A 55,793-nucleotide genomic window follows, 5' to 3' on the forward strand; every position below is an offset into this window, starting at 1 on the left:
CGGTGCCCTTTTGCTCCTGCTGCAGGACGACCTGGGCGGGCGGGAAGGCCTCTTCGGCTGCGGCCGCCACTGCCTCGGCGCCGTGACCGGCGACGACGATCACGCGAGAGGGCTCCAGCGCCATGCCGCTGCCGATGGCATGCACCAGCATCGGTGCGCCTGCGATTTCGTGCAGGACCTTGGGCAGGTCCGAATTCATCCGTGTGCCCTTGCCCGCGGCCAGGATCACCAGTGCCGTGCTCATCTTGCCCCCTCGCCGGGCTTTGCCCGGTCGGTTTATCGTGCCGGATGCGCCCGCCTCTTGCACGGGCGGCGCGGATCCCCTGCGGCCCACGCGCCCCCTGCACGGGGTCTGGGCCATTGTTCTTTCGTCGCGCCCGTTTTATCCGGTGGGCAGGGGCGTGCAAGGTCAGCCGGGCCGCCCCGCGATCAACTTGGGTTTCGCCCCGCAACAATCGCGGCGAAACGGCGCCTGCCTGCGGCGGGCCGGATATCCGGGAAGGACAGACATGCGGGCGGTGGTTTTCGATCTTGACGGGACGCTGGCGGATACCAGTGGCGATCTGCTGGCGGCGGCCAATGCCTGTTTCCGCTCCCTCGGGGCTGGCGACGTGCTGACGCCGGGCGACGCGGGCACCGCGCTGCGCGGCGGGCGGGCCATGTTGCGCCTCGGCATGGGCCGGCTGGGGCGCGACGGCGACGAGGCGGAGGTCGACCGCCTCTATCCCGTCCTGCTGGAGGCCTATGCCGACGACATCGCGCGCCACACGGTGCTATACCCGGGCGCGATGGAGGCGGTCGCGGCCCTGCGCGCCGACGGCCATGCGGTGGCTATCTGCACCAACAAGCCGGAAGGGTTGGCGCGGCGCCTGCTGGCCGAGTTGGGCGTGCTGGGTGATTTCGCCGCCCTGGTGGGGGCCGACACCCTGCCGGTGAAGAAGCCCGACCCGGAACCTCTGCGCGAGGCCGCGCGCCGGGCCGGTGCCGATCCCGCGCGCTGCTGCCTGGTGGGCGACAGCGACACCGACCGCAACACGGCCCGCGCCGCCGGCGTGCCTTCGATCCTCGTGGGCTTCGGCCCCTCGGGAGAAGACATGGCAGCCTTGGCGCCCGAGGCGCTGATCGGCCATTTCGACGAACTGCCCGGCGTCGTGGCCGGGCTGTCCCTCTAGGCACGAAAGGAACGCCCATGACCGAGCGGTTCACCGGCAGTTTCACCCAGCAGGAGCCGATCCCCGAAGACGCCATCGAGGCCGCCGTGGCGGTGATGCGCAGCGGGCGCCTGCACCGCTACAACACCTTGCCCGACGAGCCGGGCGAGGCCGCGCTGCTGGAGAAGGAGTTCGCCGAGCTGACCGGCGCCAAGTACTGCGTCGCCACCGGCTCTGGCGGGATCGCCATCACCACCGCGCTGCGTGCTGTCGGTGTGCAGCCGGGCGATCCGGTGCTGACCAATGCCTTCACCCTGGCCCCCGTACCCGGCGCCATTGCCGCCGTCGGCGGTCGCCCGATCTATGTCGAGGTCACCGAAAGCCTGGTCATCGACCTGGATGATCTGGAGGAGAAGATCGGCCAGGCCCGTGTCCTGCTACTGAGCCACATGCGCGGGCATCTGTGCGACATGGACCGGCTGATGGCGATCTGCGATGCTGCGGGCGTCAAGGTGGTCGAGGATTGCGCCCATACCATGGGGGCCGCCTGGAACGGCCAGATCAGTGGCCGTCAGGGGCTGGCCGGCTGCTATTCCACCCAGACCTACAAGCACGTCAATTCGGGCGAGGGGGGCTTCATGGTCACCGATGACGCGGAGGTCGCCGCCCGCGCCATCATCCTGACCGGCAGCTACATGCTCTATGGCAAGCATCTGGCCGCCCCCGGTCCGGAGGTCTTTGAGCGGGTGAAATACGACACGCCCAATGTCTCGGGCCGCATGGACAATCTGCGCGCCGCGATCCTGCGTCCTCAGCTGCGCAATCTGGACGCCCAATGCGCCGCCTGGAACGCGCGTTACCGCGTGGTCGAGGAGGGCCTGCGCGGCACCCCCGGTCTGACGGTGATCGAACGCCCCGAGGCGGAGACCTATGTCGGCTCGTCCATCCAGGTTCTGCTGCTGGACTGGTCCGAAGAGGCGGTGCAGGAGGTGCTGGCGCGCTGTGCCGCCCGAGGGGTCGAGCTGAAATGGTTCGGCGCGGCGGAGCCTCAGGGCTTCACCTCGCGCTATGACAGCTGGCGCTATGCCGACAGCCCGGCGTTGCCGCAGACCGACCGGGTGCTGAAGGGCATCCTGGACATGCGGCTGCCGCTGACCTTCTCCCTCGATGATTGCGCGCTTCTGGCGCGGATCATCCGCGCCGAGGTGGGGACGGTCTGGCAGGCGCAGGGCTGACACTTCTTTCCTTTCCGGCATCCCATCGACACCGGCCCCGGCAACGGCGCCGGTGTTGTCGTGTCAGCGGGTCGGGTGCCGACGTGGACGGTTATCCGATCGCGTATTGACGCGGGCAGCGGCCCGGCCCTATGGTGTGAACAAGTGTTCATAAACGGGAAGGGAGGAGCCCGATGTTCACCGCATCCATGCGCTTCGATCTGGGCGAGGATATCAACGCGCTGCGCGAGGCGGTTCACGCCTGGGCGCAGGGGCGGGTGAAGCCCATGGCGGCCGAGATTGACAGCGAGAATGTCTTTCCCCCCGCGCTCTGGCGCGAGATGGGGGACATGGGCCTGCTGGGGCTGACGGTCGACGAGGAATATGGCGGCACCGGCATGGGCTACCTGGCCCATGTCATCGCGGTGGAGGAGATCGCGCGCGCGTCCGCCTCGGTCTCGTTGTCCTATGGCGCGCATTCCAACCTCTGCGTGAACCAGCTGCGCCTCAACGGCACGGCTGAGCAGAAGCAGAAGTACCTGCCGGGTCTGGTCAGCGGCGAGCATGTGGGCGCTCTGGCGATGAGCGAGCCGGGTGCAGGCTCTGACGTGGTCAGCATGAAGCTGCGCGCCGAGAAGAAGAACGACCGCTACGTGTTGAACGGCAACAAGTACTGGATCACCAACGGGCCGGATGCCGATACGCTGGTGGTCTATGCCAAGACCGACCCGGAGGCGGGCAGCAAGGGCATCACCGCCTTCATCGTCGAGAAGTCGATGAAGGGCTTCAGCACCTCGCCCCATTTCGACAAGCTGGGGATGCGCGGCTCGAACACCGCCGAGCTGATCTTCGACGATGTCGAAGTGCCCTTCGAGAACGTGCTGGGCGAGGAGGGCAAGGGCGTGCGCGTGCTGATGTCGGGCCTCGATTACGAACGCGTCGTGTTGTCGGGCATCGGCACCGGCATCATGGCCGCCTGCCTGGATGAGATCATGCCCTACATGGCCGAGCGCAAGCAGTTCGGTCAGCCCATCGGGAACTTCCAGCTAATGCAGGGCAAGATCGCCGACATGTACGTGAAGCTGAACTCGGCCCGGGCCTATGTCTACGAGGTGGCGCGCGCCTGCGACCGCGGCGAGGTCACTCGCGCCGATGCCGCCGGTTGTGTTCTTTACGCCTCCGAAGAGGCCATGGTCGTGGCGCATCAGGCGGTGCAGGCCATGGGCGGCGCGGGGTTTCTGGCCGATGCGCCGGTGGCGCGGATCTTCCGCGATGCCAAACTGATGGAGATCGGCGCGGGTACCTCCGAGATCCGGCGCATGCTGGTCGGGCGCGAGCTGATGTCGGCGATGTCCTGAGGATGCGGCCCGGTGCGATGACATATGGCGCGGCGGCCCGACGCGGAACGCGAAACGGGCGCGCCGCAATGGCGCGCCCGCTGGGCCGGCTCCCGCGGGAGCGTGGCGGCTGTTTGGCTGATCGGGGATCAGAAGGTGTGCACGTAGGCCAGGCCAACCACCAGCGGGTCCACCTCGGCGGTGCCCAGGGTGGTGCCGCCGGATTTGACCTTCATGTCGATGTCCATCCAGCGGATGTCGGCACGGATCTGGCCTTTTTCGCTGACGCGGTAGTCCAGACCGGCGTGCAGGGCCAGACCCCAGCTGTCTTCCAGCTTCAGGTTCGGCACGGAGGAGTCGACGTCCAGGGCCGTGGTGTAGTTCACACCGGCACCGATGAAGGGCGTGACGTTGCTGGCGTTCTGGAAGTGGTAGTTCAGGCTGATGGTCGGCGGCAGGTGTTTCACGCTGCCGATATCCGCGCCGCCCAGCTTGATGTCATGGGTGAAGGGGGTGGCGGCCAGCAGTTCGACACCGAGGTTGTCGGTGATGAAGTACTCCAGCGTCAGCGTGATCTGGGTGTCGTCGTCGATGTCCAGACGGGCGCCGCCGGCGGTGCCGTTGTCGTCCTTCGGGTTCACGTTGCCGATACCGACACCAAGGGTGATGTCGCCAGCTTGCTGAGCGGCGGCACCGGACGCGCCGAGCGCCAGGACGGCGGTGGCGGAGAGGAGGAGGGTCCGGAGTTGCATGGGGTTTCCTTTCAGTCTGTCTCGACCGCCCGTTTGCGCCCGTTTGACGGCGCGAGCCTTGATCTGAGTCAACCGGAACGGCCCGAGAGTAGGGGTGCGACATTCTGGCATAGGGCGCTGGCCCCGAACGAAAAAATGAGGAGAGCGGCATGAAGCTCGCGTCAACGATCCTGACTGGCGGGGATGACTTCCGCACCAACCTGGCCGCCCATGAGGTCGCGCTGACCGAGGTGCGCGCCGCTGCTGAGGCCGCAGCGGCGGGCGGCGGGGAAAAGGCGCGCGCGCGGCATCTGTCGCGGGGCAAGATGCTGCCTCGGGACCGGGTGGCGGGGCTGCTGGATCCGGGCTCTCCCTTCCTCGAGATCGGCGCCACGGCGGGCCATGCCCTGTACGACGGCGCCGCGCCGGGCGGGGGGATCATCGCCGGTGTGGGCCGGGTGCACGGCCAAGAGGTCATGGTGCTGTGCAACGACGCCACGGTGAAGGGCGGGACCTACTATCCGATCTCGGTGAAGAAACACCTGCGTGCCCAGGAGATTGCCGAGGAAAATCATCTGCCTTGCGTCTACCTGGTGGACAGCGGCGGAGCGAACCTGCCCAACCAGGATGAGGTCTTCCCCGACCGCGATCATTTTGGGCGGATCTTCTACAATCAGGCGCGGATGTCGGCCAAGGGCATTGCCCAGATCGCCGTGGTCATGGGCAGCTGCACCGCCGGGGGCGCCTATGTGCCCGCCATGTCCGACGTGACCATCATCGTGCGCGAACAGGGCACCATCTTCCTGGCCGGCCCGCCGCTGGTGCGTGCGGCCACCGGCGAGGTGGTCACCGCCGAGGATCTGGGCGGCGGCGATCTGCACACGCGGCTGTCGGGGGTGGCCGATCACCTGGCCGAGGATGACGCCCATGCGCTGGAACTGGCCCGGGCCGAGGTCGCCGCGCTGAACCGCACCCGCCCCGGCGGCATTGTCCGCCAGTCGCCCGAGGCCCCGGCCTATGACCCCGCCGAACTGCTGGGCGTGGTGCCGGCCGATGCCAAGACCCCCTATGACGTGCGCGAGGTGATCGCGCGGCTGGTCGACGGTTCCCGCTTTGATGAGTTCAAGGCGCGGTTCGGCGAAACGCTGGTTTGCGGCTTTGCCCATATCGACGGCTGGCCCGTGGGCATCGTGGCCAACAACGGAGTGCTGTTTTCCGAAAGCGCCGTGAAGGGCGCCCATTTCGTCGAGCTGTGTTCGATGCGGAAGATCCCTCTGGTATTCCTGCAGAACATCACCGGCTTCATGGTGGGCCGCAAATACGAGGCCGAGGGCATCGCCCGCCACGGGGCCAAGATGGTCGCCGCCGTCAGCTGCACCTCGGTGCCGAAGATCACCATGGTGGTGGGCGGCTCCTACGGGGCGGGCAACTACGGCATGGCTGGGCGTGCCTATTCGCCGCGCTTCATGTGGACCTGGCCCAACTCGCGCATCGCCGTCATGGGCGGGGATCAGGCCGCTGGCGTGTTGGCCCAGGTGCGGCGCGAGGGGCTGGAACGTCAGGGCCAAAGCTGGAGCGCCGAGGAAGAGGCCGAGTTCAAGCGCCCCATGCAGGAGCAGTTCGCCCGGCAAAGCCACCCGCTCTATGCTTCCGCACGGCTCTGGGACGACGGCATCGTCGACCCGCGCAAAAGCCGCGAGGTGCTGTCGCTGAGCCTGTCCGCCAGCCTGAATGCCCCCATCGAGGAGAGCCGCTTTGGCATTTTCCGCATGTGATCGGGGTCTGGCCTCCGCCCGGAGGCCGCGCCTGCGGCGGGCGGGCAGGGGGCTCTGCCCCCGCCCTGGCTGCGCCGCGACTCCCCCGGGATATTTCGGGCCCAGAGAAGACAGGGGCGGGCGATGATCGAGACGCGTGTCACCCGGAGATTCAATCTGCGCCATCCGGTACTGCTGGCGCCCATGGCGGGCGTTGCGGGCGGTGCGCTGGCCGCTGCCGTCAGCGGTGCGGGCGGGCTGGGCCTGGTGGGTGGCGGCTATGCCGATCCCGACTGGGTGCGGCGTGAATGGACGGTGGCGGGCAATGCGCGCCGCGGTTTGGGCTTCATCACCTGGGCGCTGGCCGAGACCGGCGCAGCGGGCGAGGCCCTGCTGGACGAGGTTTTGGCGGAGGCGCCGGAGCTGCTGTTCCTGTCCTTCGGGGACCTGGCGCCCTTCGCGGCGAAGGCGCAGGACGCGGGCGTGCCGGTGATGGCGCAGGTGCAGAACGTTGAGCAGGCTCGCGCGGCACTGGAGGCGGGCGCGATGGCGCTGGTCGCCCAGGGCACCGAGGCCGGGGGGCATGGCGCGCGCCGGGCCACGATGACCCTGGTGCCGGAACTGGCTGATCTGCTGGCGCGCGAGGCGCCCGAGGTGATGTTGCTGGCCGCGGGCGGCATTGCCGATGGCCGTGGCCTGGCTGCCGCGCTGATGCTGGGGGCCGAGGGCGTGGTCTGCGGCACCGCCTTCTGGGCGGCGGCGGAGGCGCTGGTGCCCGAGGGGCAGCACCGCGCGGCCATGGCCGCCGGGGGCGACGCCACCTACCGTAGCAAGCTCTGGGACGTGGCGCGGCAGAAAAACTGGCCCGACGGGTTCGACCTGCGGGGCATGCGCAACGCCTTTTCCGACGAATGGGAAGGGCGGCTGGACGCCCTGGCCCAGGACGAGGCCGCGCGAGCGCGCTGGCTGGACGCTGCGGCCAAGGGCGAGGCCGACATCGCGGGCCCCATCGTGGGTGAGGGGATCGGGCTGATCGACCGGGTACGCCCGGCTGCGGAGATCCTGGAGGAGATGGTGAGCCAGGCCGAGGGGCTGCTGGCGGGCGGATGGGGGCGGACATGAGCCTGACCGTCTGGCAGGGCGACATCACCACGCTGGCCGTGGACGCCATCGTCAACGCCGCCAACCCGCAGCTTCTGGGTGGCGGCGGCGTTGACGGCGCCATCCACCGCGCCGCCGGGCCGGGGCTGCTGGCCGAATGCCGCACCCTGGGCGGTTGCCCGCCCGGCGAGGCGCGCATGACCGCCGGACATGACCTGCCGGCGCTGCACGTCATTCACACGGTGGGCCCCGTCTGGAAGGGCGGCCAGGCCCAGGAGGCCGAGACGCTGGCGGCCTGCTATGGCCATGCGCTCGACCTTGCGGCCGAGGCGGGGCTGCGGTCCATCGCCTTTCCGGCGATTTCGACCGGGGTCTACGGCTATCCGGCGCGGGCCGCGGCGCAGATCGCCGTCTGTGCCTGCCGCGCCTGGCTCGCCGAGGCTCGGCACGAGATGGAGATCACCCTGGTCGCCTATGATGCGCGACAGGCAGAGATACTGAGGGAGGCCGTCGATGGCTGAGGGACAACTGTTCACCAAGATCCTGATCGCGAACCGGGGCGAGATCGCCTGCCGGGTGATCGAAAGCGCCCGCGCCATGGGGATTGCCACCGTGGCGGTGCATTCCGACGTGGATGCCGAGGCGCGCCACGTGGCCCTGGCCGACGAGGCGGTGTCGCTGGGCGGGGCGCGGCCCGATGAAAGCTATCTGCGGGGCGATGCGATCATCGCCGCCGCCCGGGCCACCGGCGCCCAGGCGGTGCATCCGGGCTACGGCTTCCTGTCCGAGAACCCCGATTTTGTCGAGGCGCTGGAGGACGCAGGTCTCGTGTTCATCGGCCCGTCGGCCAAGGCGATCCGGTCCATGGGGCTGAAGGGCGCGGCAAAGGCGCTGATGGAAGAGGCCGGCGTGCCGGTCGTGCCGGGCTACCACGGGGCCGAGCAGTCGGACGCGCATCTGGCGGTGGAGGCAGAGCGTATCGGCTATCCCGTCCTGCTGAAGGCCGTCGCGGGCGGCGGCGGCAAGGGGATGCGCCGGGTCGACGCGCCGGCCGATTTCTCGGACGCGCTGGCCGCCGCCAAGGCCGAGGCCAAGGGCGCCTTCGGCAATGACGAGATGCTGGTGGAGAAATACATCCTCAGCCCGCGCCACGTGGAGGTGCAGGTCTTCGGCGACGGCACCCGCGCGGTGCATCTGTTTGAACGCGACTGTTCGCTGCAACGGCGCCACCAGAAGGTGATCGAGGAGGCCCCCGCGCCGGGCATGTCCGAGGAGGTGCGCGCCGCCATGACCGGCGCTGCCGTGCGCGCGGCCGAGGCCATCGGCTACAAGGGCGCGGGCACAATCGAGTTCATCGCCGACGGCAGCGAGGGCCTGCACGCCGACGGATTCTGGTTCATGGAGATGAACACCCGCCTGCAGGTGGAACATCCCGTGACCGAGGCAATCACCGGGGTGGATCTGGTCGAATGGCAGATCCGTGTGGCGGCGGGCGAACCGCTGCCCTGCGCCCAGGCGGATCTGGCGATCCGGGGGCATGCGGTCGAGGCGCGGCTTTACGCCGAGGATGCGGCTGCCGGTTTCCTGCCCGCCACCGGGCGGTTGGACAGGCTGGCCTTCCCGGCTGGCCTGCGCGTCGACACCGGTGTGCGCGAGGGGGATGAGATCAGCCCGCATTACGACCCGATGATCGCCAAGGTCATCGCCCAGGGCCCGACCCGTGACGTGGCCCTGGCCCGGCTGGAGGCCGGGCTGCGCGGGACCGAAGTCGCGGGCAGCGTCACCAACCTCGGTTTCCTCGAACGGCTGGTCGCGCAGGAGGACTTCCGCGCCGGCGAAGTGGACACCGGGCTGATCGAACGGCATCAGGCGGCGCTGTGCGAGGCGCCGGTGGCCGATGCCGCCGCCCTGGCCTGGGCGGCGATGATCGCGCTGGATCTGGCAGGCGCCCCTGCGCCGCGCCGGGGGTTCACCCTTTGGGCGCCGCTGCGGCGGATCGTGACGCTGGCCCACCAAGGCGAGACGGTCGAAATCGCGGTCGAGAGCCGCGATGACGGCAGCCATGTCATCACTCCCGTTGACGGCGAGGACAGGCCCATCGAGGCGCGCTGGCAGGCCGATGGCTGGCGCCTGGACGGGCAGCGGGCGCCGGGCTGGCACCGCGAGGGGCAGCGGATCACCCTCTTCGGCGGCTGGCCGTTGGAGATGGAGCTGATCCTGCCGGGGCAGGGGGGCGAGGCCGCCGCCGGGGGCGACGTGATCCTGGCGCCGATGCCCGGCCTGGTGCGCGCCATCTTCACGAGTGCGGGTGAAACGGTTGCTGCCGGGCAGCGATTGGCTATCCTTGAGGCCATGAAGATGGAACACGCGCTTGTCGCCCCGCGAGACGGTATCGTTGCCGAAATTCTGACCACGGAGGGCGGCCAGGTCGACGCCGGCGCCGCTCTGATCCGGCTTGAGGCGGAGGATGCGGGAGACGCCGCATGATCACGCTGCATCATTGTGCCGGGTCGCGCTCCATGCGGGTCTTGTGGCTGCTCTACGAGCTGGGCGAGCCCTTCGAGATGTCGATCCGCCCCTTCGACGCCTCCCTGCGCCAGCCGGACTACCTGTCGCTGTCGCCCGCGGGCCGCGTGCCCGCGCTGGAGATGGACGGCGAGACCTACTTTGAAAGCCTCGCGATCATGGAGATTCTCTGTGAACGCTTTCCGGAACGTGGCCTGGGCCGCCCGGCGGGGGATTTGGATCGCCCCGATTGGCTGGTCTGGCTGCATTTCGCCGAGACGATCTCGCAGCACTGCGCAGCGCTGACGCAGCAGCATCTGGTGCTGCACGAGGACTGGATGCGCTCGCCCACCATCATGAAGATCGAGGTCGCCCGGCTGAAGAAATGCTTCGCCGCCATCGAGGGGCGCCTGTCGACTCTGGTCGAGAACCGCGACTACCTGCTGACCTCGGGCTTCTCCGCCGCCGACATCGCCGTCGGGCAGGCGGTCTGGATCGCGCTGCATTTCACCGACATGGAAGGCTTCCCGGAGATGGCAGCCTGGTACGAGCGGATTACCGACCGGCCGAGCTTTGCCAATGCCCGGCCCGATCCGGGCACCGGGGTCTACGCGCAGGACTTCTACCCCGCGCTGGAGGAGACGGCGCCGCAGTAAGGCGCGACAGGAGAGGGAGGGGGAACCATGGCCGAGAGGGTCGAGATCTTCGAGGTGGGTCCGCGTGACGGGCTGCAGAACGAGGCGCGGGCCATTCCGGTGGCCGAGAAGATCGCGCTGGTCGATTGCCTGAGCCGCGCGGGCTTTGCCCGGATCGAATGCGCCAGCTTCGTCAGCCCGAAATGGGTGCCGCAGATGGCCGGCAGCGCGGAGGTGCTGGCGGGGATCACCCGGGCGCCCGGTGTGCGCTATACCGCGCTGACCCCCAACATGCGGGGCTTCGAGGACGCGGTTGCGGCGGGCGCGGATGAGGTCGCGGTCTTCGGCTCGGCCTCAGAAGGGTTCAGCCGGGCCAACATCAACGCCTCCATCGCCGAAAGCCTGGAACGGTTCCGCCCGGTGGTCGAGGCTGCCCGCGCGGCCGAGCTGCCGGTGCGCGGTTACGTCAGCTGCGTGACCCATTGCCCCTACGACGGGCCCGTGGCGCCGGGCGCGGTCGCCGAGGTTGCCGTGGTTCTGTTCGAGATGGGCTGCACCGAGATCTCGCTGGGCGAGACCCTGGGCCGCGCCACGCCGGAGGAGGTTGCGCCGATGCTGCGCGCCGTCCTGCATGAGATCCCGAGCGATCACGTCGCCGGGCATTTCCACGACACCGAGGGCCGGGCGCTCGACAATATCGACGTGGCGCTGGAGCAGGGGGTGCGCATCTTCGACGCCGCCGTGGGCGGTCTGGGCGGCTGCCCCTATGCGCCGGGCGCCAAGGGCAACGTGGCCACCGAGGCGGTGCGCGACCGGGTCGAGGCAAGGGGCTTTGCCACCGGGCTTGACGCGGCGGTGCTGGCGGAAGCGGCGGCGATGGCGCGCCAGATGCGGCAGGGAGAGACGGCATGAGTTACGAGACGATCCGGATCGAGCGCGACCCGCGCGGCGTGGCCCACCTGTGGCTGGCCCGGGCGGAGAAGCACAATGCGATGAACGCGGCGATGATCGACGAGTTGACGGCGGCGGCAGGGGACCTTGGGGCCGATCCTGCGGTTCGTGCGGTCGTTCTAGGGGCGGAGGGGCGCACCTTCTGCGCCGGGGGCGACCTGGGCTGGATGCAGGACCAGATGCGCGCCGACAGTGCCACCCGCCGGGTGGAGGCGCGCAAGCTGGCGGACATGCTGGGCGCGCTGGACGCGCTGCCGAAACCGCTGATCGGGCGGGTGCAGGGCAATTGCTTCGGCGGCGGGGTCGGCCTGGCGGCGGTCTGTGACGTGGCGATTGGCGCCGATGTGGTGAAGATGGCCCTGACCGAGACCCGGCTGGGGCTGATCCCGGCCACCATCGGCCCCTACGTGGTGGCCCGCACCGGTCCGGCGGGCGCCCGGCGCATCTTCTTCCAAGGCAACCGCTTCGACGCCTCCATGGCGCAGGCGCTGGATCTACTGGCCCGGGTGGTCCCGGCGGCGGAACTGGACGCGGCCGTCGAGGCCGAGCTGGCCCCGATCCTGGAGACCGCGCCGGAGGCCGTGGCGCGCGCCAAGCGGCTGGCCCGACGCCTGGGCGGCGCTCCCTCCGAGGCCGAGGTGGCGCATTCGGTGGAGGAGCTGGTTGCCTGTTGGGAAGGCAGAGAGGCGCAGGCGGGCATCGCCGCCTTCTTCGCCAAGACCACCCCGCCCTGGCAGGCCTGAGCAGCCTTTGCTGCGGATCAGGCCCCGCTGAGGGGGACCAAGGTCCTGCTCGACGCCGTAGCTGCCGGCCACGCCATGACCTCCTGGCGCCGTTTCCCATACGCCGCAGTGCAGAGCCTGCCGCAACACTCCGTCCTGGGGCGCAGGCTATGCTGCTGACGACGGGGCACTTTCCGCACTCTGCGGCGCGGCGCCGCGGGGCGGGCCGTAAAACCAAGTGATTCCGTCATGTATTTCCGAGTGATTCCGTTGGTTACCTTTCCGGATGCGGCAATGCGGCGTTAACCGTCGACGCGAAGATCAATTCCTTGGTATTCAATTGTTTACAAAGGGAGTTCACGACACATCGTGACCGTCTAAAACGCGCGCCCTCGGTTGACCCTGCCGGGGGGCGGGCGTAAAACCCGTCACAGCCTTGAGGGTCCGGACGCGCGGACCCCCGCCGCCCATGAAAGGAGCCATTCGTGGAAGAGATGCTGCGGGAATACCTTCCCATCCTCATCTTTCTCGCGGTCGCGATCGCCCTTGGCCTGGTCTTGATCCTCGCCGCGCTGATCCTCGCCGTGCGCAACCCTGATCCCGAAAAAGTCAGCGCCTACGAATGCGGCTTCAACGCTTTCGACGATGCGCGGATGAAATTTGACGTCCGGTTCTACCTGGTGTCGATCCTGTTCATCATCTTCGACCTCGAAATCGCCATGCTGTTCCCCTGGGCCGTGGCCTTCAAGGACATCTCGATGGTGGGCTTCTGGTCGATGATGGTCTTCCTGTTCGTCCTGACAATCGGCTTCGCCTATGAATGGAAGAAGGGAGCTCTGGAATGGGAGTGATGACCTCTGCCAATACCGCCCAGGCCGACAAGGAAGTCGGCACCCAGGCCCTGAACCGCGAGCTTCAGGACAAGGGGTTCCTGCTGACCTCCACCGAGGACCTGATCAACTGGGCCCGGACCGGGTCGCTGCACTGGATGACCTTCGGCCTGGCCTGCTGCGCCGTGGAAATGATGCACGTGTCGATGCCGCGTTACGACGTGGAACGTTTCGGCACCGCGCCGCGCGCTAGCCCGCGCCAGTCCGACGTGATGATCGTTGCCGGCACGCTGACCAACAAGATGGCGCCGGCGCTGCGCAAGGTCTACGACCAGATGCCCGAGCCGCGTTATGTGATCTCGATGGGCTCCTGCGCCAACGGCGGCGGCTACTACCACTATAGCTATTCCGTGGTGCGTGGCTGCGACCGGATCGTGCCCGTGGACATCTACGTTCCCGGCTGCCCGCCGACCGCCGAAGCCCTGCTTTACGGCATCATGCAGCTGGCGCGGAAGATCCGTCGCACCGGCACTCTGACGCGCTGAAGGGGGCGAGATCATGAGCGAAGCTCTGAACGAACTGGGCGCCCACATCGAAGCCAAGCGCCCCGACTGCGTCGCCGCCTGGGAAGTCTCCCTTGGCGAGCTGAACGTCGACGTGACGCCCTCGAACATCGTGGGCTTCGTCGAGTTCCTGCGCACCGACAGCAGCTGCAAGTTTTCCTCTCTGGTCGACATCACGGCCGTGGACTACCCCGAGCGGGCCAAGCGGTTCGACGTGGTCTACCACTTCCTGTCGATGTATCAGAACCAGCGCATCCGCCTGCGGGTCGCCGTGCGCGAGGATGAGATGCTGCCGTCGATCACCAGCGTGCACAAGTCGGCCGACTGGTTCGAGCGCGAGGTGTTCGATATGTTCGGCATCGTCTTCTCCGGCCACCCGGACCTGCGTCGCATCCTGACCGACTATGGCTTCCGCGGCCATCCACTGCGCAAGGACTTCCCCACCACCGGCTACACCGAGGTGCGCTACGACGAGGTGCAGAAGCGCGTCGTCTACGAACCCGTCAGCCTGGTGCAGGAATACCGCCAGTTCGATTTCATGTCCCCCTGGGAGGGGGCCGAGTACATTCTTCCCGGTGACGAGAAGACCGAAGAGGGGGCGAAGTGATGGACGGATCCAAAGGTTTCGACGACGCCCAGACGGGCGAACAGCAGATCCGCAACTTCAACATCAACTTCGGGCCCCAGCACCCGGCGGCACACGGCGTGCTGCGGATGGTGCTGGAACTGGACGGCGAGATCGTGGAGCGGGCCGACCCGCACATCGGCCTGCTGCACCGTGGCACCGAAAAGCTGATGGAAAGCCGGACCTACCTGCAGAACCTGCCGTACCTGGATCGGCTCGACTACGTCGCGCCGATGAACCAGGAACACGCCTGGTGCCTGGCCATCGAGAAGCTGACCGGGGTGGAAATCCCCAAACGCGCCTCGCTGATCCGCGTGCTGTTCTGCGAGATCGGGCGGATCCAGAACCACCTGCTGAACGTCACCACGCAGGCCATGGACGTTGGCGCGCTGACGCCGCCGCTGTGGGGCTTCGAGCCGCGTGAGGATCTCTGCATCTTCTACGAACGGGCCTCCGGCGCGCGCTTCCACGCGGCCTATTTCCGGCCCGGCGGCGTCCACCAGGACCTGACCGACAAGCTGATCGACGACATCGAGGAATGGGCGATCGAATTCCCCCAGAAACTCGACGACATCGACAGCCTGCTGACCGAGAACCGGATCTTCAAGCAGCGCAACGTCGACATCGGCGTGGTCAGCGAACAGGATATCCTCGACTGGGGCTACTCCGGCGTCATGGTGCGCGGGTCGGGCCTGGCCTGGGACCTGCGTCGCAGCCAGCCCTACGAATGCTACGACGAGTTCGACTTCCAGATCCCCGTCGGCAAGAATGGCGACTGCTACGATCGTTTCCTCTGCCGCATGGCGGAGATGCGCGAGTCGACCAAGATCATCCGCCAGGCCATCGTGAAGCTGCGGGAAACCCCCGGCGACGTGCTGGCCCGTGGCAAGCTGACCCCGCCGAAGCGCGGTGAGATGAAGACCTCGATGGAGGCGCTCATCCACCACTTCAAGCTCTACACCGAGGGCTTCCACGTCCCGGCGGGCGAGGTCTATGCCGCCGTCGAGGCGCCCAAGGGCGAGTTCGGCGTCTACATGGTCTCCGACGGCACCAACAAGCCTTACCGGGCCAAGCTGCGCGCGCCGGGCTTCCTGCACATGCAGTCGATGGATCACATCGCCTCGGGCCACCAGCTGGCCGACGTGGCCGCGATCATCGGCACGCTCGACATCGTGTTCGGCGAGGTCGACCGTTGATGATGGGCGACGTCACGATTTCCCTCTGGCAGCTGCTGGTTGGCGCCGTCTGCGGTGTCGCGGCGGTGCTGGCGGCACGGGGCGGATCGCGCCTGCTGATCGGGGCAATCGTGGGGGCCGCCGTGGCGGTTTTGATGGATATCGGTCGGGGGTACCTGTGATGACGCACCGTATTGCTTCGCGCCTGGCCCTGATGGGCGGTCTTCTGGGGCTGGCCGCCTGTGCCATGCCGCCCAGCGACCTGCCCGCCGGCGCGGCGGAAAACTTCAACGACGCCGTGGCCTCGGTCGGCTGCGTGCTGCGGACCGAACGGGATTACCTGCCGGTTGAACTGCAGACCGGCATGACCCGGGAACAGACCATCGCGCTGGCGCAGTACAAGATCGTCAGTGGCGAGGCGATCTCGCTGCCCGACGGGGCGGTCCAGCTGACGGTCGGTGACTGCGCCGCCTGAGGCGCCGGGCCAACGACAGGCGGGTGCCCCGCCGAAGACGACAGTGACGGGCGACCGTTGCAAGAGAACAGGCCCGAGGGGCCGGAGCGGGGCCTCCCCCGCGCCAACGACAGAGTAAAGGACGGGACCTGAGCCGATGCTGAGACGCCTGCACCACGAACAGCCGGAGAGCTTCGCCTTCACCGAGGCGAACATGAAATGGGCCGAAGGCCAGATTTCGAAGTATCCGGAAGGCCGTCAGGCCTCTGCCATCATCCCGCTGCTGTGGCGCGCCCAGGAGCAGGAAGGCTGGCTGAGCCAGCCGGCGATCGAATATGTGGCCGACCTTCTGGGCCTGGCCTATATCCGCGCTCTGGAGGTTGCGACCTTCTACTTCATGTTCCAGCTGCAGCCCACGGGCTCGGTCGCGCATATCCAGATCTGCGGCACCACCACCTGCATGATCTGCGGCGCCGAGGACCTGATCGGCGTCTGCAAGGAAAAGATTGCGCCCAAGGCGCACGCGCTGTCCGCCGACGGCAAGTTCTCCTGGGAAGAAGTCGAATGTCTGGGCGCTTGCGCCAACGCGCCGATGGCCCAGATCGGCAAGGACTACTACGAGGATCTGACCGCAGAGGGCCTGGCCAAGCTGCTGGATCAGCTGGCGGCAGGCGAGGTTCCGACCCCCGGATCCGAGATCGGTCGTTTCTCCTCCGAGCCGGCGGGTGGTCCCGTGGCGTTGAAGCAGTGGGCCGACGACAAGCTGGAGCATAACGCCTCCGTCGCGCTGGCCGTCGAGCTGGGCGATACCGTCAAGCGGATCGATGGCACCGAAGTGCCAATCCTGACCCCCTGGCTGAACTCCAAGCCGTCGACGAAGCCCGAAGGCCCGGCCGAAAAGCCCGTGGTCGAGGAAGAGGCAACGCCCGCGGCCGGCAAGCCCGCAGATGAGACCGGCGTGACCAAGCAGGCCGCCGAGGCGGAAGCCACCGGCAAGCCCGAACCCGCGATCTCCGCCGAGGCGATCGAAGCGGCGGGCGAGGGCGAGAAGCCCGAGGCGCTGGACGGTCCGCGCGACGGCAAGGCCGACAACCTGAAGGAAATCTCCGGCGTCGGGCCGAAGCTGGAAAGCGTGCTGAATGAGATCGGCATCTACCACTTCGACCAGATCGCCGCCTGGGAGGCGGCACAGGTCGCCTGGGCGGACCAGAACCTGGTCGGCTTCAAGGGCCGGGTCAGCCGTGACGACTGGGTCGGGCAGGCGCAGACGCTGGCCTCCGGCGACAAGGACAAGTGAACTAGGTCATGGCGATGATGGGCAGCGATCTTTGCAGGACGACGGGGCAGGCGCTTGGCGCCGCTCTGGCGCTTGCGCTGCTCATCGGTCTGACCGCCCCGCTGGGGTTCCTGGGCGCGCTGGTGCTGGCCGTTCTGGTCGGCGCGGGTCTGATGGTCGGGCTGCAACGCTTCGTCTGCCAGGGCAGTGCGGGGCAGGGGCCCGTGGCAACCGCCGGAACGCAGGCCGCCGATGCGGTGGCGGCGCCGCGCGGCGAGGTGCAGCCGGGTCTGGCGGCGCGCAAGGCCCCCGAGGCCGAAGGGATTGCCGCGCCGGTCGCGAAACGCGCGGAGCCGGCCCCGAAAGAGGCCAAGGCGGCGCCGGCCGCTGCCAAGCCCGCCGCTGCGCCGGATGACCTGCAGCAGCTGAAGGGTGTGGGGCCGAAGCTGGCCGAGGCGCTGGCCGCCGCCGGGATCACCCGGTTCGACCAGATCGCCGCCTGGACCGAGGCCGACCTGGCCTGGGTCGACGAGAACGTGAAAGGTGCCCGGGGCCGGGCCAGCCGCGATGGCTGGATCGCCCAGGCGCAAGAGCTGTCCGCCGCCAACGGGGCGGGCTGAGGAATGGAGATGACGGAAGACAGGGCAAAGGATCTGGAGCTGGCCCGCAAGGGGCGCCTGGTGGGCATCGTGATCGCGGTGACCATGGTGCTCTGGATGGCGCTTCAGGTCGTGGGCGGCCAGCTTGGCCTGCCTGAACGTTTCGTCTTCCTGTTCGATTTTGCCGCCATTGCCGCCTTCGTCTGGGCGCTGGTGGTGGTGGCGCAGATCTGGCGTGCGCGCCGGGATGACAAAGGGTAAGACATGCTCAAGGATCAGGATCGTATCTTTACCAATCTCTACGGCATGAACGACCGCACGCTGAAAGGCGCGCAGGCTCGTGGCCACTGGGATGGCACCGCGGGCATTCTTGCCAACGGGCGCGACTGGATCATCCAGCAGGTGAAGGACAGCGGGCTGCGCGGCCGTGGCGGCGCGGGCTTCCCCACCGGGCTGAAGTGGTCCTTCATGCCGAAGGAAAGCGACGGACGGCCCGCCTACCTGGTGGTCAACGCCGACGAATCCGAACCCGCGACCTGCAAGGACCGCGAGATCATGCGCCACGATCCGCATACGCTGATCGAGGGCTGCCTGATTGCCGGTTTCGCCATGGGCGCGGTTGCCGCCTACATCTACATCCGCGGCGAATACATCCGCGAGAAGGAAGCCCTGCAGGCGGCCATCGACGAGGCCTACGAGGCCGGTCTGATCGGCAAGAACGCCAGCAAGTCGGGCTATGACTTCGACATCTACCTGCACCACGGGGCAGGGGCCTACATCTGCGGCGAAGAGACGGCGCTGATCGAAAGCCTGGAAGGCAAGAAGGGCATGCCCCGGATGAAGCCGCCGTTCCCGGCCGGGGCCGGCCTCTACGGCTGCCCGACCACGGTGAACAACGTCGAATCCATCGCCGTCGTGCCGACCATCCTGCGCCGCGGCCCGGAATGGTTCAGCAGCTTCGGCCGTCCGAACAACGCGGGCACCAAGCTGATGGCGCTGACCGGTCACGTGAACACGCCCTGCGTCTTCGAAGAACAGATGTCGCTGTCGGTGCGTGAGATCATCGAGACCCACGGCGGCGGCATTCGCGGCGGCTGGGACAACCTGAAGGCCATCATCCCCGGTGGTGCCTCCTGCCCGGTTCTGCCGAAGGAGAAGCTGGAAGACGCGATCTTCGACTTCGACTGGATGCGTCAGAACCAGTCCAGCTTCGGCACCGGCTGCATGATCGTTATGGACAACTCCGTCGACGTGGTGAAAGCCGTGTGGCGCCTGGCCAAGTTCTTCAAGCATGAGAGCTGCGGCCAGTGCACGCCCTGCCGCGAAGGCACCGGCTGGATGATGCGCGTCATGGATCGCCTGGTCACGGGCGAGGCCGAGCCGGAAGAGATCGACATGCTGCTGGATGTGACCAAGCAGGTCGAGGGCCACACCATCTGCGCCCTGGGCGACGCGGCTGCCTGGCCGATCCAGGGCCTTATCCGTCACTTCCGCGACGAGATCGAGGACCGGATCAAGCGCCAGAAGACCGGCCGGTCCGCCACCATCCTGACCGCGGCGGAGTGATCGCATGATGACGCTGTCCGCCTCCAAGATCGCGACCCGGCTGGCTCTCGTGGCCTGCGTCGGGCTGAGCCTGAGCGCCTGCTCGCGGCTGACCCCCTGGGCCAGCAGCAACCGTCCGGTGTTCGACGGGCAGTACTTCCGCGCCAAGGTGGCCTTCGAGAAGGAGGCCCCTGCGGCCTTCACCGTCACCGTGCGCGATCCGGGCAAGAGCCTGGCCGGCGCGCGCGAGGCGGGACGCCTGGAGGCGACCACCCACTGCATCGCGTACTTCGGTGACAGCCGGATCGAATGGGGCGCCAGCAATCCTGATGCCGAGGAGGGCGCGCTGCTCTTCCAGGACGGGTCGCTGGTCATGGCCGGAACCTGCCGCGGATGGTGATCCGCGCCGCATATCCTCTGGCCCCGCGGGCCGCGACCCGTCCGGCGTTGCCCGGCACGGGTGTCGCGTCGCGGGCGGGATCTGCGGTGCCGCGCCGCGCCTTGGGCGGTCTTCGGCGCATGGGCACCCGTGTGCGGGCCCTGCTATTGAATAGCAAGGCGGCGGAGCTCGATCTGCGGGGTGTCACCCCGCAGAAAGGACATCCCATGAAATCCGTTTTCTCCGCCTTCGCCCCTGCTGTCGCCACCGCGCTGGCCCTGACCCTGGTCCTGCCCGTTGCCGCGCGTGCCAGCAACGACCTGCCGCCGCTGCGCGAGGTCGAGGAGATCGACCGCAACATGCTCTGGGTCGCCCTGGCGATCGAGATCAGCGACAAGTGCGATCAGATCGCGCCGCGCAACCTCAAGGGGCTGCTGGTGCTGAACGACCTGCGTGGCCAGGCCCGCGACCTGGGCTATTCGAACGCGCAAATCGAGGAATACGCCACCAGCGATGCCGAAAAGGCGCGCATGCGCGAGCTGGGCGAGCAATACGTGAAATCCCAAGGACTGGACCCCGATGTCACGGCGGACCTGTGCAGCCTCGGCAGCGCCGAGATCGCACGGAACAGCCGGATCGGCGCCCTCTTGAAAGCAAAGTGAGCACCCATGTCTGACCTTCGCAAGATCATCATCGACGACCAGGAGATCGAGGTCGATCCGGCCCTGACGCTGCTGCAGGCCTGTGAACAGGCCGGGATCGAGGTGCCGCGCTTCTGCTACCACGAACGTCTGTCCATCGCCGGCAACTGCCGCATGTGCCTGGTCGAGGTTGTCGGCGGCCCGCCGAAGCCCGCCGCCTCCTGCGCGATGCAGGTCAAGGACATGCGCCCCGGCCCCGACGGCGCGCCGCCGGTCATCAAGACCACTTCGCCGATGGTGAAGAAGGCGCGCGAAGGCGTGATGGAATTCCTGCTGATCAACCACCCGCTGGATTGCCCGATCTGCGACCAGGGCGGTGAATGCGACCTGCAGGACCAGGCCATGGCCTATGGCGTCGACTTCTCCCGCTACCGCGAGGCGAAGCGCGCGACCGACGACCTGGACCTGGGCCCGCTGGTCGAAACCCACATGACCCGCTGCATCTCCTGCACCCGTTGCGTGCGCTTCACGACCGAGGTCGCGGGTATCAGCCAGATGGGCCAGACCGGGCGCGGCGAAGATGCCGAGATCACCAGCTACCTGAACGAGACGCTGAACTCGAACCTGCAGGGCAACATCATCGACCTGTGCCCCGTGGGCGCGCTGGTGTCGAAACCCTACAGCTTCACCGCCCGCCCCTGGGAACTGACCAAGACCGAGAGCATCGACGTGATGGATGCGCTCGGGTCCAGCATCCGCGTGGACACCAAGGGCCGCGAAGTCATGCGCTTCCTGCCGCGCAACCATGACGGCGTGAACGAGGAATGGATTTCCGACAAGACGCGCTTCGTCTGGGACGGCCTGCGCCGTCAGCGTCTCGACCGGCCCTACGTGCGCGTCGACGGCAAGCTGAAGCCTGCCACCTGGCCCGAGGCGCTGGCCGCTGCGGCGAGTGCGATGAAGGGCAAGAAGGTCATGGGCCTGGTCGGTGACCTGGCCTCCACCGAGGCGGCCTTCGCCCTGAAGGAACTGGTGACCAGCCTGGGTGGCGAGGTGGAATGCCGCGTCGATGACGCCAAGCTGCCCGCCGGCAACCGCTCGGCCTATGTCGGCACGGCCAAGATCGAGGATCTGGACCACGCCAAGAACGTGTTCCTCGTCGGCACCAACCCCGCCGTCGAGGCGCCGGTGCTGAACGCCCGGATCCGCAAGGCCTGGCTTAAGGGCGCGACCGTGACGATGATCGGCGAAGATGCCGACCTGACCTACGATCACGTCCATGCCGGTGACGGCCGCGCCGCCCTGACCGATGCCGCCAAGGATGTGTCGGACGAGGTGAAGGACGCACCGTCGGTCGTCGTCGTGGGGCAGGGCGCTCTGACCGCCGAGGATGGCGCCGACGTTCTGGCCGCCGCCCAGGCACTGGCCGAGGCCACCGGCTCGAAATTCATGGTCTTGCACACCGCCGCCTCGCGCGTCGGTGCGATGGACCTGGGCGCCGTCTCGGAAGGGGGCATCGCCTATGCCGCTTCCGCCGAGGTGGTCTACAACCTTGGCGCCGACGAGATCGAGATCCCCGAGGGACCCTTCGTGATCTACCAGGGCAGCCATGGCGACCGTGGCGCACACCGCGCCGACGTGATCCTGCCGGGCGCGGCCTACACCGAGGAAAACGGCCTGTTCGTGAACACCGAAGGTCGTCCCCAGCTGGCGATGCGCGCGGGCTTCGCCCCCGGCGACGCCAAGGAAAACTGGGCGATCCTGCGGGCCCTGTCCGCCGAGCTGGACGCAACGCTGCCCTTCGACAGCCTTGCGCAGCTGCGCCAGAAGCTGGTCGCGGCAGTGCCGCACCTGGCCAAGATCGACCAGGTGCCGGAAAACGACTGGACCCCGGTCAGCGGCAAGGCCCTGGGCAGCGCGCCCTTCGGCTCGCCCATCCGCGACTTCTACCTGACCAACCCGATCGCCCGTGCGTCGGAAGTCATGGCGGAACTGTCGAAGATGGCCGCGGACCGCGCCGCTGCGCCGATGGCGGCCGAATGAAAGTTTCCGCGATCATAGGTTCCGGGGCCCTTGCGGTCCTCAGCGGGTGCGGCACGCCCTGCGCCGGTCCGGAGGGCAGCTGCACGTCGCAGCCCGCCACCCGTGCCGCGCAGATGCCTGCCGCCGCGCTGGCCTATGACGGGATTGAGACCCGCCTTCTGGATGGGGACCTGGTGAATTTCCATGTCTCCATGCGGGGGGCGCGCGGGCCCGAGGATGTCTCGGACTACGCGGAATGTGCGGCGGCGCAGTATGCGCTGATCCGCGGCTACGGATTTGCAAGACATCTGCGCACAAATGTCGCCGAGGTCTCTGGTCACTGGGAAGCAGATGCGGTTTATACCGTCTCGGCAGCCCTGCCCGAGGGTTTGCGCACGATCGATGCGGAAGTTGTCGCTGCGCATTGCGCGGAAAACGGAATACCGACGGTGTGAGGACACATGGCTGAGTTTTTCACCTCTAACCCGCTAGGCATCCTACTGACGATTGTTGGACAGGTGCTTTTGATCGTGGTGCCCCTGCTGGTGTGCCTCGCCTTTCTGCTTTATGCGGATCGCAAGGTCTGGGCTGCGGTCCAGCTGCGTCGCGGACCCAACGTGGTCGGCGTCTTCGGTCTGCTGCAGAGCTTCGCCGACTTCGGCAAGTATATCCTGAAGGAAGTCGTGGTGCCGGCGGGCGCCGACAAGTTCGTCTTCTTCCTGGCGCCCTTGATGAGCTTTGTCCTGGCGATGGTTGCCTGGGCGGTCATCCCCTTCAACGATGGCTGGGTCCTGTCGGACATCAACGTGGCCATCCTCTATGTCTTCGCGGTCTCCTCGCTTGAGGTCTACGGCGTGATCATGGGGGGCTGGGCGTCCAACTCGAAATATCCCTTCCTGGGGTCGCTGCGCTCTGCCGCGCAGATGATCTCCTACGAGGTGTCGCTGGGTCTGATCATCATCGGCATCGTCATCTCGACCGGGTCGATGAACTTCGGTGACATCGTGGCGGCGCAGGATACGGGCTACGGCATCTTCAGCTGGTACTGGCTGCCGCACTTCCCGATGCTCTTCCTCTTCCTGATCTCGGCCCACGCCGAGACCAACCGCCCGCCCTTCGACCTTCCGGAAGCGGAATCGGAACTGGTGGCCGGCTACCAGGTGGAATACAGCTCGACCCCGTTCCTGCTGTTCATGATCGGTGAATACGTGGCCATCGTGTTGATGTGCGCCCTGACCACCACGCTGTTCCTCGGCGGCTGGCTGTCCCCGATCCCGGGTCTGCCCGATGGCTTCCTGTGGTTCTTCGGCAAATGCGTCCTGGTCTTCTTCATCTTCGCGATGACCAAGTCCGTGGTGCCGCGCTACCGCTACGACCAGCTGATGCGCATCGGTTGGAAGGTCTTCCTGCCGCTGTCGCTGGGCTGGGTCGTTCTGGTGGCATTCCTTGCGAAATTCGAAGTCCTTGGCGGTGCATGGGCCCGCTGGACGATTGGAGGCTGACAATGGCGAACGTCGATTATACCCGCGCCGCCAAGTACTTCCTGCTGATGGACATCTTCAAAGGCTTCAAGATGGGCCTGAAGTACTTCTTCAAGCCGAAGCCCACGGTGAACTACCCGCACGAAAAGGGGCCGCTGTCGCCTCGCTTCCGCGGTGAACATGCGCTGCGTCGCTACCCCAACGGGGAAGAGCGCTGCATCGCCTGCAAGCTGTGCGAGGCGATCTGCCCCGCGCAGGCCATCACCATCGACGCCGAACCGCGTGAAGACGGCTCCCGCCGGACCACGCGCTACGACATCGACATGACGAAATGCATCTACTGCGGCTTCTGCCAGGAAGCCTGCCCGGTGGATGCCATCGTCGAGGGCCCGAATTTCGAGTTCGCGACCGAAACCCGGGAGGAGCTGTTCTACGACAAGGACAAGCTTCTGGATAACGGCGCCCGCTGGGAAGCCGAGATCGCCCGCAACCTGGAGCTGGATGCGCCGTACCGATGATCTGTTCCAGGGGACATACGACAGGGAAGGGGGGCGCCCGTGGCTGACTCCCAGAACCCGTTCGAGATGTTCATCCGGCATGCCCAGGACATGGCGAAGTCCATGAACCCGGCGCTGGAGAGCTTCACCCCCAAGGGGTTCGAGGCGCTCTGGCCTACGATGCCCAAGGAATGGATGGAGTTCGCCTTCGGCAACACCGTCAACAAGGATGGGCTGGACGCCAAGACCCGCCTGTTCCTGACCCTCGCGGGTCTGACCATGCAGGGCGCACAGGCCGAGAGCCAGCTGCGCGTCACCGTGCGCCACCTTCTGGAGGCGGGCGCGAAGAAACAAGAAATCGCCGAGGCCATCGCACAGATGTCGATGTTCGCCGGTATTCCCGCCATGACCAAGGCCGCCCAACTGGCGAAAGAGGTCATGGACGAGCAAGAGGATGATGAGACATGACTGTCGCCGCCTTCTCCTTTTACCTTTTCGCGCTCTGCGTGCTGGCCGGTGGCCTGTTCACGGTGATCTCGCGAAACCCGGTGCATTCGGTGCTGTGGCTGATCCTGTCGTTCCTCAGCGCGGCGGGGCTCTTCGTCCTGCTGGGCGCCGAGTTCGTCGCGATGCTGCTGGTCATCGTCTACGTGGGGGCGGTCGCCGTGCTGTTCCTCTTCGTGGTGATGATGCTGGATGTCGACTTCGCCGAGCTTAAGGCGGAAATGGCCAAGTACATGCCGCTGGCGCTGCTGATTGGTGTGATCCTGCTGATGCAGTTCGGCCTGGCCTTCGGGTCCTGGACCGAGGCGGAAACGGCAGAGGCCGCGCGCCTGGCCGTTGCGCCCACGGATGTGCAGAACACCGCGGCCCTGGGCCTGCTGATCTACGAACAGTACTTCCTGGTCTTCCAGCTGGCGGGCATGGTCCTGCTGGTCGCGATGATCGGGGCCATCGTGCTGACCCTGCGCCACCGCCCGGACGTCAAGCGCCAGAACGTGCTGCACCAGATGTGGCGCGACCCGGCCAAGGCGATGGAACTGAAAGATGTGAAACCGGGGCAGGGGCTCTGAGCCTCTGACCGGTGTCAGATTGGCCCCGGGTGCGCCCGGGGCGAAATAAACCCGGAGCGGGCCGAGGCCGGCTTCAAAGAAATTGAAAAGCGACCCCGGACCGATCCGGGGGAGGGAAACGGGACAGCGATGAGCATTGCCAGCTGGATAGCCATCATTTTCGCGGGCGTCTTCCTGCCCGTCACCGTTGGCCTCGCCAAGCGCTGCAAGGCGGGACCGAAAGCAGAAGGAGACCGCGGATGATCGGAATCGAACATTACCTCACGGTGGCGGCGGCGCTGTTCGTCATCGGGATCTTCGGGATCTTCCTGAACCGGAAGAACGTGATCATCCTGCTGATGAGCATCGAACTGATCCTGCTGTCGGTGAACATCAACCTGGTGGCCTTCTCCAGCTTCCTCGGGGATCTCGCCGGCCAGGTCTTCACCCTCTTCGTCCTGACGGTGGCCGCAGCGGAGGCGGCGATCGGGCTTGCCATTCTCGTCTGCTTCTTCCGCAACCGCGGCACCATCGCCGTGGAAGACGTCAACGTGATGAAAGGCTGAGCCCATGGTCCCCATCATTCTTCTCGCGCCGCTTGTCAGCGCCATCATCGCCGGCTTCGGCTGGCGGCTGATCGGTGTGAAGGGCGCGCAGATCCTCACGACCGGCGTTCTGTTCCTGATCTGCCTGCTCAGCTGGATCACCTTCTTCACCACCCCCGATGAGGCGCAGCACATCGAACTGCTGCGCTGGATCGAAAGCGGCTCGCTCTCGACCTCCTGGGGCATTCGCCTGGACCGGCTGACCTCGATCATGCTGATCGTGGTGACCACCGTCTCGGCGCTCGTGCACCTCTACAGCTTCGGCTACATGGCGCATGACGAGAACTTCAAGGAGGGCGAGGAATATCGTCCCCGCTTCTTCGCCTACCTGTCCTTCTTCACCTTCGCGATGCTGTCGCTGGTGACCTCGGACAACCTGGTGCAGATGTTCTTCGGCTGGGAAGGCGTGGGCGTCGCCTCCTACCTTCTGATCGGCTTCTACTACAAGAAACCGTCGGCGGGCGCGGCGGCCATGAAGGCCTTCGTGGTGAACCGGGTCGGTGACTTCGGCTTCCTGCTGGGCATCATGGGCCTGTTCTTCCTGACCGACAGCATCTCGCTGGACGTGATCTTTGCCTCGGGCGCGACCCTGGGCGAGACGACGCTGCACTTCCTGTGGCGCGACTGGAACGCGGCCAACCTGATCGCCTTCCTGCTGTTCATCGGTGCGGCGGGTAAATCGGCACAGCTGTTCCTGCACACCTGGCTGCCGGACGCGATGGAAGGCCCGACGCCCGTGTCGGCGCTGATCCACGCGGCGACCATGGTCACCGCGGGTGTGTTCATGATCTGCCGCATGTCGCCGATCATGGAATACGCGCCCGAAACCATGGCCTTCATCACCTTCATCGGCGCGACCACGGCCTTCTTCGCCGCGACCGTCGGCCTGGTGCAGAACGACATCAAGCGCGTCATCGCCTATTCGACCTGTTCCCAGCTGGGCTACATGTTCGTGGCGGCCGGCGTCGGCGTCTATTCCGCCGCGATGTTCCACCTGCTGACCCACGCCTTCTTCAAGGCGATGCTGTTCCTCGGCGCCGGTTCGGTCATCCACGCGATGCACCATGAGCAGGACATGCGGAACTACGGCAACCTGCGGAAGAAGATCCCCTATACCTTCGCCGCGATGATGATCGGCACCCTGGCCATCACCGGCGTCGGCATCCCGCTGACCCACATCGGCTTCGCCGGGTTCCTGTCGAAGGATGCCATCATCGAGAGCGCCTACGCAGGCACCCAGGGCGGTTATGCCTTCTGGATGCTGGTGATCGCCGCGCTGTTCACCTCCTTCTACTCCTGGCGCCTGATCTTCATGACCTTCTACGGTCCCGCGAAGGGGGACAAGCACACGCACGACCATGCGCATGAAAGCCCGATGGTCATGCTGATCCCGCTGGGCGTGCTGTCCCTGGGCGCGATCTTCTCGGGCATGCTGTGGTACGGCCAGTTCTTCGGCGACCATGACAAGGTCAACAGCTTCTTCGGGATCCCGCATCACGTCGAAGCCGCGGCCGAAGGCCACGGCGCAGAAGGCGAGGGCGCGGCCCTGACGACCGAGGCGCAGGCCACCGAGGAAGCCGCGGACGACCACGGCACCGCGGCGGCAGACGCCGGTCACGCCGTGGCCATGGGCGAGGCGCCGCAGGGCGCGATCTACATCTCGGCCGACAACCATGTCATGGACGAGGCGCACCATGCCCCCACCTGGGTCAAGGTCAGCCCCTTCATCGCCATGCTGATCGGTTTCGTCACCGCCTGGGTCATGTACATCAAGCAGCCCGGCCTGCCGGCCCGCGTGGCCGAGGTGAACCGCCCGCTGTACCTGTTCCTGCTGAACAAGTGGTACTTCGACGAAATCTACAACTTCATCTTCGTGCGGCCCGCGGCGTGGCTTGGCCGACTGTTCTGGAAAGGCGGTGACGGCAAGATCGTCGACGGTGGCATCAACGGGCTGGCCATGGGGATCATTCCCTTCTTCACCCGCCTCGCTGGTCGCGCGCAGTCCGGCTACATCTTCACCTACGCCTTTGCGATGGTCATCGGCATCGCGGTCTTCGTAACCTGGATGACGCTCACCGGAGGGGCGGAATAATGAGCAATCTTCTCTCCATCGTCACATTCATGCCCGCGATCGCCGCGGTGATCCTGGGCGTGTTCCTCCGGGGCGAGGACAAGGCGGCACAGCGCAACGCGAAGTGGGTGGCGCTGATCGCCACTACGCTGACCTTCCTGGTGTCGCTGTTCATCCTGGCGGGCTTCGACCCGGCGGATACCGGTATGCAGTTCGTCGAGGAACGCGACTGGCTCCTGGGTCTGCAATACAAGATGGGCGTCGACGGGATCTCGGTCCTCTTCGTCCTGCTGACCACCTTCATCATGCCGCTGACCATCTGGTCCTCCTGGGAGGTGAAAACCCGGGTGAAGGAATACATGATGGCCTTCCTGCTCCTGGAGACCCTGATGCTGGGTGTCTTCATGGCGCTGGACCTGGTGCTGTTCTACCTCTTCTTCGAGGCCTCGCTGATCCCGATGTTCCTGATCATCGGCATCTGGGGCGGCAAGAACCGCATCTACGCCTCGTTCAAGTTCTTCCTCTACACCTTCCTCGGTTCGGTCCTGATGCTGGTCGCGATGGTGGCGATGTTCGCCGACGCGGGCACCACCGACATCCCGACGCTGATGACGCATGAGTTCAGCTCTTCGCCCGTCACCGTTCTGGGCATGACCATCACCGGCGGCATGCAGACGCTGCTGTTCGTGGCCTTCTTCGCCTCCTTCGCGGTGAAGATGCCGATGTGGCCGGTGCACACCTGGCTGCCCGATGCCCACGTTCAGGCGCCGACCGCCGGGTCGGTCATCCTGGCCGCAATCCTGCTGAAGATGGGCGGCTACGGCTTCCTGCGCTTCAGCCTGCCGATGTTCCCGGTGGGGGCCGACGTGATGTCGACCTTCATCCTGGCGATCTCGGCCATCGCGATCGTCTACACCTCGCTGGTGGCGCTGGTGCAGGAAGACATGAAGAAGCTGATCGCCTATTCCTCGGTCGCCCACATGGGCTACGTGACCATGGGCATCTTCTCCGCCAATCAGCAGGGCCTCGACGGCGCCATCTTCCAGATGCTGTCCCACGGCTTCATCTCGGGCGCGCTGTTCCTCTGCGTCGGCGTGATCTACGACCGGATGCACACCCGCGAAATCGACGCCTACGGCGGCCTGGTGAACCGGATGCCGGCCTATGCGATGATCTTCATGTTCTTCACCATGGCCAACGTCGGCCTGCCGGGCACCTCCGGTTTCATCGGGGAATTCCTGACCCTGGTCGGCGTCTTCCAGGTGAATACCTGGATCGCCCTGATCGCGGCCTCCGGCGTGATCCTGTCCGCCTCCTACGCGCTGTTCCTCTACCGTCGGGTCGTCATGGGCGACCTGATCAAGGAAAGCCTGCGGTCGATCACCGACATGAAGGCCCGCGAGAAGTGGATCTTCGCGCCGCTGGTCGCCATGACCCTTCTGCTGGGGGTCTACCCCAGCCTCGTGATGGACATCATCGGCCCGTCGGTCGGGGTGCTCGTCGACAACCATGAAACCGCGCTGGCCGCTGCGGATCGCCTTGGCGATACCGGCGCCACCGTGGCCGCATCGCACTGAACCGGAGGCCAAGAGACAATGCTTCAGGCTGATCTGAATGTCATCCTGCCGGAAATCGTTCTGGCAATTTACGCGATGCTCGCGCTGGTCGGTGCGGTCTACACCGGCAAGGACAAGCTGACGGCGCCCCTGACCTGGGTCACCGCCGCCGTCTTCGTCCTGCTGGGTCTGTGGATCGCCGGTCGCGACGTGGCGGACCTGGCCTTCGGCGGGTCCTTCCACGCCGACGGCTTCGCCAAGTTCGCCAAGGTGGCGGTGCTCTTCTCCGCCGCGGCCGTCCTGGTGATGGGGCAGGACTACCTGGCCCGTCGCAAGGTGACCAACTTCGAATACCCCGTGCTGGTGGCCCTGTCGGTCCTCGGCATGATGGTGATGGTCTCCGCCGGGGATCTGATCGTGCTCTACATGGGCCTCGAACTGATGTCGCTGGCCCTCTACGTCGTGGCGTCGATGCGCCGTGACAGCATCAAGTCGACGGAATCCGGCCTGAAGTACTTCGTGCTGGGCTCGCTGTCCTCGGGCATGCTGCTTTACGGGGCCTCGCTGGTCTATGGCTTCTCGGGCACCACGCTGTTCTCGGGCATTATCCAGGCCGCCGAAGACGGCCGCGCGCCCCTGGGCCTGCTGTTCGGTGTCGTCTTCATGATCGCCGGCATGTCCTTCAAGGTCTCGGCCGTGCCGTTCCACATGTGGACGCCGGACGTCTATGAAGGCGCGCCCACGCCGATCACCGCCTTCTTCGCCACCGCGCCGAAGGTCGCCGCCATGGCGCTGTTCGCCCGCGTGACGCATTCCGCCTTCGGCGGCATCGTTGCCGACTGGCAGCAGATCATCGCGCTGATCGCCGTGCTGTCGATGTTCCTCGGCTCCATCGCCGCCATCGGCCAGACCAACATCAAGCGCCTGATGGCCTATTCCTCGATCACCCACATGGGCTTTGCCCTGATGGGCCTGGCCGCAGGCACCGCCTTCGGCGTGCAGGCGATGCTGATCTACATGGCCATCTACGTGGTGATGAACATCGGCGTCTTCGCCTTCATCCTGACCATGGAACGCGACGGCCAGCCGGTCACCGATATCTCCTCGCTGAAGATGTATTCGACCGCCTACCCGGGCCGGGCGCTGGCGCTGCTGATCCTGATGTTCTCGCTGGCAGGTGTGCCGCCGCTGGTCGGCTTCTTCGGGAAGTTCTACGTGCTGCGCGCCGCCTATGACGCCGGCCTGATCTGGCTGGCCGTGCTGGGCGTCGTCGCCTCGGTCATCGGCGCCTTCTACTACCTGCGCATCGTCTACTTCATGTACTTCGGTGAGGCTGAGGAGCCGCTGGACAAGCCGAAGGGCGCGATCCTCTGGGGCTTCCTCATGGCCTCCGCCGCGATCATGCTGCTTGGCGTGGTGAACCTCTTCGGGATCGAGGGCATGGCCCAGGCCGCCTCGCTCGCCCTGGTGAACTGAGCCTGACGTGACGGCCCTGGACAGCTGGCCATCCGGTATCGACCGGGTGGTCCTGGCAGAGACCACATCGACTTTGGACGAGGCCAGAACCCGCTTTTCCGCGGGTCTGGCCTCTCCGCTTTGGATCCTGGCGCTGAACCAGACCGCCGCGCGCGGTCGGCGCGGGCGGCCATGGGTTCACCCTAGGGGCAATTTCGCGGCCTCCCTGGTGCTGCCGCTGCAGGCTGGCCCGCAGGAGATGGCCCTGCGCAGCTTCACCACATCCTTGGCCCTGCATGACGCGCTGGTCGCCCTGACCGGCCGGGCCGAGGCCTTCGCGCTGAAGTGGCCCAACGACGTGCTGCTGCACGGGGGCAAGCTGGCGGGGATCCTGCTGGAGACGCTGAGCCGGGGCAATCGCCCGGCGGCACTGAACATCGGCATCGGCATCAACCTGGCCCAGGCCCCGGAGGCGGGGGAGGTCGAGGCACGCGCGCTGCGGCCCGTATCGCTGTCGGGGGAACTGGGCGTCGCCGTCCCGCCCGAGGACATGCTGAACGCCCTGGCGCCCGCCCATGCCCATTGGGAAGCGGTGCTGACCACCCGCGGCTTCGCGCCGGTGCGCGACGCCTGGCTGGCCCGCGCCGCGCGCCTGGGCGAAGAGGTGACGGCACGTTTCGGCACACATGAGCTGACGGGCATATTCGAAACGGTGGACGCGCAGGGGCAACTTGTGCTTTCCACCGGCGGCAAGCGCCATGCGGTGGCGGCGGCGGATATCCACTTCGGAACCGACAGCCCCGCCTGAGGGGGAGGGAACCCATGCTTCTGGCAATCGACTGCGGCAACACCAACACCGTGTTCTCCATCTGGGATGGCGAGCGGTTCCTGTGCACGCTGCGCACCTCGACCGAACATCAGCGGACGGCGGATCAGTATTACGTCTGGCTGTCCACGCTGCTGGCGCACCACAAGATCCCGATGGACATCAACGCGGTCATCATCTCCTCGACCGTGCCGCGCGTTGTCTTCAACCTGCGGGTCCTGGCGGATCGCTATTTCAACTGTCGCCCGCTGGTGGTGGGCAAGCCCGAGTGCGGCCTGCCGGTGGAGCCGCGGGTGGACGAGGGCACCCAGGTCGGCCCGGACCGGCTGGTGAACGCCGCCGGCGCCTATGACCGCTACGGCGGCGACCTGATCGTCGTCGATTTCGGCACCGCCACCACCTTCGACGTGGTGGGGCAGGACGGCGCCTACGTGGGCGGTGTCATCGCGCCCGGCGTCAACCTGTCGCTTCAGGCCCTGCACGAGGCCGCCGCCGCGCTGCCCCATGTGGACGTCACCAAGCCGCAGAAGGTGATCGGCACCAACACCGTCGCCTGCATGCAAAGCGGGGTCTTCTGGGGCTATGTCGGCCTCGTCCGGGGCATCTGTGACCAGATCAAGGGCGAATATGAACGGCCCATGACGATTATCTCGACCGGGGGGCTTGCACCCCTGTTCCAGCAGGGCGATACGCTGTTCGACCATTTCGATGAGTTCCTGACCATCCACGGCCTCAGGATCATCCACGACCACAACCAGTCATTGGGGACCGCATGAGCAACGAACGGCTGATCTACCTGCCTCTGGGCGGCGCCGGCGAAATCGGCATGAACGCCTACGTCTACGGCTATGGCGAACCCGGGCAGGAGCGGCTGATCCTGGTCGACATGGGCGTGGCCTTCCCGGATATGGACACCACTCCGGGGGTCGACATCATCTTTGCCGATATCTCCTGGCTGGAACAGAACCGCGACCGGCTGGAGGCGGTGTTCATCACCCACGCACATGAGGACCACGTCGGTGCCGTCGGCCACCTGTACGACCGTCTCGGCCAGCCGAAGATCTACGCCCGTGCCTTCACCGCCAACATCGCTCGTGGCAAGCTGGCGGAATACGGCGTGGCGGACGATGCGGTGACCACCGCCTCCGCCTGGCCGGAACAGATCAAGGTGGGGCCGTTCAAGATCGGTTTCCTGCCGATCTCCCACTCCATCCCCGAAAGCTCGGGCCTGGTGATCGACACCAACGAGGGCCGCGTGCTGCACACCGGCGATTTCAAGCTGGACCGCAACCCGCTGGTCGGCGAGGCTTGGGATCCGGATCTCTGGGCCGACGTGGCCAAGGGCGGCGTCAAGGCGCTGGTCTGCGACAGCACCAATGTCTTCAGCCCGAACCCCGGCCGGTCCGAGGCCGAGGTGGGCCCCGAGGTCGAGAAGCTGATCGCCGAAGCCAAGTACATGGTTGTCGCCACGACCTTTGCCTCCAACGTCGCCCGCGTTCGCACCCTGGCCGAGGCCGCAGAACGCGCAGGCCGGTCGATCTGCCTGATGGGCCGCGCGATGCGTCGCATGGTCGAGGCGGGTCTGGAAACCGGCGTGTTGTCCAGCTTCCCCACCGTGGTCAGCCCGGAAGAGGCCCGCGACATCCCGCGCGAGAACCTGATGCTGCTGGTCACCGGCAGCCAGGGCGAACGCCGGGCAGCCTCCGCCCAGCTGGCGCGCGGCAAGCATCACGGCATGACCCTGAAGGAAGGGGATCTGTTCCTCTTCTCCTCGAAGACCATTCCGGGCAACGAGAAGGGCGTCATCGCCATCATGAACCAGCTGAGCGAGCTGGGCGTGGATGTGGTCGACGACAGCTCGGGCCGTTACCACGTGTCCGGTCATGCCAACCGTCCGGACCTGGAAACCATGCACCGCGTGACGGATCCCCAGATGGTGATCCCGATGCACGGCGAACATCGCCACCTGCGCGAACACGCCAAGATCGCCATGGCCGCCGGCCGGGGCGCCGAGGTCTGTGTGAACGGCATGATGCTGGACCTGTCGGGCAATGCCCCCAAGGTGGTCGAGCATATCGAGACCGGGCGCACCTACCTCGATGGGTCGGTGCAGATCGGCTACCTGGACGGGATTGTGCGCGACCGGATCCGCATGGCCCTGAACGGCCATGTCACCGTGACCGCCGTGCTGGATGAACAGGACGAACCCCTGGGCGATCCCTGGTGCGACCTGATGGGCCTGCCGGAAACCGGCAAGTCGAAATCGCCGCTGTCGGACATCCTGGAACATGACCTTAGCCAGTTCCTGGGCCGGGCCGATGCCAAGACCCTGCGCGATGACGACAAGCTGGAAGAGGCCCTGCGTCGCATCGTGCGCAACTCCGCCAATGACGAGATCGGCAAGAAGCCCGAGGTCACGGTTGTGGTGTCGCGCCTGACCGCCTGATCAGCGCCCCGCGGGCGGCCTGTGCTGCCGCCTGCGCCGCTCCCTCACGCCCGTGTCCACGGGCGGTGACGCGGGCGAAATCGAGGTCATCGCCCGCCGTGACCAGTGGCGGGTCGCCCGCATGGGCCTCCTCCAGTTCCGCCAGCAGGTTCAGAAGCCCCGGCGCCCGATGTGCGACGGGGGCGAATTCCAGCCCCATGCGGCGGTCCGAGGACCAGCGCGGGCTGGCGCGGAAATGCCCCACATCCTCCAGTCGGAACAGCATGCGGCCCGGGGTGCCAGTCGAGGCGCCGTAGTTGGCGACATGCATCGGCAGGCAGATCCCCGCGCCCCCCAGAGAGATGTCCACCAGCATGGCGGAGATCGTCAGATCCCCCAGGGTCAGCGAGCAGGGGCGCCGCAGCGGATAGCGCGGAAAGCGCCGCCGGTTCTGCTGGTTCTGCGGCGGTAGAACGATGCTCATGCGCGTGGCCCTTTCCCGTGATGCCCTTCGGCCTGCCACAGCATCGGGAGGAGGGGTTACCTTTCCCTGAAGACCTGCCGCCGGAGTGAGGCGAATTCACCGGATCGCAGACGGGGCAGGGGTCACGAAAAAGGCCGCCCGAAGGCGGCCTTGTCGATAACGATGGAGGGGGGCGCCTCAGCTGGCGCGACGCTCGTCAAAGGACAGAGCGATGAAGCTGGGCAGGTGGTCACCCATGCCGACCACGGCCTTGTCGTTGCCACGGCCCTTGCCGCCGCGCGAGGACGACCCGCGCGACCGGTCGGAACCGCCGCCGCGGTTGTCCTGACGATCGTTGCGCTCGGCCTTCGGCTCATTGCGGGGCTGCTCGGCGGCCTCTGCCTTGGCGGGGGCCGCGGGGGCCTTGTCCTCGGCCTTGGGCGCCTCTGCAGCGGCCTCGGTCACGGCGTCGGGGGCGGGGGTCTGCTCTTCCTTGGGCTTGCGCGAGCGCGAACGGGTGCGCGACCGGCTGGGCTTGCCCTCGGGCTTGGCGTCCTTCGCCTCTTCACCGGCGGCCTCGGGAGCCTCCGCCTTCGGGGCGGATTTCACGCCCGGCAGTTCTAGGCGCGGGATCTCGCGCTCCACCAGCTTCTCGATGTCGGCCAGGTTCTTCTCGTCGCGGGGCACGCAGATCATCACCGCCTTGCCCTTGCGCCCGGCGCGGCCCGTGCGGCCGATGCGGTGCACGTAGTCCTCGGAGTGGGACGGCACGTCGAAGTTGAACACGTGGGAGACCGAAGGCACGTCGAGACCGCGCGCGGCCACGTCGGAGGCCACCAGGATCTTCAGCGAGCCGTCGCGGAAGCCGTCCAGCGTCTTGGTGCGGTGCGACTGGTCCAGGTCGCCGTGGATCGGCGCGGCGTCATAGCCGTATTTCTTCAGCGACTTGGCGGTGACATCGACATCGGTCTTGCGGTTGCAGAACACGATGGCGTTGGTCAGGGCCTCGCCTTCCATGTCGATCAGCTGACGCAGGATGCGGCGCTTTTCGCTGCCTTCGCGGTCCTTGCGGCTGGGTTTGTACATCACCACCGATTGCTCGATGTTCTCGCCGGTCGTGGCCTGGCGGGCAACCTCGATCCGCTCAGGCGCAGAGAGGAAGGTGTTGGTGATGCGCTCGATCTCCGGCGCCATGGTGGCGGAGAAGAACAGGGTCTGCCGGGTGAAGGGCGTCAGCGAGAAGATGCGTTCGATGTCGGGGATGAAGCCCATGTCGAGCATCCGGTCGGCTTCGTCCACCACCATCACCTCGACGCCGGTCAGCAGCAGCTTGCCGCGCTCGAAATGGTCCAGCAGGCGGCCGGGGGTGGCGATCAGCACGTCGACGCCACGGTCGATCAGCGCGTCCTGCTCCTTGAAGGACACGCCGCCGATCAGCAGGGCCTTCGTCAGCTTCATGTACTTGGTGTAGGTGTCGAAGTTCTCGGCCACCTGGGCGGCCAGTTCCCGGGTGGGGCAGAGCACCAGCGAACGCGGCATGCGGGCGCGCGCGCGGCCCTTGGCCAGGCGGGTGATCATCGGCAGGGTGAAGGAGGCGGTCTTGCCGGTCCCGGTCTGCGCGATGCCCAGCACGTCCTTGCCCTTCAGCGCATGGGGAATCGCCCCGGCCTGGATGGGCGTCGGGGTTTCATACCCGGCGTCGGCGATGGCTTTGAGGACCTTCGGGTCCAGGTCGAGGTCAGAAAACTTGGTCATTTGTATCCGATCTATACGGACACATCTTGGCCCGTAGCGTCTAACGTCGTGGGGCGATGTGCCCCCGCGCGCCTCACGGCATCGCGATTTACGTGCCGTCGCATACCTCAGACGGGCCAAAAGGTCAACGAGCGTGGGATCTTGTGGCGCCGTCTGACACGAAACAGAGGGTTTCGCGCTGCCTCAGGCGCCCACATCGGGAAAATGGCGGGCCCGCAGGGCGGCAAAGTCCGTTGTCACCTCGCGCAGCAGGCCCTCGGCAGCCAACCTATCGCGCAGGGCAGGGGTGTCGGCGCAGACCTCGTCGAAGAAGCGGCGCAGGCCGGTCTCCCCCTCGCTGTCCTCAAGGGTCGACAGCAAGCTGTGCAGGTTGACCGACCCCGCGTCGGCGCGGCGCGACGGCTTCAGCTCTGCCCGGTAGGCGCCGCGGTCCAGGCGGAAGCGGTAGTGGGACTGCCAGTCCGACCAGGATGTTGCGTGGAAATGCGCCACCGGAATCTCCGGCAGTTCCTGCTGGCCCGGGTCGGCCTCGCCCGCACTGAGGACGCGGTGGATTCGGAACCGGACATCGGGCAGCCCCTTGCGGACGAAGAGCTTCCCCGCGACATGCGACAGCATTCCGCCGTTCAGGTAGGCGCCGAACTCGGGGTAGACCCGTTCCGTTTCCGCATGGCGTTGTGCCAGGGCTAGGGAAAAGGCGCGCAGATGCACTGGCCCCTCCGCGTCAGGGCCCTCGGGGCGCGCCAGCACCTCCATCGGGCGCATGCGGGCCGAGAGGACCGCGGGCGGCAGGGCCGCCAGGATCTCGGTCACCGGCCGGTCGGGCAGCAGGAACTCGTCCACGTCGATATGCGCCAGCCAGTCGTGCCGGTTCTTGGCGTTGTAGCAATGGCTGGCGTTCAGGGTCTGGCGCATCTGGTGCTTGTCGGGGCAGCCGTTCCGCGCCACGCGCCGCCAGTAGCGGTCGTCGCATTGCACTGCGCGGATCTTCGGATGGGCCTTCAGGATCGGATAGACCGGGTCCTGCGGGTCATCCAGGTAGATGTGCAGCCGCGCCACGCCCAGCTCCAGGTGCCAGGCGGCGAAGGACAGCACCTCCTCGACCGGCGCCTTGGCGGTGGCGACGACGGCCCAGCTGTCGCTCATGCCGGTTGCTCCTCCGGCAGATGCCCGAAGACCCTGCGGCAGCAATCGTCCAGCTCCAGGTCGCGGGTCAGCAACATGCCGTATTGCCCCAGCCTCTCCCGCAGTTCGGGGGTATCCGCGCAGACCTCCTCGTAGAGCTGGTGCAGCCCGGTTTCCCCCTCGCTCTCGCGCAGGAATTCGACCACGTCGTAAAGGCTGAAACGGTCGTCCTTCTTGCGGTAGGACCCTTCGGTCAGGCGGAACTCCAGCTTGTCGCGGAATTCGTCCCAGGACCGGACATGGGCATGGCCCACGTAGCCGCCCAGCAGGATCGCGCGGTTCTGCACGTTGGCCCCGTTCAGGGTCAGGTGATGCACAGACAGGCGCACATCCTCCAGCCCGGTGCGCACGATGACCTTGCCGGTCACATGGCTGAGGAAGCCGCCCTTCAGGTGGCCGCCGAAGGTCGGATAGACGGCGGCCAGGGCGTATTTCTCATGCCCCGCGTCCCGATCGGTCAGCTTGAAGTGCCGCTCGGACCCGGCCAGCATCTCGGCGGGGCGGATCTGCAACGCGGCGATCTTGTCGGGCAGATGGGCCAGCACCCAGTTCATCGGCTGCGGCGGCATCAGGTATTCGTCAACGTCGATATGGGCGAGGAAATCCAGCGCGCTGGCGCGGTAGGCCAGGGTGGCATTGCGCAGCTGGCGCAGCTGGTGCGTTTCGGGACGGGGCCTGTCCTGCGCCTGCCAGTAGGCCTCGTCGCATTGGGTCACGCGCACCCGCGGCTCGTCCGCGAAGAACTGCGCCACGGCGGGGTCGGGCTGATCCAGGTAGAGGTCGATCTGCGCCGCGCCTTCCTCCAGGTGATAGGCGACGAAACGGGCGATCTGCGGCAGCGGCGCCTTCACCGTACTCACGATCCCCCAGCGGAGCTTCTTCGGGTCGTGTTCGATGCGCAGCCCGGCAGTGGAGGCCACGCGGCTGCGGTCCGTCACCTTCTTGATCTCGAACAGTTTCTTCGCCTCGCGCGCGGCCTTGGTCTGCCGCGCCTCGCGCATCAGCTTGAACCGGCGGAAGACGGTGCGGTCGTCCCCGTCCAAGAGCAACAGCAGGCGCTGCGCCAGGGGCCAGATCACCGCATCCTCCGAGGCGTCCTGCCACAGCCGGCCCAGCATGTTCACGTCCAGCCCGCCGGAATGGATCGCATAGGCGTCCATCTTCAGCGCCAGGCGGCGCGGGCGCTTGCGGATCTCGGTGAAAGCCTCCCAGGGCTCCATGCCGGAATGCAACCGCTCGGTTTCATACAGCTTGATGGTGGAGAAAAGCACGGTCAGCGCGTGACCGAGGCGCCGCTGCACCTCCGTCTCGCCATGGTCGGCAAAGGTGGTCACGGCCGAAATCAGCCAGCGCGCGTCCAGGTGTTCCAGCAGGAACTCCGGCTCTTCGCGCCACATGCGCAGGAACAGCGGCGCGGTCTGGGGGGGCTGATCCCGGCGCCGAAGGCTGGCGATCAGCAGCCCGTGCAGGGCCAGCAGCTCCGGCTCGCCCTCGAACTGGGCCGACAACTCGCGCAGCTTGTAGGCGAAGGTGCTGTCGGAAGAGCGGAAGGGCTCTTCGACCGGATGCACCAGCTGGGTCTTCAGCGGGGCGAAGTCCAGATCCTCGGGGGGCAGGGCCTCGCCAGGGCCGAAGGTCATGGGCGCGCGGCGCCCTTCCATCTGGGTGATAACGCGGCGAAAACCGCCGTATGTCGAGGAGCCGCTCATGGCGCGACAATGCCCATTGGGCGGCCCCCCTGCAAGTCAGACCATCATCTCTTTCGTGGCCGACAGGGTGATGTCCGGGTAATCCCGGTCCACCCGGTCGATGTCCCACTGCAGGCGCGTCAGGTAGACGACGTCGCCGTCATGGTCGTAGGAAATGTGCTGCTTGTTGGCGTTGACGAACTTGTCGACCGCCAGGCGGTCCCCCTTCACCCAGCGGGCGGAGGTGAACTGCGACGGCTCGAACCGCACCGGCAGGCCGTATTCCATCTCGATCCGGCTGCCCAGCACCTCGAACTGCAGTGCGCCCACGACACCGACGATGAAGCCGGAGCCGATGGCGGGCTTGAAGACCTTGGCGGCGCCTTCCTCGGCAAACTGCATCAGCGCCTTTTCCAGGTGCTTGGCCTTCATCGGGTCGCCCGCGCGGACGCTTTGCAGCAGTTCCGGTGCGAACGACGGGATGCCGCTGACGCGCAGCGCCTCGCCCTCGGTCAGAGTGTCGCCGATGCGCAGCTGCCCGTGGTTCGGAATGCCGATGATGTCGCCGGCCCAGGCCTCCTCGGCCAGTTCCCGGTCGGAGGCCAGGAAGAGCACGGGGTTGGAGATCGACATTGGCTTCTTGGTGCGCACATGGGTCAGCTTCATGCCGCGTTTGAAGTGGCCCGATGCCATGCGCAGGAAGGCCACCCGGTCGCGGTGCTTGGGGTCCATGTTGGCCTGCACCTTGAAGACGAAGCCCGCGACCTTGCTTTCCTCCGGCGCGATCTGGCGCGGCTCGGCCGCCTGAACCTGCGGCTCGGGGCCATAGGTGCCGATGCCCTCCATCAGTTCCTTCACTCCGAAGGAGTTGATCGCGGAGCCGAACCAGATCGGCGTCAGCGTCCCTTCCAGCAGGGCCTGGCGGTCCAGCGGCGGCAGCAGCTCGCGCGCCATCTCGACCTCTTCGCGGAGCTTCTCCAGCAGGTCGGCGGGGATGTGTTCATCCAGCTTGGGATCGTCCAGCCCGTCGATGCGGATGGATTCCGCCACCCGGTTGCGGTCGGCGCGGTCCATCAGCTCCAGCCGGTCGTTCAGCATGTCGTAACAGCCGAGGAAATCGCGGCCCATGCCGATGGGCCAGCTGGCCGGCGTCACGTCGATCGCCAGGTTTTCCTGGATCTCGTCGATGATGTCGAAAACCTCGCGGCTTTCGCGGTCCATCTTGTTGCAGAAGGTCAGGATCGGCAGGTCGCGCAACCGGCACACCTCGAACAGCTTCTGGGTCTGGCTTTCCACGCCCTTGGCCCCGTCGATCACCATGATCGCAGCGTCCACCGCCGTCAGGGTGCGATAGGTGTCTTCGGAGAAGTCGCTGTGGCCGGGGGTGTCCACCAGGTTGAAGCGGAATTCCTTGAAATCGAAGGACATGGCCGAGGCCGAAACGGAAATGCCCCGGTCCTTTTCCATCTGCATGAAGTCCGACCGCGTCCGCCGCGCCTCGCCCTTGGCGCGCACCTGGCCGGCCATCTGGATGGCGCCGCCGTAGAGCAGGAACTTCTCCGTCAGGGTCGTCTTCCCGGCATCCGGGTGAGAGATGATGGCGAAGGTCCGGCGCCGGGCGATCTCGGGCGGCAATTGGGGGCGGTTGGAAGCGGTATCGAGCATGTTGCGGCGTATATCAGGGATCGGAAAAAGGGCAAGCGCGCTGCGTGGCCGTGCGGCTGGCCGCCCATGGCTGGCGGCAGCGAAAGCCGGGGAGCGTGGTGCCTGCGGCGACTGCCGCGCAGATGAGTATTTGCGACAAGGTGAAGACAGGCGCGGGCGGCCGGGGCCGCCGGCATCCGTCGGATCCAACCGGCACGACGGAGCATCTTCTTCGGCGCCCCGGCCCGCCGGAGGCGCCCCTTCCCCCCATACGTTGGCCGGAAATACTCCGGGGGAGTCTCCGGCACGGAGACGGGGGCAGCGCCCCCACTTCCCGGGTCGTCAGTGGCGCCGGTCGGTGGGCGGCGTCACCCCGCGCAACGCGTCGCGCAGCAGCTCCAGAGCATCGGGGCGATCCAGCGTCTTGGGCGCCACCTCGAACCGCAGGTGCGCCTGGTCTGCATGGCGCGGCAGGGCGTTCTTCAGCACGCGGCCCAGTTCCGGGTCCAGCTCGGGCGGCAGGGCGGCCATGGTGCGGGTGTCCAGCAACAGGGTCTCGGCGGCGATGCCCTCGGCATAGATGATCTCGTGCCGGTCGAAGAGCAGCTGAAAGTAGTCCACGAAACCGCCGTCCTGGCGATAGATCGTCTCGCCATCGACCAGGTGACGGGCGCGCACCAGCACCTCCTTGCGGCCCAGGCCCAGCCGGTCCTGGCGTTGGTAGATGAACAGCCGGTGTTCGGGGCTGACCACCAGGTCGTTGCTGTTCGACAGGGCACCGGCCTTGATGACGATGGGGGCAAACTCGCCCGTCGCGCGGTGGGTCTGGTGGCCGATCCAGCGGATCTCCTGCGGGCCGTCGTCGCGGGTCAGCACCCGGTCACCGACCTGCAGGTCCTCGATGGCGCGCTGCGCCCCCGAGGCCATGGTGATCATCGTGCCCCGGGTGAAGGAGACACAGCCCACCTCGGCGAACTTGCGCGGTGCGCCCTGGCGGTCGATGCCGACCAGCCGGTAGTCGTGGCGCGGTATCAGCGGCGCCAGGGGGAGGGCGTAAACCTCGTCCACGTCGCCCTCGTCATCCACCGCGACCAGCACCAGCACCTCGGTCGTCTCGCCGTCCGGGGACATGAAAATCAGACAGCTGTCGAGGTGCAGCGCCTGGCCCGCCGCGCCGGTGGGCGAGCCGGCTGCCACCTGCATGGCGCCATCGGCCCGCATCTCCACCATCATCCGGGCCTGCAGGGCGCGGCCATCGAACCAGTAGATGTCATCCGGCACCAGGTCGTCGGCAAAGGACAGGGCATCGCCCTCGTTGACGCCATGGACGACTTCGAGCGCGGCGGATAGAAACACCGGGATGGCGGTAGCCGGTTGGCTGGGCAGGTTGGTCATGGCGTTCAGGTTACCTCCGGTCTCGGTCCTGCCGAAAGGCCTAAGCGGCGATTGTGGCGGGATACGGGCGAGTAACGGATCATTTCGCGGAAAGTTTCCAGTTGGTTAACCGCAATTGGGTCGGCTGCCGCAGCACAGGAGGACGACGACATGGATCTGGGAATCAAGGGAAAACGCGCGTTGGTCACCGCCTCGTCCAAGGGCCTGGGGCGCGGTTGCGCCCTGGCGCTGGCCGAGGCGGGCGTGGATCTGGTGCTGAACGCGCGCGGCGCCGAGGCGCTGGAGGCGACGGCGGAGGAGATCCGCACCTCCTACGGGGTCGAGGTCACGGCGGTGGCCGCCGACATCGTCAGCGAAGCGGGCCGCGCCCAGGTGCTGGAAGCCGCGGGTCAGGTGGACATCCTGGTGACCAACGCCGGCGGCCCGCCCCCCGGCATGTGGACCGACTGGGAGCGTGAGGATTTCATCAAGGCGCTGGATGCCAACATGCTGACGCCGATCGCGCTGATGAAGGCACAGCTGCCCGGCATGATCGACCAGGGCTGGGGCCGGGTGGTCAATATCACCTCGCAATCGGTGAAATCCCCGATCGGCGTGCTGGGCCTGTCGAACTCGGCCCGCGCCGGCCTGACCGGCTATGTCGCCGGCACCGCGCGTCAGGTGGCGCCGCATGGCGTGGTCATCAACAACCTGCTGCCCGGCATCCATGACACCGACCGCGCGGCTTCGCTGGACGGCGCGGTGGTGAAACAGCAGGGCATCACCATGGAAGAGGCCCGCGAGGCCCGCATGGCGAACATCCCGGCGCATGCCTATGGCACGGCCGAGGCCTTCGGCCAGACCTGCGCCTTCATGTGCTCCGCCCATGCGGCCTTCATGATCGGGCAGAACGTGCTGCTGGACGGCGGCGCCTTCAACTCGACCTTCTGAGGTCTGAGGCGATCTGCCCCGCCTTGCGCGGGCCAGCCCGTCCCGCCCGCGATTGCGCGGGCCGGGGCGGGCTGCTATTGGGGCGGAACCTGACGTAATCCATCGGAAAAGAGCCAAAGTGCCCGAGCAGCAGACCCCGCGCCTGGAGATCCGCAACCTCTGCCGGTCCTACGACGGGCGCGCGGTGGTGCAGGATGTCTCGCTGTCGGTAATGCCGGGGCAGGTGACCTGCCTGCTGGGGCCATCTGGCTGCGGCAAGTCCACCACGCTGCGGATGATCGCCGGTGTCGAGATGCAGGACAGCGGCACCATCCATGTGGACGGCAGCCTGATCTGCGACACGCAGTTCCGTATCCCGCCCGAACGGCGCCGGATCGGCCTGATGTTCCAGGATTTCGCCCTGTTTCCCCATCTGACCGTAGCGCAGAACGTCGCCTTCGGCCTCGACGGCGGCAAGGCCGAACAGCGCGCCCGTGTGGAGGAGCTGCTGACCCGTGTCGACCTGATGCGCCACATCGACAGCTACCCGCACCACCTGTCGGGCGGCGAACAGCAGCGGGTGGCCCTGGCCCGGGCTCTGGCGCCGAAGCCGCGCGTGATGCTGATGGACGAACCCTTCTCCGGTCTCGACAACCGGCTGCGGGACGAGATTCGGGACGAGACGCTGGACGTGCTGAAGGAAGAAGGCGCCGCCGTCCTGCTGGTCACCCATGAGCCGGACGAGGCGATGCGCATGGCCGATGAGATCGCGCTGATGCGCGGGGGGCGGATCGTGCAGCAGGGCGCGCCCTACAACATCTACAACGCTCCGCGCGACAAGGCGGCGGTAGCTTTCTTCAGTGACATCAATGTCATACGGGGCACTGTTCAGGGGGCGTTGACGGAAACGCCCTTCGGTCGCTTCCTGGCGCCGGGCCAGCCCGATGGCGCCGAGGTGGAGATCGTGATCCGCCCGCAGCACCTGCGCATCGATTTCGACCGCAGCGGCCAGGGACCTCTGCCCACGGCGGAACATGGCACCCCGGCGCGCGGCGTCGTGCAGCGTGCCCGATTCATGGGCAACGAATCCCTGGTGGAATTCCGCATGGATCACGACGGTTCGGTGCTGAAGGCCACGGTGCCCAATGTCTTCCTGCCCAAACCGGGCAAGGCGCTGTGGCTGACGATCCGCCGCGACCGCTGCTTCGTCTTTCCCGCGGGGCAGGGCTAGGGCCTCCGCCGCCCCCAAGGCATATGGCGCGCGAAAACGCACGCTGGCTCAAAAATCCGGGTGGGGCGTGCATTGGTTCTTTCAACCCGCCGCGCGAGATATTAGATAGTCTACCACCAAGGAGGCGAGGCCTCCGATCCAGGGGAGAGCTGCAAAATGCTGAACAACATCGGTCCCATGGGCCTTCTGCTCATCGCCGTCGTGGTGCTGGTCCTCTTCGGACGTGGCAAGATTTCCTCGCTCATGGGCGAAGTCGGCAAGGGCATCACCGCCTTCAAGAAGGGCGTGAGCGACAGCACCGAAGAGCTCGAAGAGCAGAAGTCGACCGAGGCGCGCGACGTGACGCCGGAAGAAACCAAGGACAAGGCCTGATCACGGCATGTTCGGAATGGGCGGCACGGAGATCCTGCTGGTCGGGATCGTAGCCTTGATCGTGGTCGGACCGAAGGAATTGCCGGGGCTGTTTCGCTCCGTCGGGCAGTTCGTCGGCAAGGCCCGGGGCATGGCGCGTGAGTTTTCGCGCGCCATGGAAGATGCGGCCGACCAGTCGGGCATGAAGGACGCCACCGACAGCCTGAAAGGTGCCAGCAACAGCCTGAAGGGCCTGTCGAATCCGAAGAAATACGGGCTCGACAAGGTGAAACAGGCGGCCAACCCGTTGAAGTGGGAAGAGGGCAGCGAAACCGCCAAGCTGGCGGCGGAGCGGGCCGAGGCCGCCAAGAAGATCCACGAGTCCACAGCAAAGGCCGCGCAGACGCGCCTGGACGCCGAGGCCGCCGCCGCGAGCGAGACCGCCAAGACGACCACCGGTCAGGGACTGGCCGTGCCGGAGCTGCCCAAGGCCCCCGTGCCTGCGCCCAAGGCGCTGCGCATCGACCCGGAGCCCGCCGCGCCCGCCCAGGCCGACGGCCTGCGCCAGACCGCCGGTCAACGGGCCGCAGGGGCCGCGCGCAAGCCCGTTCCCGCGCAGCCGCGCCGCAATCAGAAGGCCGGTGTCGCCGCCGCCCGCCGCCGCCCCGTCCGCAAGGGCTGAGGCGCATTGACGAGGAACCCCATCCATGGCTGACCAGATCGAGCAGGACGAGCTTGAAGACAGCTCCGCGCCGCTGATCGAACACCTGGCGGAGCTGCGCACGCGGCTGATCCGCTGCGTGCTGGCCTTTGTCGTGGCCATGGTGCTGTGCTTCTCCATCGGGGGGCAGCTTCTGGATTTCCTGCTGGTGCCGATCGAGAAGACGATGCGCGCGCTCGGCAACCCGAACCCGGTGATGCAGTACACCGCGCCGCAGGAATACTTCTTCACCCTGGTGCGGATCTCGATGGTGGGTGGCCTCGTGCTGGCCTTCCCGATCATCGGTCACCAGATGTGGCGCTTCGTGGCGCCCGGTCTCTACAAGAACGAGAAATCGGCTTTCCTGCCCTTCCTCATCGCCTCGCCGGTGCTGTTCCTGATGGGCGCGGCCTTCGCGCAGTATGTCGTGGTGCCGATGGCGATGGCCTTCTTCCTGGGCTTCGCCGACGTGCCGTCGCTGGTCGCTGCGCTGGCCTCCGGGGCGGGGGACCTGGGCGAGGCGGTGGAAAGCACCGGCATCGACATCGTGTTCAACGGCAAGGTCAACGAAAGCCTCGACATCACGCTGAAGATGATCGTGGCCTTCGGGCTCTGCTTCCAGCTGCCCGTGCTGCTGACCCTGATGGGCAAGGCCGGCCTGGTCAGCGCCGAGGGCCTGAAGGACGTGCGCAAATACGCCATCGTCGGCATCCTGGTGCTCGCCGCCCTGGTGACGCCCCCCGATGTGGTGACGCAGGTCGTCCTCTTCGTCGTGGTCTATGGCCTCTACGAGATCTCCATCTGGCTGGTCCAGCGGGTCGAGAAGAAGCGCGAGGCCTATCTGAAGGCCGAGGGGCTGTGGGATGAGGACATCCACGGCAAGGGCGCGGATGACGACGACGAGGTCGAAGAGACCAAGTAAACGGTCGAGGGGGACGCATGAGCGAGGATCTGACGCGCATTGCCGCGGCGCTGGAACGCATGGCGCCCGCGCCGTTGGAGGCCCCCGATCTCGACAGTGCCGATGCCTTCGTCTGGCACACCGCGCCGGAACGGTTGGAACCCATTGCGCAAGTGTCCCGCGTGGACCTGTCGCTGCTTTTGGGCATCAACCGGTCGCGTGACACCCTGCTGGCCAACACCCTGCAATTCGCCCGTGGTTATGGCGCCAACAACGCGCTTCTCTGGGGCGCGCGCGGGATGGGAAAATCGTCGCTGGTGAAGGCGGTCCATGCCGAGGTGCTGCGCCAGGGCCTGGACCTGAAGATCATCGAGCTGCAACGCGAGGATCTGCCCTCGGTCAGTCGCCTGCTGTCGCTTCTGGCGGGCAGCGATCATCGTTTCCTGCTGTTCTGCGACGACCTGTCGTTTTCCCATGACGACCAGCATTACAAGTCGCTGAAGGCCGTGCTGGATGGCGGCATCGCCGGGCGCCCCGAGAACGTGCTGTTCTACGCCACCTCCAACCGCCGCCACCTGATGCCCCGCGACATGATCGAGAATGAACGCAGCTCGGCCATCAACCCGGGCGAGGCGGTCGAGGAAAAGGTCTCGCTGTCGGACCGGTTCGGCCTCTGGCTGGGCTTCCATCCCTGCGACCAGGACGAATACCTGGCGATGATCGACGGCTATTGCGCGGCCCACGGGCTGACCGTCGACCCGGACAGGCTGCGCGCCGAGGCAATCGAATGGCAGGCGACGCGCGGCGGGCGCTCGGGCCGGGTGGCCTGGCAGTTCTTCCTCGACCTGGCGGGGCGGCACGGCGTCGCGGTGCGCTGAGACCCCTGGACAGTTGACGCAGGGCAGGGCGCGCGGCACCCTTCCCCCGACTGCCCCGTATGGGGCCGGACCCGGGGGATCCCATGCTGCGCCTGTTCTTTGTCTTTCTGTTGATGGCTCTGGCCGTGCCCGCGCTGGCGCAGCCCCTGATGAAGAACTTCGCCGAAGTGGCCGTGCGCGGCGAGGTGGCGCCCGAGGCCAGCGCCAATTCCTACGCCCTGATCATCGCCAATTCCGCCTATCACGACGAGGCGATCAGCGACCTGGCGGTCACCGCCAATGATGCCCGCGCCATGGAAAAGCTGTTCCTGGGCATGGGCTATCCGGCGGGCAACGTGGCGCTGCTGGAAAACCTCGACCGCGACCGGCTGGAGGAGGAGGTGCTTCTGTTCGCAGGCCGCCTGCGTCCCGATGCGACGGTGGTGGTCTACTACTCGGGCCACGGGCTGACCTTCGAGGGGGATCCGCAGAACTACCTGGTGCCGGTGGACATGGATCCGAACGTCGGCACCACCGCCGTCGCCCTGCGCCAGCAGATATTCAAGCGCCGCGCGCTGCCGCTGGAAAGCGCGGTTCTGGACATTCTGAAATCGGTGGACCCGGCGGGGATCGTGGTCTTCTACGACGCCTGCCGCAATGCACCCTTTGCCGTCGATCCCAATGCCCGCAAGAGCGTCGGCGGCGGCGACAGTTTCGTGCCGGCCCGGGTCGACGGCACGGCGATCTTCTATTCCGCCAAGCGCGGGCAGGAAAGCATCGCGAAGCTGGCCGGTGACGGGGATGAGGTGAACCTGTCGCTCTACACCCGCGTGCTGGTCAGCGAGCTGTCGGCCAATCCCGCCATCCGACTGCGCGACCTGCATCCCGTTCTGAACGGTCGCGTGGCCGCCCTGGCGCGCGAAGGCACCAACGGCAGCCGCAGCCAGGACCCGTCGATGGAGCAGGAGCTGGACTATTCCCGCGCCCCCCGTCGTGAGTTCTGCCTGGCCTCCGTCCTGCGCGGCGGCGAGGCGGTCTGTACCGGGCCGGAGGCGCAGCCGACGGCCCAGGTCACGGCCCCGGCGGCCATGCCCGATGTCGAGGCGGCCTTCTGGGCCGAGATGCGCGCCCGGCACACGGCCTTCCACTATCGCCAGTACCTGCAAAGCTATCCCGAGGGCCCCCATGCCGCAGAGGCGCGGCAGCTGATTTCCCTGCTGGAGGCCGAGGCGGCCAATGCGGACATGCTGCGCGATTGGCAGGCGGCACAGCAGATGGATGAGCCGGAAGGCTATCGGCATTTCATCAGCCGCTATCCCGACACGGCCCAGGCGCGCCTGGCCGAGCAGTTCATCACGCTGCGCGAGGCGGAAATGGCACGGGTCGCCGACGCCGGTGCCTGGGATGCGGCGCAGCGTATCGGCACGGTGGAGGCCTACCGTGAGTATCTGGCGGCGTTCCCGGAGGGCAGTTTCCGTGCCGCCGCCCGGGATCGGATCGAGGCGCTGACCCCGCGCTTTCGGGTCTGCTACGTGGACGACGTGCGTCCGCCCGATGCCTGGTTGTCCCTGCGCACCGCGCCGACCCGGGGGCAGACGATTGCGAACATGCCCTCCGGCACGGCGATGGAAATGCTGGGCCCGGTGCAGGGGGACTGGCACCAGGTGCGCACGGCCTATGGCACCGGCTGGGTCAGCTGGAAGGTGGCGCGCTGGATCCGCTGCTAGGGCCGGGGGCGTCTAGTTGCCCGACAGCATCTGCGCGATGCGCAGCGCGTAGCGATCGGTCATGCCGGAGGTGAAATCGGCCAGCCCGTGCAATGCGGTTTCCGGGCTGTCGACCTCCGACAGGTCCAGCGACAGTGCCCGGCGCAGCTGTTCCATCGGACCGGAGAGCCGGTCGGCCTGCCAGTCCTTCGCCGCCAGCTCCTCGTAGACCGGCAGCACGCCGGTCAGCACGTTCTGCACGATGCGGCGGCCCGAAACCTCCAGCTCCGTCTTGCGCGGCGAGGTGAAGAGACGGTTGCGCGCCAGGCGCTTGATCGCGGCAAACTCCGCCGCGCGGTCCGAGGCGTCGATCAGCGCCTTCGGGAACTGCCCGGCCATGATGGCGTCGTAGTGCCGGTCGAAGGCCTCGACACAGGCGGTGACGGCGGCACCGATGGCCACGGCGCGCAGTGTGGCGACGTGGTCGGCCTCGCTCTGGTCCGGGCGGCGGTTCTTGGGCGTGCCGCCGATCAGCGCCTCCAGCGGCGCGCGGACCTCATCATAGCGCAGGTCGCGGGTGGTGAACCCGTCTTCCAGGTCGACGATGTTGTAGCAGATGTCATCGGCCGCCTCGACCACCAGAACCAGCGGGTGACGCCGCCACCAGGGCGCCTGTGGCAACCCCTCGCGCGGCAGGCCGAGGGTTTCGGCCACATCGGCGAAATAGGCCGCCTCGGTGGAGAAGACGCCGAATTTCTTCAGCCCGTCATAGCTGCCGCGCGTGCCCTCGGGCAGGGCGGCGCGGGTGGCGGCGGTCAGCGGATACTTGGTGAAGGCGCCCAGCACGGCCTTCGACAGGCGCATGCCGCCGCGACCGCGGTACATTTCCAGCCGGGTCAGGATGCGGAAGCCCTGGGCGTTGCCCTCGAACGCCGTGAACTCGTCCCGCAGACCGGCGTCCAGATCACCGCAGAGGCCCGTGCCCGTGTCGAACCGTTCGGCGAACCAGTCGCCGATGCTTTCCTCGCCGGAGTGGCCGAAGGGCGGGTTGCCGATGTCATGGGCCGCGCAGGCCGCCTGCACCACGTTGGCCAGGGTGTATTCCTCGCCCGACGCCAGCGCGCCTCGTTCGACCAGGCGTTCGCCGATGCGCATCGACAGCGACCGGCCAACGCTGGCCACCTCGATCGAGTGGATCAGCCGGTGGTGGATATGATCATGCTGGTAAAGCGGGTGGACCTGGGTCTTGTTCGCCAGCCGGCGGAAGGGCTCGGAAAAGACGATCCGGTCGTAGTCCTGCACGAAGACGGATCGTCCCGGCGTGCCCCGGTAGCCGTCGTCGCCCAGCCGTTGTGCCGACAGAAGCCGTTCCCAATCCATTGCCCGCGCCTTTGCTTCTTGCTGCGTCCAGTTCGCCGAAGGGCATGGCCGCCGTCAGGCGACCGTGCCCGCCGGTCAGGGCAGGTAGTCCTTGGGATCCACGGTCTCCAGGCCGCGCCGCACCTCGAAGTGCAGGTAGGCGTCGGAGCCGGAGGGCAGCGTGGCGATCTGCTGGCCGCGGCTGACGCTGTCGCCCTTGGCGACGGAGATGCCGGCGATGTTGGAATAGAGGCTGAGCAGGTTGTCGTCGTGTTTGACCACGATGACCGAACGCTGGTCGGTGTCCTCGATGATCGCCGCGACCGAGCCGTTGCCGGCGGCTTTCACCGGCGTGCCGGGGTCGGCGGCCAGGTCGATGCCGTCGCTGCGGCCCTTCTCGTAGTCGCGGATGATGCGCCCGCGCAGCGGGTAGTCGAAGGTGGTCGTTGCCGGGGCCTGTTCCGACGACAGGTCGGGGGCCAGATCCTCGCGCGCCTCGGCTGCCTGTTGCTGCGCCTGCTGCTGCGACGGCGGGGTCTCTTCCGGCAGGGGCTGCGAGGCGGAGGGCGGCACGGGGGTCGCCGATCCGGTGCCCGGTTCCTCGACCGCAGGGGCGCGGTTGGCAGGGCTGCCGTCTTCGGCCACCAGCGGGATCAGCAGGTACTGGCCTTCGCGGATGGTGAACTGGCTGTCCAGCCCGTTCCAGTCCGACAGGGCCCGCACCGACACGCCGTAGAGGCGGGCGATGGTATAGGCCGTCTCGCCCCGCTGGACGCGGTGACGGATGGGTTCGTTGCCGACCTGGCGGGCGGGCTCGCCCGGGGTGGCGGGGGGCAGGGTGGCCACCGAGACCTCGTTGCCCGACGCGCGGTCGATGGCGGAGCCGGCCATGGCCGAGATGTCGACCGCGCCGGGGTTCATGATCGGGCCGGTGCCGGAGGCGCCGGTGGCGGGCGAGGGTTCGGCCACGCGCGTCGGCAGGGCCAGGATCTCGCCATCGCGCAGGCGGCTGTCGACCTCCAGCCCGTTGTAGCGGGCCAGTTCCGCCGGGTCGGTCCCGATGCGCAGGGCCACGTCGCCCACGCGATCATCGCGCCGGGCCACGACGACCTGGTAGTTCGGGTAGGAAATGATGCCGCGGTTGTCGGGGCTGGGCCGGGGGGCGGCTGCATTCAGCGCGGCGTCCCGCGTCGAGAAGGTGTCGAACCCGCTGCGCAGGTCGCTGTCGAAGGTGCATCCGGCCGCAACGGCCAGCAGGCAGGTGGCCGCGAGAAGGCGGGCCGGGCTGCGTTTCTGTCCGGTCATCTGTTCGATCCTCATCCGTGCGCCCCTGGCGGGGCCTGTCCCCTCCGGTCTGCGGCCGGAGTATCGCGGGCCTTTGGGCCCATGGCGCCGGCTGGCTCCGGCGGCGGTGTCGGGGCCCGTCTGCGGAACCCCGGTTGTTCAGTCCTTGCCCATCCCCTCGACCAGCGGCACGAAACGGACGGGGCGCAATTCGTCGTAGTCGAGGCCCGTCTCCGTCTTGCGCACGCGGATCAGGCTTTGCACGTGGTCCGACTGGCCCACGGGCAGGACCATGATACCGCCGGGCTTCAGCTGAGCCAAGAGCGGCCCCGGCGGGTCTTCGGCGGCGGCGGTCACGAGAATGCGATCAAAGGGCGCGTGGTCCGGCAGCCCGAAGGAGCCATCGGCGGCGAAGGTGGTGACGTTGACCAGCCCGAGGGCGTCGATCACCTTCTTCGCCTCGCGCACCAGGCGCGGGTGGCGGTCGACGGTGTAGACGCGGCGCGCCAGGTGCGACAGCACGGCCGCCTGGTAGCCGGATCCGGTGCCCACCTCCAGCACCTTGTCGCGCGGCTGCACGTCCAGGGCCTGGGTCATCAAGGCGACGACGGAGGGCTGCGAGATGGTCTGGCCGCAGGCAATCGGCAGCGGCATGTCTTCATAGGCGCGATCGGCGAAGAGGCCGCGGATGAAGGCGCCGCGGTCGACCTTCTCCATGGCCTCCAGCACGCGTTTGTCGGTGACCCCGCGGGAACGGAGCGCGAAGAGGAACTGCATCTTTCTTTCCGCGGTGGAAATGTCGTTGTCGCTCATGCGGGTGGGCCGGCGGTGCGGCGCTCTCCTCTTGTCGGCGTGGGGCACGGTCGGCAGAGGATCGCCCAAACCGGGCCGCAGGAAAAGGGGGGCTGGCCTATTCGATGGCGCGAAGACCCTCCAGCAGGTCGTGGGCAGTCAGATCCGCCCGCATCGGCGTCACCGAGATGTAGCCGGCCATGTTGGCATCCACGTCGCCGCCCGGGGTGGCCGGGCTGTGCTGGTCGCCACCCTTGGCCCAGAGGAAGCGACGGCCCGAAGGCGAGGTGTCGGGGATGACGGAAAACCGCGTTTCGGGGCGGTAGCCCTGGGGCACGACCCGCACGCCCTTCACGCCGGCGGCGGGCTGGGCGGGGAAGTTGATGTTGTAGAAGGTGTTGTAGCTGCCCGAGACGGGGTCGTGCTGCGCCAGAACCTTGCGCACCACCTCGGCGCCGTGCTGGGCTGCGGCCTCGAAGGGGTCGTCGAGCTGGTAGTTGGCGGGGCCGTAGTACTGCGACAGGGCCATGGCTGTCAGCCCCTGCAGCGCGCCTTCCATGGCGCCGCCCAGGGTGCCGGAATAGACCGCGTTCTCGCCCGAGTTGTTGCCCCGGTTCACGCCCGACAGCACCAAGTCGATGGTCTGACCGGCCAGCACGTCATGGACGCCGGCCAGCACGCAGTCGGCGGGCGAGCCTTCGGCGGCGAAGCGGCGCGGGCCCATTTCCGAGATCATCGTGGGATGGGCGTAGGAGATGCAGTGGGCGACGCCCGACTGTTCGAAGGCAGGCGCGACGACCCAGACCTCGCCCTCGGGGCCGGCGAGCTCCGCCGCGATGCCTTCCAGCACCTTCAGCCCCGGCGCGTTGATACCGTCGTCGTTGGTGATGAGAATGCGCATGCCTGTGCTCCTGCCCCTGTCCGCCTGGTTCGCGCCCTGCATAGGGGAGGGGGGGCAGAGGGGCAAGCGGTCGTGGCGGCGGCGCTGGCGGGCCCGTGGCCCGGGCGCGACAGGCCGGGGCGGGCGTGGCCCTGGCGAGGGCGGGGGCTCTGCCCCCTTGGGCCCGGGCGGGCTCAATTCCCCCCCCTGGGGATATTTTGAGCCATCAAATAGACAGGGGCGGGGCGCGTCAGGGTCGTGAGGTGCCCAGTGGCCGGAGGGACGTCAGGCGATCTCGGCCAGCAGGCGACGTGCCTCGGCGCCGGGATCGGCCAGGGGCGCGCGGTCTTCGCCGGGGAAGAAACGGGCGCGGGTGGCCGTGGGCATGGGGTTCGGGGTCATGACATGGACGCGAGGACCAGTGTTCACAGTCTCCGCCGCCCAGGAACGGGCCATGGCGATCTGCGCGGCCTTGGTGGCGCCATAAGAGGCGAAGAATTTCGCCGCCGGCGCCCCCGGGTCGTCGAAGAACAGCGCCTGGCCGTCGCGCCCGAGCAGGGGCGCGATATAGGGCACCAAGTGTCCCATGGCGCTGACGTTGGTGGCCACCGACTTCGACCAGTCCTTTGAATCCACATGCGAGGCGGGCGTCAGCGGCGCCGCGTGGATCGCCGTATGGGCCCAGATCGAGAGCGTGCCCCAGCGGTCGTAGATCGACCGGCAGAGCTGGGCCATGGCCTCGGGCAGGCAGATGTCCATCGGCGCCAGGGTGGCCGAGCCGCCGATGCCCTTGATCCGGTCGTCGAGCTCTTCCAGCCCGCCGACGGTGCGCGCCACGGCGACGACATGGTGATCGCGCGCCAGTTCCAGCGCGAGCGCCGCGCCGAGGCCACGGGAGGCGCCGGTCACCAGCGCGACGGAGGTCTTTTCGGTCTGTTCCATGCGCCGGGGTGTGCGGCTTTTGCGGGCGTCGGTCAAGAGGGCGCGCGGGTCGGGGCCTGCGGCGGATTGCGCCTCAGCCGCCGGGGACGAGCAGGCGGTAGGTCTTGCCGCGTTGCAGGACGTGCACCACGCCGGGCGCGATGGCGGCGACCTGCAGCCCGGCCACCTCGTCGCCCGGGCGGGCGCGGGCGATCTCGCCGCCGGGCAGGCGCAGCAGGGCTTCGGGGACGGGTTTGCCGGTCAGGGTGCCGATGAGGGACAGTTCGCGCATCGGCAGGCTGTCGGGTTGGGTGGCGGTGGCCGCCGGATCCCGGGGGGCGTCGGTCATTCAGGCTCTCCAGTACTTGCGAGAGGAGGTCCTGACACGGGGCACGGGCGATGCAAAGAGGTCCCGCGTCCCCCCGCCGGGGCATCGGCGGCGGGACGCCCGGAGGCCTTGTTTTACAGGCGGCAGCTTGCCTGCCGGGCGCGGGTCCAGCGCTCAGTCGGCGGAGAGCTGCGCGCGGATGTCGTGATCCGTCGCAGCGTAGAGGTCGAGGAGCTGATCGAAGGAAATGCCCTCGTCCTGCGCCTCGGCCAGGGGGCCATCGGTCGCCACCAGCAGCGGCCGCGCGCCCTCTCCGCCGGGTTGCAGCTCGACCTCGGCGCCGAGGCTGCCTGGGAAAAGCGGCAGGTCGTTGGCCAGCTGCCCGGTGCCGGGCACGAAGGGCGCGCCGTCGGTGATGTGATCGAGGTAGCCGTAGAAGGTTTCCGCGCCGACCTCGACCCAGGGCGCGATGAACAGAGTATCATCGGCGCCCCGGATCGGCAGCGGCAGGATGACGTGCAGGAAGCGGCTGTCGCCCAGGCGGCACAGTTCCGGCGCCAGTCGGTCGGGGCCGGCGACGACCTCGGGCGCCTCCTCGGTGGGTTCGGCGTGGGGCCAGGCGGCGGGCATGTCGAAGCCGATGTCGAAGACGCCGCCGAACTTGTCCTGGAGGCGGCGCCAGCGGGCGTCGAGAGCGAGGAGAGACATGGGCGGGTCCTTTCGTTTGAGCCTGTGTAGCAGGGGGGCTGGCAGGATCAACTGTTGCGGCGGGGGGCCTGTTCCATTGCGGCCGCGGAGACGGCGACACACATGGGGCGTAACCGCTTTACAGGGTATGAGACCCCCGGCTAACGTCATGCCATGACGGACGTGAGAGACTTTTGCGAAGCCGAGGTTGACCTGGGAGAGGGCGTGACGTGGGAACGCCGCTCGATTGACGATGTCCTCGAACTTGATGTCAGGCCGAGACTGCGCTGCCCGGAATGCCATGGGCAACTGAGAGCCCACAAGGCAGGCACAACGGGGCAGCGCGCACATTTCGAGCATCGAACGGGGCATGTCGGTTGCTCGTCAAAGCCCGGGACCTTCTGCGGAACGCGCTCGTTGCACCCGGACGCTTTGCAATAATCTCCGCGTAGAAGACGCGGCTCGTTGGTGGTCGCCGACGGCTATTCAAACACCTCCCGTCAGACGCCCAAAGAAAAAGGCAGCCCGGAGGCTGCCTTTCATGATGGATCTGACTGACGCGCCTTACTCGGCGGCCTT

58 protein-coding genes (2 of these 58 running past the window's edge) are annotated in these 55,793 nt (G+C 67.3%); 42 read left to right on the top strand and 16 right to left on the bottom strand.

The window, feature by feature from the left end; genetic code table 11:
• On the bottom strand, positions 1-244 hold the 5' end (the start) of the coding sequence (gene glmU / locus LC066_RS06180; RefSeq protein WP_224897253.1) for a bifunctional UDP-N-acetylglucosamine diphosphorylase/glucosamine-1-phosphate N-acetyltransferase GlmU. Its footprint begins 1,112 nt before the window's first position; the window shows 244 of its 1,356 coding nt (coding positions 1-244); its start codon is at positions 242-244; the stop codon falls past the left edge of the window.
• A 265-nt stretch (positions 245-509) separates the two neighbouring features.
• On the opposite strand from glmU, the gene LC066_RS06185 reads away from it, so the two are divergent.
• The 3 genes from LC066_RS06185 (at position 510) to LC066_RS06195 (ending at position 3,723) form a co-directional block, all read left to right on the top strand.
• The gene (locus LC066_RS06185; protein ID WP_224897255.1) at positions 510-1,172 is read left to right on the top strand and encodes an HAD-IIIA family hydrolase; all 663 of its coding nucleotides are present in this window, start codon (positions 510-512) and stop codon (positions 1,170-1,172) included.
• A gap of 17 nt (positions 1,173-1,189) precedes the next feature.
• Positions 1,190-2,386 (top strand): DegT/DnrJ/EryC1/StrS family aminotransferase, encoded by a 1,197-nt coding sequence (locus LC066_RS06190; protein WP_224897257.1) that lies wholly within the window; start codon positions 1,190-1,192, stop codon positions 2,384-2,386.
• 173 nt (positions 2,387-2,559) lie between these two features.
• On the top strand, positions 2,560-3,723 hold the full coding sequence (locus tag LC066_RS06195; RefSeq protein ID WP_224897259.1) for an isovaleryl-CoA dehydrogenase: 1,164 nt from the start codon (positions 2,560-2,562) through the stop codon (positions 3,721-3,723).
• Positions 3,724-3,851: 128 nt separating this feature from the next.
• Here LC066_RS06195 and LC066_RS06200 read toward each other — a convergent pair whose 3' ends face one another.
• Complete coding sequence (locus tag LC066_RS06200) at positions 3,852-4,454, bottom strand: OmpW/AlkL family protein (protein ID WP_222476966.1); 603 nt, start codon at positions 4,452-4,454, stop codon at positions 3,852-3,854.
• Positions 4,455-4,603: 149 nt separating this feature from the next.
• On the opposite strand from LC066_RS06200, the gene LC066_RS06205 reads away from it, so the two are divergent.
• From LC066_RS06205 to LC066_RS06360, 32 genes are all read left to right on the top strand, one after another.
• Positions 4,604-6,208: a carboxyl transferase domain-containing protein gene (locus tag LC066_RS06205; RefSeq protein WP_224897261.1), complete on the top strand. Its 1,605-nt coding sequence runs from the start codon at positions 4,604-4,606 to the stop codon at positions 6,206-6,208.
• Positions 6,209-6,331: 123 nt separating this feature from the next.
• On the top strand, positions 6,332-7,309 hold the full coding sequence (locus LC066_RS06210) for an NAD(P)H-dependent flavin oxidoreductase (RefSeq protein ID WP_224897263.1): 978 nt from the start codon (positions 6,332-6,334) through the stop codon (positions 7,307-7,309).
• Entirely contained in the window at positions 7,306-7,809 is a 504-nt protein-coding gene (locus tag LC066_RS06215; RefSeq protein WP_224897265.1) for an O-acetyl-ADP-ribose deacetylase, read from the top strand. Before LC066_RS06210 ends, LC066_RS06215 begins: the two co-directional genes overlap by 4 nt.
• The gene (locus LC066_RS06220; protein WP_224897267.1) at positions 7,802-9,775 is read left to right on the top strand and encodes an acetyl/propionyl/methylcrotonyl-CoA carboxylase subunit alpha; all 1,974 of its coding nucleotides are present in this window, start codon (positions 7,802-7,804) and stop codon (positions 9,773-9,775) included. The genes LC066_RS06215 and LC066_RS06220 overlap by 8 nt, the downstream gene beginning before the upstream one ends.
• The gene (locus LC066_RS06225) at positions 9,772-10,449 is read left to right on the top strand and encodes a glutathione S-transferase family protein (RefSeq protein ID WP_222476973.1); all 678 of its coding nucleotides are present in this window, start codon (positions 9,772-9,774) and stop codon (positions 10,447-10,449) included. The genes LC066_RS06220 and LC066_RS06225 overlap by 4 nt, the downstream gene beginning before the upstream one ends.
• A 27-nt stretch (positions 10,450-10,476) precedes the next feature.
• Positions 10,477-11,340, top strand: coding sequence for a hydroxymethylglutaryl-CoA lyase (locus LC066_RS06230; RefSeq protein WP_224897269.1), 864 nt, complete (start codon positions 10,477-10,479; stop codon positions 11,338-11,340).
• Entirely contained in the window at positions 11,337-12,122 is a 786-nt protein-coding gene (locus LC066_RS06235) for a crotonase/enoyl-CoA hydratase family protein (protein ID WP_224897270.1), read from the top strand. The genes LC066_RS06230 and LC066_RS06235 overlap by 4 nt, the downstream gene beginning before the upstream one ends.
• 464 nt (positions 12,123-12,586) lie before the next feature.
• Positions 12,587-12,952 carry an NADH-quinone oxidoreductase subunit A gene (locus tag LC066_RS06240; protein WP_085888423.1) on the top strand — a complete coding sequence of 122 codons (366 nt, stop codon included), beginning with the start codon at positions 12,587-12,589 and terminating at the stop codon, positions 12,950-12,952.
• Positions 12,952-13,476 (top strand): NuoB/complex I 20 kDa subunit family protein, encoded by a 525-nt coding sequence (locus LC066_RS06245; RefSeq protein WP_222477162.1) that lies wholly within the window; start codon positions 12,952-12,954, stop codon positions 13,474-13,476. The genes LC066_RS06240 and LC066_RS06245 overlap by 1 nt, the downstream gene beginning before the upstream one ends.
• 13 nt (positions 13,477-13,489) lie before the next feature.
• A complete protein-coding gene (locus tag LC066_RS06250; protein WP_222476979.1) occupies positions 13,490-14,101 on the top strand; it encodes an NADH-quinone oxidoreductase subunit C in 612 nt (203 codons plus the stop codon).
• Positions 14,101-15,315, top strand: a complete 1,215-nt coding sequence (locus tag LC066_RS06255; protein WP_222476981.1) for an NADH-quinone oxidoreductase subunit D — start codon at positions 14,101-14,103, stop codon at positions 15,313-15,315. The genes LC066_RS06250 and LC066_RS06255 overlap by 1 nt, the downstream gene beginning before the upstream one ends.
• Positions 15,315-15,476 carry a hypothetical protein gene (locus tag LC066_RS06260; RefSeq protein ID WP_222476984.1) on the top strand — a complete coding sequence of 54 codons (162 nt, stop codon included), beginning with the start codon at positions 15,315-15,317 and terminating at the stop codon, positions 15,474-15,476. Before LC066_RS06255 ends, LC066_RS06260 begins: the two co-directional genes overlap by 1 nt.
• Complete coding sequence (locus LC066_RS06265; RefSeq protein WP_222476986.1) at positions 15,476-15,769, top strand: hypothetical protein; 294 nt, start codon at positions 15,476-15,478, stop codon at positions 15,767-15,769. The genes LC066_RS06260 and LC066_RS06265 overlap by 1 nt, the downstream gene beginning before the upstream one ends.
• Positions 15,770-15,905: 136 nt before the next feature.
• Positions 15,906-17,045 carry an NADH-quinone oxidoreductase subunit E gene (locus LC066_RS06270; RefSeq protein WP_224897272.1) on the top strand — a complete coding sequence of 380 codons (1,140 nt, stop codon included), beginning with the start codon at positions 15,906-15,908 and terminating at the stop codon, positions 17,043-17,045.
• 8 nt (positions 17,046-17,053) lie between these two features.
• Positions 17,054-17,644 (top strand): helix-hairpin-helix domain-containing protein, encoded by a 591-nt coding sequence (locus LC066_RS06275; protein ID WP_224897274.1) that lies wholly within the window; start codon positions 17,054-17,056, stop codon positions 17,642-17,644.
• Between the two features lie 3 nt (positions 17,645-17,647).
• On the top strand, positions 17,648-17,884 hold the full coding sequence (locus LC066_RS06280) for a DUF5337 domain-containing protein (RefSeq protein ID WP_085888417.1): 237 nt from the start codon (positions 17,648-17,650) through the stop codon (positions 17,882-17,884).
• 3 nt (positions 17,885-17,887) lie between these two features.
• A complete protein-coding gene (gene nuoF, locus LC066_RS06285; protein WP_222476990.1) occupies positions 17,888-19,189 on the top strand; it encodes an NADH-quinone oxidoreductase subunit NuoF in 1,302 nt (433 codons plus the stop codon).
• Between the two features lie 4 nt (positions 19,190-19,193).
• Entirely contained in the window at positions 19,194-19,568 is a 375-nt protein-coding gene (locus LC066_RS06290) for a hypothetical protein (RefSeq protein WP_224897276.1), read from the top strand.
• A gap of 206 nt (positions 19,569-19,774) precedes the next feature.
• On the top strand, positions 19,775-20,209 hold the full coding sequence (locus LC066_RS06295; protein ID WP_224897278.1) for a DUF5333 domain-containing protein: 435 nt from the start codon (positions 19,775-19,777) through the stop codon (positions 20,207-20,209).
• Positions 20,210-20,215: 6 nt separating this feature from the next.
• Positions 20,216-22,231 carry an NADH-quinone oxidoreductase subunit NuoG gene (nuoG, locus tag LC066_RS06300; protein ID WP_224897280.1) on the top strand — a complete coding sequence of 672 codons (2,016 nt, stop codon included), beginning with the start codon at positions 20,216-20,218 and terminating at the stop codon, positions 22,229-22,231.
• Positions 22,228-22,665, top strand: a complete 438-nt coding sequence (locus LC066_RS06305; protein WP_224897282.1) for a hypothetical protein — start codon at positions 22,228-22,230, stop codon at positions 22,663-22,665. Before nuoG ends, LC066_RS06305 begins: the two co-directional genes overlap by 4 nt.
• Before the next feature lie 6 nt (positions 22,666-22,671).
• Positions 22,672-23,712, top strand: a complete 1,041-nt coding sequence (nuoH, locus tag LC066_RS06310) for an NADH-quinone oxidoreductase subunit NuoH (RefSeq protein ID WP_222476997.1) — start codon at positions 22,672-22,674, stop codon at positions 23,710-23,712.
• A 2-nt stretch (positions 23,713-23,714) separates the two neighbouring features.
• Complete coding sequence (gene nuoI / locus LC066_RS06315; protein WP_222476999.1) at positions 23,715-24,209, top strand: NADH-quinone oxidoreductase subunit NuoI; 495 nt, start codon at positions 23,715-23,717, stop codon at positions 24,207-24,209.
• 39 nt (positions 24,210-24,248) lie between these two features.
• Positions 24,249-24,656 (top strand): carboxymuconolactone decarboxylase family protein, encoded by a 408-nt coding sequence (locus LC066_RS06320; protein WP_085888409.1) that lies wholly within the window; start codon positions 24,249-24,251, stop codon positions 24,654-24,656.
• Entirely contained in the window at positions 24,653-25,261 is a 609-nt protein-coding gene (locus LC066_RS06325) for an NADH-quinone oxidoreductase subunit J (protein ID WP_222477001.1), read from the top strand. The genes LC066_RS06320 and LC066_RS06325 overlap by 4 nt, the downstream gene beginning before the upstream one ends.
• 239 nt (positions 25,262-25,500) lie before the next feature.
• Positions 25,501-25,806, top strand: coding sequence for an NADH-quinone oxidoreductase subunit NuoK (nuoK, locus tag LC066_RS06330; protein ID WP_010141392.1), 306 nt, complete (start codon positions 25,501-25,503; stop codon positions 25,804-25,806).
• A 4-nt stretch (positions 25,807-25,810) separates the two neighbouring features.
• Positions 25,811-27,937 (top strand): NADH-quinone oxidoreductase subunit L, encoded by a 2,127-nt coding sequence (gene nuoL, locus LC066_RS06335; protein WP_224897284.1) that lies wholly within the window; start codon positions 25,811-25,813, stop codon positions 27,935-27,937.
• The gene (locus LC066_RS06340; protein ID WP_224897286.1) at positions 27,937-29,493 is read left to right on the top strand and encodes an NADH-quinone oxidoreductase subunit M; all 1,557 of its coding nucleotides are present in this window, start codon (positions 27,937-27,939) and stop codon (positions 29,491-29,493) included. The genes nuoL and LC066_RS06340 overlap by 1 nt, the downstream gene beginning before the upstream one ends.
• Positions 29,494-29,511: 18 nt before the next feature.
• Positions 29,512-30,948 (top strand): NADH-quinone oxidoreductase subunit NuoN, encoded by a 1,437-nt coding sequence (gene nuoN, locus LC066_RS06345; RefSeq protein ID WP_224897288.1) that lies wholly within the window; start codon positions 29,512-29,514, stop codon positions 30,946-30,948.
• Between the two features lie 7 nt (positions 30,949-30,955).
• Complete coding sequence (locus LC066_RS06350; RefSeq protein ID WP_224897290.1) at positions 30,956-31,735, top strand: biotin--[acetyl-CoA-carboxylase] ligase; 780 nt, start codon at positions 30,956-30,958, stop codon at positions 31,733-31,735.
• A gap of 14 nt (positions 31,736-31,749) precedes the next feature.
• A complete protein-coding gene (locus LC066_RS06355) occupies positions 31,750-32,529 on the top strand; it encodes a type III pantothenate kinase (protein WP_222477007.1) in 780 nt (259 codons plus the stop codon).
• On the top strand, positions 32,526-34,199 hold the full coding sequence (locus LC066_RS06360; RefSeq protein ID WP_224897292.1) for a ribonuclease J: 1,674 nt from the start codon (positions 32,526-32,528) through the stop codon (positions 34,197-34,199). The genes LC066_RS06355 and LC066_RS06360 overlap by 4 nt, the downstream gene beginning before the upstream one ends.
• On the opposite strand, the gene LC066_RS06365 is transcribed toward LC066_RS06360, so the two are convergent.
• The 6 genes from LC066_RS06365 to LC066_RS06390 all read right to left on the bottom strand — a co-directional run bounded on the left by LC066_RS06365 (position 34,168) and on the right by LC066_RS06390 (position 42,308).
• Positions 34,168-34,662 (bottom strand): PilZ domain-containing protein, encoded by a 495-nt coding sequence (locus tag LC066_RS06365; RefSeq protein ID WP_224897294.1) that lies wholly within the window; start codon positions 34,660-34,662, stop codon positions 34,168-34,170. The two genes, LC066_RS06360 and LC066_RS06365, sit on opposite strands and share 32 nt — an antisense overlap.
• A 177-nt stretch (positions 34,663-34,839) precedes the next feature.
• Positions 34,840-36,396 (bottom strand): DEAD/DEAH box helicase, encoded by a 1,557-nt coding sequence (locus LC066_RS06370; protein WP_224897296.1) that lies wholly within the window; start codon positions 36,394-36,396, stop codon positions 34,840-34,842.
• Between the two features lie 183 nt (positions 36,397-36,579).
• Positions 36,580-37,542, bottom strand: coding sequence for a glycosyltransferase family 2 protein (locus LC066_RS06375; RefSeq protein ID WP_224897298.1), 963 nt, complete (start codon positions 37,540-37,542; stop codon positions 36,580-36,582).
• The gene (locus LC066_RS06380; protein ID WP_224897300.1) at positions 37,539-39,290 is read right to left on the bottom strand and encodes a glycosyltransferase family 2 protein; all 1,752 of its coding nucleotides are present in this window, start codon (positions 39,288-39,290) and stop codon (positions 37,539-37,541) included. Before LC066_RS06380 ends, LC066_RS06375 begins: the two co-directional genes overlap by 4 nt.
• A 36-nt stretch (positions 39,291-39,326) precedes the next feature.
• On the bottom strand, positions 39,327-40,934 hold the full coding sequence (locus LC066_RS06385) for a peptide chain release factor 3 (RefSeq protein ID WP_222477018.1): 1,608 nt from the start codon (positions 40,932-40,934) through the stop codon (positions 39,327-39,329).
• 321 nt (positions 40,935-41,255) lie between these two features.
• Positions 41,256-42,308: a Hint domain-containing protein gene (locus tag LC066_RS06390; RefSeq protein ID WP_224897302.1), complete on the bottom strand. Its 1,053-nt coding sequence runs from the start codon at positions 42,306-42,308 to the stop codon at positions 41,256-41,258.
• Positions 42,309-42,458: 150 nt separating this feature from the next.
• Between LC066_RS06390 and LC066_RS06395 the strand changes: the two genes are divergently transcribed.
• The 7 genes from LC066_RS06395 (at position 42,459) to LC066_RS06425 (ending at position 48,984) form a co-directional block, all read left to right on the top strand.
• On the top strand, positions 42,459-43,238 hold the full coding sequence (locus LC066_RS06395) for an SDR family oxidoreductase (RefSeq protein WP_224897304.1): 780 nt from the start codon (positions 42,459-42,461) through the stop codon (positions 43,236-43,238).
• 118 nt (positions 43,239-43,356) lie between these two features.
• Positions 43,357-44,448 carry an ABC transporter ATP-binding protein gene (locus LC066_RS06400; RefSeq protein ID WP_222477023.1) on the top strand — a complete coding sequence of 364 codons (1,092 nt, stop codon included), beginning with the start codon at positions 43,357-43,359 and terminating at the stop codon, positions 44,446-44,448.
• 156 nt (positions 44,449-44,604) lie between these two features.
• Positions 44,605-44,820, top strand: coding sequence for a twin-arginine translocase TatA/TatE family subunit (gene tatA / locus LC066_RS06405; RefSeq protein ID WP_222477025.1), 216 nt, complete (start codon positions 44,605-44,607; stop codon positions 44,818-44,820).
• A gap of 7 nt (positions 44,821-44,827) precedes the next feature.
• Positions 44,828-45,481 (top strand): Sec-independent protein translocase protein TatB, encoded by a 654-nt coding sequence (gene tatB / locus LC066_RS06410; RefSeq protein ID WP_224897306.1) that lies wholly within the window; start codon positions 44,828-44,830, stop codon positions 45,479-45,481.
• Positions 45,482-45,506: 25 nt separating this feature from the next.
• A complete protein-coding gene (gene tatC / locus LC066_RS06415; protein WP_224897308.1) occupies positions 45,507-46,421 on the top strand; it encodes a twin-arginine translocase subunit TatC in 915 nt (304 codons plus the stop codon).
• 17 nt (positions 46,422-46,438) lie between these two features.
• Positions 46,439-47,278, top strand: a complete 840-nt coding sequence (locus LC066_RS06420; RefSeq protein ID WP_224897310.1) for an ATP-binding protein — start codon at positions 46,439-46,441, stop codon at positions 47,276-47,278.
• Between the two features lie 83 nt (positions 47,279-47,361).
• Positions 47,362-48,984, top strand: a complete 1,623-nt coding sequence (locus LC066_RS06425) for a caspase family protein (protein WP_224897312.1) — start codon at positions 47,362-47,364, stop codon at positions 48,982-48,984.
• A 12-nt stretch (positions 48,985-48,996) separates the two neighbouring features.
• On the opposite strand, the gene dgt is transcribed toward LC066_RS06425, so the two are convergent.
• The 8 genes from dgt to purF form a co-directional block, all read right to left on the bottom strand.
• Positions 48,997-50,343 carry a dGTP triphosphohydrolase gene (dgt, locus tag LC066_RS06430; RefSeq protein ID WP_224897314.1) on the bottom strand — a complete coding sequence of 449 codons (1,347 nt, stop codon included), beginning with the start codon at positions 50,341-50,343 and terminating at the stop codon, positions 48,997-48,999.
• A gap of 75 nt (positions 50,344-50,418) precedes the next feature.
• Positions 50,419-51,627 carry a M23 family metallopeptidase gene (locus LC066_RS06435; protein WP_224897316.1) on the bottom strand — a complete coding sequence of 403 codons (1,209 nt, stop codon included), beginning with the start codon at positions 51,625-51,627 and terminating at the stop codon, positions 50,419-50,421.
• Positions 51,628-51,765: 138 nt separating this feature from the next.
• The gene (locus LC066_RS06440; protein WP_224897318.1) at positions 51,766-52,419 is read right to left on the bottom strand and encodes a protein-L-isoaspartate(D-aspartate) O-methyltransferase; all 654 of its coding nucleotides are present in this window, start codon (positions 52,417-52,419) and stop codon (positions 51,766-51,768) included.
• A gap of 97 nt (positions 52,420-52,516) precedes the next feature.
• Positions 52,517-53,299, bottom strand: a complete 783-nt coding sequence (gene surE / locus LC066_RS06445) for a 5'/3'-nucleotidase SurE (RefSeq protein ID WP_224897320.1) — start codon at positions 53,297-53,299, stop codon at positions 52,517-52,519.
• 264 nt (positions 53,300-53,563) lie between these two features.
• The gene (locus LC066_RS06450; RefSeq protein ID WP_224897323.1) at positions 53,564-54,220 is read right to left on the bottom strand and encodes an SDR family NAD(P)-dependent oxidoreductase; all 657 of its coding nucleotides are present in this window, start codon (positions 54,218-54,220) and stop codon (positions 53,564-53,566) included.
• A gap of 73 nt (positions 54,221-54,293) precedes the next feature.
• The gene (locus LC066_RS06455; protein WP_222477040.1) at positions 54,294-54,548 is read right to left on the bottom strand and encodes a pilus assembly protein PilP; all 255 of its coding nucleotides are present in this window, start codon (positions 54,546-54,548) and stop codon (positions 54,294-54,296) included.
• Positions 54,549-54,701: 153 nt separating this feature from the next.
• Positions 54,702-55,235: a DUF2199 domain-containing protein gene (locus tag LC066_RS06460; protein ID WP_222477043.1), complete on the bottom strand. Its 534-nt coding sequence runs from the start codon at positions 55,233-55,235 to the stop codon at positions 54,702-54,704.
• Between the two features lie 543 nt (positions 55,236-55,778).
• Positions 55,779-55,793 carry the 3' portion of an amidophosphoribosyltransferase gene (gene purF / locus LC066_RS06465; RefSeq protein ID WP_224897325.1) on the bottom strand. It continues 1,491 nt past the right edge of the window, so the window shows 15 of its 1,506 coding nt (coding positions 1,492-1,506); its start codon lies beyond the right edge, outside the window; its stop codon occupies positions 55,779-55,781.

The organism is Pseudooceanicola marinus (assembly GCF_020177265.1).
Taxonomy (GTDB): domain Bacteria; phylum Pseudomonadota; class Alphaproteobacteria; order Rhodobacterales; family Rhodobacteraceae; genus Pseudooceanicola; species Pseudooceanicola marinus_A.

Coding starts and splice junctions, on each gene's coding strand:
- LC066_RS06185 (WP_224897255.1), top strand. CDS start 510: ATGCGGGCGGTGGTTTTCGATCTTGACGGGACGCTGGCGGATACCAGT.
- LC066_RS06190 (WP_224897257.1), top strand. CDS start 1,190: ATGACCGAGCGGTTCACCGGCAGTTTCACCCAGCAGGAGCCGATCCCC.
- LC066_RS06195 (WP_224897259.1), top strand. CDS start 2,560: ATGTTCACCGCATCCATGCGCTTCGATCTGGGCGAGGATATCAACGCG.
- LC066_RS06200 (WP_222476966.1), bottom strand. CDS start 4,454: ATGCAACTCCGGACCCTCCTCCTCTCCGCCACCGCCGTCCTGGCGCTC.
- LC066_RS06205 (WP_224897261.1), top strand. CDS start 4,604: ATGAAGCTCGCGTCAACGATCCTGACTGGCGGGGATGACTTCCGCACC.
- LC066_RS06210 (WP_224897263.1), top strand. CDS start 6,332: ATGATCGAGACGCGTGTCACCCGGAGATTCAATCTGCGCCATCCGGTA.
- LC066_RS06215 (WP_224897265.1), top strand. CDS start 7,306: ATGAGCCTGACCGTCTGGCAGGGCGACATCACCACGCTGGCCGTGGAC.
- LC066_RS06220 (WP_224897267.1), top strand. CDS start 7,802: ATGGCTGAGGGACAACTGTTCACCAAGATCCTGATCGCGAACCGGGGC.
- LC066_RS06225 (WP_222476973.1), top strand. CDS start 9,772: ATGATCACGCTGCATCATTGTGCCGGGTCGCGCTCCATGCGGGTCTTG.
- LC066_RS06230 (WP_224897269.1), top strand. CDS start 10,477: ATGGCCGAGAGGGTCGAGATCTTCGAGGTGGGTCCGCGTGACGGGCTG.
- LC066_RS06235 (WP_224897270.1), top strand. CDS start 11,337: ATGAGTTACGAGACGATCCGGATCGAGCGCGACCCGCGCGGCGTGGCC.
- LC066_RS06245 (WP_222477162.1), top strand. CDS start 12,952: ATGACCTCTGCCAATACCGCCCAGGCCGACAAGGAAGTCGGCACCCAG.
- LC066_RS06250 (WP_222476979.1), top strand. CDS start 13,490: ATGAGCGAAGCTCTGAACGAACTGGGCGCCCACATCGAAGCCAAGCGC.
- LC066_RS06255 (WP_222476981.1), top strand. CDS start 14,101: ATGGACGGATCCAAAGGTTTCGACGACGCCCAGACGGGCGAACAGCAG.
- LC066_RS06260 (WP_222476984.1), top strand. CDS start 15,315: ATGATGGGCGACGTCACGATTTCCCTCTGGCAGCTGCTGGTTGGCGCC.
- LC066_RS06265 (WP_222476986.1), top strand. CDS start 15,476: ATGACGCACCGTATTGCTTCGCGCCTGGCCCTGATGGGCGGTCTTCTG.
- LC066_RS06270 (WP_224897272.1), top strand. CDS start 15,906: ATGCTGAGACGCCTGCACCACGAACAGCCGGAGAGCTTCGCCTTCACC.
- LC066_RS06275 (WP_224897274.1), top strand. CDS start 17,054: ATGGCGATGATGGGCAGCGATCTTTGCAGGACGACGGGGCAGGCGCTT.
- LC066_RS06280 (WP_085888417.1), top strand. CDS start 17,648: ATGGAGATGACGGAAGACAGGGCAAAGGATCTGGAGCTGGCCCGCAAG.
- nuoF (WP_222476990.1), top strand. CDS start 17,888: ATGCTCAAGGATCAGGATCGTATCTTTACCAATCTCTACGGCATGAAC.
- LC066_RS06290 (WP_224897276.1), top strand. CDS start 19,194: ATGATGACGCTGTCCGCCTCCAAGATCGCGACCCGGCTGGCTCTCGTG.
- LC066_RS06295 (WP_224897278.1), top strand. CDS start 19,775: ATGAAATCCGTTTTCTCCGCCTTCGCCCCTGCTGTCGCCACCGCGCTG.
- nuoG (WP_224897280.1), top strand. CDS start 20,216: ATGTCTGACCTTCGCAAGATCATCATCGACGACCAGGAGATCGAGGTC.
- LC066_RS06305 (WP_224897282.1), top strand. CDS start 22,228: ATGAAAGTTTCCGCGATCATAGGTTCCGGGGCCCTTGCGGTCCTCAGC.
- nuoH (WP_222476997.1), top strand. CDS start 22,672: ATGGCTGAGTTTTTCACCTCTAACCCGCTAGGCATCCTACTGACGATT.
- nuoI (WP_222476999.1), top strand. CDS start 23,715: ATGGCGAACGTCGATTATACCCGCGCCGCCAAGTACTTCCTGCTGATG.
- LC066_RS06325 (WP_222477001.1), top strand. CDS start 24,653: ATGACTGTCGCCGCCTTCTCCTTTTACCTTTTCGCGCTCTGCGTGCTG.
- nuoK (WP_010141392.1), top strand. CDS start 25,501: ATGATCGGAATCGAACATTACCTCACGGTGGCGGCGGCGCTGTTCGTC.
- nuoL (WP_224897284.1), top strand. CDS start 25,811: ATGGTCCCCATCATTCTTCTCGCGCCGCTTGTCAGCGCCATCATCGCC.
- LC066_RS06340 (WP_224897286.1), top strand. CDS start 27,937: ATGAGCAATCTTCTCTCCATCGTCACATTCATGCCCGCGATCGCCGCG.
- nuoN (WP_224897288.1), top strand. CDS start 29,512: ATGCTTCAGGCTGATCTGAATGTCATCCTGCCGGAAATCGTTCTGGCA.
- LC066_RS06355 (WP_222477007.1), top strand. CDS start 31,750: ATGCTTCTGGCAATCGACTGCGGCAACACCAACACCGTGTTCTCCATC.
- LC066_RS06360 (WP_224897292.1), top strand. CDS start 32,526: ATGAGCAACGAACGGCTGATCTACCTGCCTCTGGGCGGCGCCGGCGAA.
- LC066_RS06365 (WP_224897294.1), bottom strand. CDS start 34,662: ATGAGCATCGTTCTACCGCCGCAGAACCAGCAGAACCGGCGGCGCTTT.
- LC066_RS06370 (WP_224897296.1), bottom strand. CDS start 36,396: ATGACCAAGTTTTCTGACCTCGACCTGGACCCGAAGGTCCTCAAAGCC.
- LC066_RS06375 (WP_224897298.1), bottom strand. CDS start 37,542: ATGAGCGACAGCTGGGCCGTCGTCGCCACCGCCAAGGCGCCGGTCGAG.
- LC066_RS06380 (WP_224897300.1), bottom strand. CDS start 39,290: ATGAGCGGCTCCTCGACATACGGCGGTTTTCGCCGCGTTATCACCCAG.
- LC066_RS06385 (WP_222477018.1), bottom strand. CDS start 40,934: ATGCTCGATACCGCTTCCAACCGCCCCCAATTGCCGCCCGAGATCGCC.
- LC066_RS06390 (WP_224897302.1), bottom strand. CDS start 42,308: ATGACCAACCTGCCCAGCCAACCGGCTACCGCCATCCCGGTGTTTCTA.
- LC066_RS06395 (WP_224897304.1), top strand. CDS start 42,459: ATGGATCTGGGAATCAAGGGAAAACGCGCGTTGGTCACCGCCTCGTCC.
- tatA (WP_222477025.1), top strand. CDS start 44,605: ATGCTGAACAACATCGGTCCCATGGGCCTTCTGCTCATCGCCGTCGTG.
- tatB (WP_224897306.1), top strand. CDS start 44,828: ATGTTCGGAATGGGCGGCACGGAGATCCTGCTGGTCGGGATCGTAGCC.
- tatC (WP_224897308.1), top strand. CDS start 45,507: ATGGCTGACCAGATCGAGCAGGACGAGCTTGAAGACAGCTCCGCGCCG.
- LC066_RS06420 (WP_224897310.1), top strand. CDS start 46,439: ATGAGCGAGGATCTGACGCGCATTGCCGCGGCGCTGGAACGCATGGCG.
- LC066_RS06425 (WP_224897312.1), top strand. CDS start 47,362: ATGCTGCGCCTGTTCTTTGTCTTTCTGTTGATGGCTCTGGCCGTGCCC.
- dgt (WP_224897314.1), bottom strand. CDS start 50,343: ATGGATTGGGAACGGCTTCTGTCGGCACAACGGCTGGGCGACGACGGC.
- LC066_RS06435 (WP_224897316.1), bottom strand. CDS start 51,627: ATGACCGGACAGAAACGCAGCCCGGCCCGCCTTCTCGCGGCCACCTGC.
- LC066_RS06440 (WP_224897318.1), bottom strand. CDS start 52,419: ATGAGCGACAACGACATTTCCACCGCGGAAAGAAAGATGCAGTTCCTC.
- surE (WP_224897320.1), bottom strand. CDS start 53,299: ATGCGCATTCTCATCACCAACGACGACGGTATCAACGCGCCGGGGCTG.
- LC066_RS06450 (WP_224897323.1), bottom strand. CDS start 54,220: ATGGAACAGACCGAAAAGACCTCCGTCGCGCTGGTGACCGGCGCCTCC.
- LC066_RS06455 (WP_222477040.1), bottom strand. CDS start 54,548: ATGACCGACGCCCCCCGGGATCCGGCGGCCACCGCCACCCAACCCGAC.
- LC066_RS06460 (WP_222477043.1), bottom strand. CDS start 55,235: ATGTCTCTCCTCGCTCTCGACGCCCGCTGGCGCCGCCTCCAGGACAAG.